The organism is Cellvibrio sp. pealriver (assembly GCF_001183545.1).
Classification (GTDB): Bacteria; Pseudomonadota; Gammaproteobacteria; order Pseudomonadales; family Cellvibrionaceae; genus Cellvibrio.
Genome location: NZ_KQ236688.1, coordinates 1,785,264 through 1,842,934 on the forward strand (window position 1 = coordinate 1,785,264; position 57,671 = coordinate 1,842,934).

The window sequence follows — 57,671 nt, forward strand, 5'->3', positions numbered from 1 at the left end:
TACTCAAGTATTACAGCTTTTCCAACGATCAATTTTCCAGCGATGCTATTGCCCTGTTGGCTTATCGTCTTTTGTCAGCTCGCGCATGGATTCCAAGCCCGGAGCCTTGCCGATCTTGCGCATTACTTTACCGCTGTAATGGATATAGTTTTGCATCGCTGTCAGGACGCCACGCAGGATATTCAGCTCCATCTGATCCATACGGATGCGGTTGTACAAGCGGCGTAAACGCGTCATGGTCTGCTTGGGGTTGTCACGATCAAGAAAATCCAACTCCACCAATGTCTGCTCAAGGTGGTCGTAATACATCTCCATGGCATTGGGTTCAGCCGGAGGCATATCCCACTGGAATTGCGGCAAGGTATTACCTTCAGACGCAAGCAGATAGGCCATACGGATTTCATAGCAAATCACCTGCACCGCTGTCGCCAGATTAAGTGAGCTGTAATCAGGGTTGGCTGGGATATGCACGTGATAATTGCATTTATAAAGCTCTTCATTGGTCAGGCCGCGGTCTTCACGTCCAAACACCACCGCCACCTCATGATTGGCCGCTTCAGACCATACACTTTCACCGCATTTGCGCGGGTCAAGCAATGGCCATGGGATGCGGCGCTCGCGAGCGCTGGTGCCGACAACCAAACCACAACCGGCGATGGCCTCATCCAGCGTTTCCACCACTACCGCATTGTCGAGCACGTCTGTTGCACCAGCCGAACGCCATACCGCTTTGTCGGACGGAAAATCCTGCGGTGACACCAGATACAATCGCGATAACCCCATATTTTTCATCGCCCGCGCAGTACCGCCGATGTTGCCGGGATGACTGGTATTCACCAAAACGATACGGATATTGGCAAAAGGCTGGGCAGATGAAGACTCTGAAGATGGTTCTGACATAGACGATTCAGACATATAAGTAGGCCGCTGTTAGCACCGCCCGAAACAATCATTCAAATGGCGGTTCATTAAAAAGGCGCGCAGTATACAGACACACAGGATTTGCCTCCAGTTATGGCTAGCCGCCGAAAGCGCTTGCCGCTATACTGCGCGCCCTTGGTGTGAGGCGCTTATGCCGCCTGCGACCCCGTTCTTTTACAACCCCTGATTCTCGACTGAGTGCCGCAAGGTCAACTCATCGCATTCTGGTTATTCAGTAAACCCTTAATTCCGGTGCTTTATGGAACCCATGATTAACATCGCTTTGCGCGCTGGCCGCAAAGCTGCAGAATTAATTGAACGCGCATTTGAACGCGTTGACCTGCTCACCATCGAGACCAAAAGTCGCAATGACTTCGTCACCGAAGTGGACAAAGCGGCCGAAAAAGAAATCATTTATCACCTCCGCAAAGCCTATCCTGACCACAGTTTCCGTGGCGAAGAAGGCGGCTCCCAACCTGGCAAAAACTCTGATTACGAATGGATCATCGATCCACTCGACGGAACGACCAATTTCATCCATGGTGTTCCGCACTTCTCTATTTCGATTGCGTGCAAATACAAAGGCCAGATTGAACACGCCGTTGTGATTGACCCGATCAAACGCGAAGAATTTACCGCGAGCCGAGGCCGTGGTGCAGCGCTCAACGGCCGTCGTTTGCGCGTATCAAATCGTCGCGGCCTTGAAGGAGCACTGATCGGCACTGGTATTCCTTTCAGCGGTTATGCACTGGAACACATCACGCCCTACCTGGCATGCGTGCAGGAAATTGCAGGGCAGACCTCTGGCATCCGTCGCTGTGGTTCAGCAGCACTGGATCTGGCTTATGTAGCAGCGGGTCGCTTTGATGCATTTTGGGAAATGAATTTGAACGAGTGGGATATCGCAGGCGGGATTTTGCTGGTCAAAGAAGCCGGCGGATTAGTGAGTGATTTTAACGGTGGTGCAGATTATCTTGAAACAGGCCATATCGTATGTGGCTCGCCCAAGGTGTTTAAACCGATCCTGCAAATCGTGCAAAAAAATCTTGGCCATCTGAAATAATCAGCGCACAAGGTCAGCAAAAACGGCGAGCAATGCTCGCCGTTTTTATTTTAACTCTACCGATAAAACTAAACTGTCTTTTCTCGTGAAGTCTTTTGTAGTGAAATGGAATCCCAGCTGGCGAGGATAATTTCTTCCAACATGGCCTCATCGATACTGATGATTCCCTGCATGGTTTTGCGCGCAATTTCAAAGTAAGGCTCAAAGCCAAGTGAAAACAAAATTTCATCGGGCAAGTCCTTGAGAATTTTTTGTTCTCGCCCGCGTGAAAAAAAGGTGAATAGCGGCTCTAATACAAGCCGCGCCTCCTCATGCCGACTGCGCAGTACATCTGGAGGCAAGTGATCGAATTGCCCCTTACTTAACACAATGGCTGGCTTTTGCAAAAAGAGCGACCAAAAGTTTAAGCACATACGCCGGAATTGCTGAAACAAATCAACCTCCACGGTGCTCTCGGCAAATACCTGACGCGCAACGCGATCAATAATTTGGCCATGAAGCTGCTTGATCAAATCTTCGCGGTCTTCAAAGTACAAATAGACTGTTCCCGTTGCCACACCGGATTCTTTGGCGACATCGCGAATAGAAAATCCATGAAAACCGCGATGTGCCAGTAAATGCAAAGTCGCATCAAGAATGAGCTCGCATTTATTCATCATTTTTCTGACTCACCTGGAAGCGGAGCCGATGGAAACCAACGTTTTGCCAGACGGAACACGACAACAAAAAAGACTGGCACAAAGAAAATAGCCAACACCGTTGCCGAGAACATTCCACCAAAGACACCCGTACCAATTGCATTCTGGCTTCCCGAACCTGCACCGGTGCTTAGCACCAAAGGCGTTACGCCCAACATAAATGCAAGCGATGTCATGATGATCGGACGCAAACGCATACGCACTGCTTCCATGGTGGCCTCAATCAAATCAGCACCTTGTTCGTAAAGCGATTTTGCAAACTCCACGATCAGGATCGCATTTTTTGCTGCAAGACCAATGGTTGTTAATAAGCCCACCTGAAAATACACATCGTTGGACAAGCCTCTTGCCATCGCAAACAGTACCGCACCAATAACCCCGAGTGGCACCACCAACATGACCGCAAACGGCACCGACCAACTTTCATATAACGCCGCTAAACATAAAAATACGATCAAAATTGAAAGTGCATACAGCATAGGTGCCTGATTGCCGGACTCACGCTCCTGAAATGACATACCGGTCCATTGAAAGCCAATGCCTGCTGGTAACTTCGCAACAATTTCTTCTGCTGCAAGCATCGCATCGCCTGAGCTCACACCAGGTGCGCCCTGCCCGATAATATTAATTGAAGGCACACCGTTGTAGCGTTCAAGCCGCGGCGAACCATAAATCCAACGGCCTGATGTGAATGCCGAAAATGGCACCATCTCATCACTGCTGTTACGCACATACCAATTTTTTACGTCTTCTGGCAACATGCGATATTCCGCTTCACCCTGTACAAACACTTTTTTAACGCGGCCTTTATCGATAAAGTCGTTCACATAACTTGCTGCCCACGCCGTGGAAAAAACACTATTGATGTCATTGATCGACACCCCCAACGCCGCTGCCTTTTCCTGATCCACATCCAATTTAAATTGCGGATTATCTTCCTGACCATTAGGACGTACGCCTACCAGACGTTGATCTTGCGCAGCCAATCCTAAAAATTGATTGCGCGCATTCATTAAGGCTTCATGCCCAACACCGCCTAGATCTTGCAGTTGCATATTAAAACCGGTTGATGTGCCGAGCTGGGTGATCGCCGGTGGTACAAATGGAAATACCATCGCGTCTTTAATTTTTGCAAATGCGCCCATCGCACGCCCGGCAATTGCCTGCACATGTTGCGATTCATCAGTGCGATCGCTCCAATCATGCAGACCTACAAACGCAATGCCGTTGTTTTGCCCTCGCCCGCTAAAACTAAAACCAATTACCGAGAAAATAGAGCGCACATTTGCCTGCTCATTTTCCAAATAATGTTTTTCGATTTGGTCCATGACAACAATAGAGCGCTCTTTAGTAGCACCGACAGGTAAGGTCATTTGCGTGAAAAATACACCCTGGTCTTCATCGGGCAAAAATGATCCGGGCAAACGCGTGAACAACAAGCCCAGCACAATCACAATGGCGATATAAATCCCCATGTAGCGCCCTGTTTTACCCAACATGGATTTCACACCAGATTGGTATTTGTCGGTCGCCCGGTTGAAGGTACGGTTGAACCAACCAAAGAATCCACTTTTGTGATAGTGATCAGCATCCACTGGTTTTAACATACTCGCACACAGTGCAGGCGTGAGCGTTAGTGCAACAATCACTGATAACACCATTGCCGATACGATTGTGATCGAGAATTGGCGATAAATTATTCCCGTTGATCCACCAAAAAACGCCATAGGTACAAACACAGCGGAAAGCACCAATGCAATACCGATCAAAGCACCAGTAATTTGCTGCATGGATTTTCGCGTCGCTTCGCGCGGTGAAAGCCCTTCTTCTGCCATCACCCGCTCAACGTTTTCCACAACGACAATCGCATCGTCCACCAACAAACCAATCGCAAGCACCATCGCAAACATCGTTAAGGTGTTAATTGAGAATCCGAATGTTTGCAATACGGCAAAGGTACCCAGCAATACCACTGGTACCGCAATAGTTGGAATCAGTGTCGCGCGGAAATTTTGCAAGAACAGATACATCACCAAAAACACCAACACAATGGCTTCGATGAGTGTATGCACTACAGCTTCAATGGAGAGTTTTACAAAAGGTGTTGTGTCATAGGGATAAACGACTTCTAACCCTTGCGGAAAAAATGTTTGCAATTCACCAATGCGTTTACGCACAGCATCGGCTGTATCCAATGCATTCGCACCCGATGCAAGCGTTACCGCAAGACCAGTAGCCGGGCGATTGTTGTATTCCGTTTCAAATTGATAGTTCTCGCCACCGAGCTCAACACGCGCAACATCACCTAAACGAATTTGCGAGCCATCCTGATTGACACGCAGCAGAATGTTTTTGAATTGCTCCGGCGTATTTAAACGGGTTTGTACCACAATGCTGGCATTAATTTGCTGGCCAGGTAATGCCGGTGTTCCACCCAATTCACCTGCCGCAATTTGTGCGTTCTGTGCACGGATTGCAGAAACAATATCAATTGTCGTGAGTTTGTAATTGGCAAGTTTGTTAGCATCCAACCAAATGCGCATCGCATATTGCGATCCAAATAATTGGATTTGCCCGACACCATTCACACGACTCAATTGGTCTTGCACATTAGCAGCAACGTAGTCGGCAATATCGTATTTATCCATACGCCCGTCAGATGATACAAATGCAGCGACCATCAAAAATCCGGCAGTGGATTTAGTCACACGAATACCTTGTTGCTGCACTTCTTGCGGCAGCAACGGCATTGCTGTCTGCAATTTATTTTGTACCTGAACTTGCGCAATATCCGGATCAGTACCCGCTTTAAATGTCAGCGTTACATCACCGCGGCCACTGGACTCACTGTTGGATGACATGTATTCCACATTGTCGATTCCTGTAAGCCCCTGCTCGATAATTTGGATTACCGTATCTTGCACCGTTTGCGCAGACGCGCCGGGATAGTTTGCACTGATACTGACAGAGGGCGGTGCAACCTGTGGGTACTGCTCGATAGGCAACTTGGCGATCGACAACAAGCCCGCAAGCATGATGATGATGGAAATAACCCAGGCAAATACCGGGCGATCAATAAAAAATTTGGCCATAGTGCTATTACTCCGCCGCTGCGCTGCTAACGGCAGCCGCTTTTGCTGGTGCACCCGGTTTTACTTTTTGCAGACCTTCTACGATCACCTGATCGCCTACAGCCAGACCATCCAGCACTATCCATTGATCACCAACAGCACGCCCTGTCGTTAATTGGCGCGATTCAACAATCCCCTCTTTATTGAGCACCAAGGCAGTGGCATTGCCCGAACGATCACGCGCAATGCCGCGCTGTGGTGCCAGTAATGCATTGTTATAAATGCCCTCATCCACCTGAGTGCGCACAAACATGCCCGGCAATAACAGGCGCTCAGGATTGGGAAATTTTGCACGCAGGGTTACTGTGCCTGTAGATTCATTGACACCGACTTCTGCAAACTGTAATTGGCCTTCATGTTCATATACCGAACCGTCATCCAATATCAGGCGCACTTTGGCTACTTCACTGCTGTTGATATCGCCCTTGAGCGCAGAGCGGCGCAATTTCAGCAATTCTTCAGCGGATTGGGAGACATCGACATAAATAGGATCAAGCTGGAGGATACTGGCCAATACGTCCGCTTGACCTGCATTCACCAACGCCCCTTCAGTCACGGATGATTTACCTATAACACCACTGATAGGAGCCAACACCTGGGTGTATTTCAGATTAATACGTGCCGATTCAACCGCTGCTGTCGCTGCGGCAACATTCGCTTTGGATTGACCTAAATTGGCCAAGGCATCGTCGTAATCCTGCTGACTGATCGCTTTGATCGCCACCAGATTTTTATAGCGCGATTCTTTGGCTGCGGCAGCCACCAAATTAGCTTGGGCACGAGCCAGTTCAGCTTTGGCACTGTTGTGTGCAGCCTCATAGGTTGCCGGATCAATTTGGTATAAAGGTTCGCCTGCTTTGATGCTGGCACCTTCTTCAAATAAGCGTTTTTGGATGATCCCACTCACTTGAGGCCGGACTTCTGCCTTGCGAAAAGCGGATGTGCGCCCCGGCAGCTCAGCTTCAAGGGGAATATCGCTGACGGCCAGAGTCACTACGCCGACTTCGACAACGGTAGATGCCGCCGCAGACGTTGAATTCCGGTTATCGCACGCGGACAAGGCCAAGCCTGCAACCCCAATCGCACATATTGCTCCCAACCCCACTAATGAACGCATGCTCTATTCCTCACAACAAAATGGTTAACACAGGCCAGCGCCTTCTGCTCAAAATGAACAAATGTTCATTTTGAGATAATAAGCCCCCCAAACGGTAAAACCATCTACATTTGCACTAGTTAACGATTGTGAACAAACCCTTAAATATTCGGGCAATTCCCTCTTTGCTTGGAAAATCAAAAGAGGGAATAGAGAGAAGAACGCACATCAGAGGACATTAATCACGCAGTAATTTATTAAATGCATCAATGAGATGATGAATATCAACTGGCTTGGTGAGGTAGTCATAGAAGCCCGAGTTTCGACCGCGCTCAACATCGTATGGCATAGCATTAGCCGACAACCCCAGAACCGGAATACGACTGGTGGTTGGGTCACTTTTCAGTACCCCGAGCACCTCATAACCATCCATTCCTGGCAAATTGATATCAAGGATAATCAAGTCAGGCTGCTGGCTACGGGCTTTATAAATGCCCAAGAAAGCCTCTTCAGCAATCTCCAGATCCAGTTGCGGATAACGGGCAAATACTTGCTGCAATAAGCGGATATTGGTGGGATTGTCTTCCACATATAAGACTTTACAACGACGTTTTACCTGAAGCACTGCGGGGCTGTAGTCCTTACTGGATGGGCTGCGCATGACGGTTTCAGCATTCCATTCCGATGCCATGGGAAAATCAATCCAGAAGGTAGTGCCTATCCCTTCAACACTGGTGAAGTCGAGTTTTCCTTGCATCATTTCCACCAGTTGCTTGGTAATCACCAAGCCAACGCCGGAACCTTCAATCGTGGTGTTTTCAGCACTCAGACGATTAAATGGCTGGAAAACCTCATGCTGGCGTTGCAACGGAATACCGCGCCCGGTATCACGCACACTGATACGCAATTGCTGCCCGGGCTGGGATTCCAACTTCACCTCTACTTCACCACCAACATGATTGTATTTCACCGCGTTGCTGAGCAAATTCAGCAGTGCCTGCTTGAAGCGCACGTGATCGGCAATCACATAGGTATTGGCAAATTCGGCGAGCGATGACGCAAGGCGAATCCCTTTGGCGTCCGCTTGCGGTTGAACCAACGTAAAACATTCCACAATCAAGCGCGATACCAAAACCGGCTCCAACGAAACTGTCATACTGCCTGATTCGATTTTTGCCAGATCTAATACATCATTAATCAGCTGCAAAAGATGCTCGCCCGCTTTGCGGATTTCACGCACGTTATCGATTTGCTGCGACTTTAAATTACCGTCATATTCAAACAGCTGGGTGTAACCGAGAATGGCATTGAGCGGTGTACGCAGTTCATGGCTCATGCTCGATAAAAACTCTGACTTGGCACGGTTCGCCTGTTCGGCTTGTTCTTTTGCCTGAATAACCCGCTCTTCCGCGCGTTTAACTTCAGTGATATCCATATTGCTACCCGACATCATGATCGGCTGCCCTTTCTCATTGAATACTGCACGTCCACGGCCGCGAATCCAGCGAATTTCCCCATGTGTACTGATGAGCCGGTACTCCACATCAAAAGGAGCTCGTCCTGCCATGTGTTCAACCAATGCATTGTCAAACTTGGCCAGATCCTGAGGGTAAATATGTTTGCGCCAAATTTTGAGGCGATCCTCACCCTCCGTCAGCACGTCATCGAGGTCATCGTAACCCAGCAGTTCCCAGCAGCGGTGTGAAAAATGGAAACCACCGCGATCGGCATACCACTCCCAAATGCCATCACTTGATGCCTGAATAATACGCACCTGACGCGCTTCACTTTCGCGGAGTGCTGCCTCCACCTTTTTAATCTCGGTGATATCAAAATTGACCCCGGACATAATCGTGGCACGCCCTTGCTCATCGCGTAGGGAATCAGCACGTACTTGCGTCCAGATATAACTGCCATTTTTGGTCTGGATGCGATAAGACACATCCAACGGTTTACCCGTCCGCAAGTGTTGGCGCGCCGCTTCGATCGCAAACTCACGGTCATCCGGGTGCATGAACGTCAGCACTTTGGCCGCATCACTGATATTTTCTGCATCCTCAGGGCCATATCCCAAGCGCTCCCAGAAACCACCCGACCACTCAATGTGCTGGGTTTGCAGGTTCCACTCCCAAAAACCATATCCGCTACCATTAAAAATACGCTGGAAGCGGCCAACAGTTTCACGCAACAGCTCAATGTCATCACTCTGTTGCAGCGAAGGGTCAAAGCTAATGTGCTCGATCATAAAATCCCATTAATGATGGAAAAATAGAGGCAAGAGGATAAAAAGATGGACTGACAATAGCCGAGATCAGCTCATTGCACAACGTCAGATAAATCCGGAAACCACAAACAACAACAGCGCCTCAAGGCGCTGTTGTTAGTCAAAAAATACATTCATCAGGGTGTTTCTTGCACTTCACTTTCATCGCGCACTTTCGGCATCAAGTCCTCTTTGGTGATTCCAAGAGCCGCAGTGATGTTGGCACAGATATAAACCGATGAATAAGTACCAGCAACAATACCGATGATCAATGCCAACGCAAAACCTTGCAGTGTTTCTCCTGCAATAAAATACAAGCAAAACAATACAATAAATACCGATGCCGATGTCATTATGGTACGGCCAAGCGTTTGGGTGATTGAAATATTGATCACTTCGTGTGGATGCATTTTGCGTAGAATGCGGAAGTTCTCGCGGATACGGTCGTAAATAACGATGGTATCGTTAATGGAGTAACCTATAAGCGCAAGTATGGCCGCGAGCACGGTCAAATCAAAATCCCAATGGAAAAACGCAAAAAAGCCCAGGGTGACAATTACGTCATGAATCAAACCAATAATTGCACCAACTGAAAATTTCCATTGGAATTGAACAGCAACATACAAAAATACCAACGCGAAAGCGACCAACATTCCCAAGCCGCCTTGATCACGCAACTCATCACCGATTTGAGGACCAACAAATTCACTACTGCGCAATTCAATCTTGCTGCTGGTAGCTTGTTCAATATCAGCAATGATACGGCGCAGATACACTGAATCAATTGAGTTTTCTACAGTGACCAGTGTTTTTCCATCACGTTGTTGGTACTCCACACGGCCGTAATCAGCAGCTGCAAAAAGATTTTGTTGTTGCACACTTTCACTGCTGACATTCACCAGTACCAACGTATCTGCAAACCCTTCCATCTCACGTGCTGGCCGCTCTACAGCTTCTAACGCCGCGCCTGAACCCAAGGCAGAAATTGCCGCGCTCAGTTTTTGCTGGGCTTTTTCTTTCATTTGATCCTGAGTACGCACCATTACTTCCTGCTCGGAGCCAAACAGCACAGCAACGGGGCTTTTTAATTCTTCTTGTTCAAGCACTTCACGGATTTTATTTAAATCTGCAGGCTTATCGAACAACAATTCCAGCTGGGTACCGCCAGTAAAATCCAAACCTAACTTCAATCCGTTAATGGCCAGTGATGCTATGGAAATGACAATAAACACAATCGACAAAGCAGAGGTGAAGTGCCTCACCCCCATGAAATTAATAATGCGTGATTCCTTAGTCATAGCAATGATCTCTTAAATCGAAATTTTCTGTAAGTTTTTGCGACGGCCATAGACCAGGTTTGCCAGTGCACGGCTGCAGCTGACGGATGCGTACATGGTGGTAATGATCCCGACAATAAGTGTTACAGCAAACCCTTTGATAGGTCCGGTACCAATTGCAAACAGAATAATCCCTACAATCAAGGTGGTCAGGTTGGCATCCAGAATAGTGACAAACGCGCGCTCGTAACCTGAGTAAATAGCCTGCTGGGGTGATGCGCCATTTTTGAGCTCTTCGCGAATACGGGAGTGAATTAACACGTTAGCATCAACCGCCATACCAATCGTCAATACAATACCTGCAATACCGGGGAGCGTCAGGGTCGCACCAAACATCGAGAGCATGGTAATCATCAGCAGTAAATTCACAGCCAATGCAATGTTGGCGAAAACACCAAACATACGGTACGCAACCAACATAAAGAGAACAACCAAACCGAAGCCCCATAGGGTTGCATCAACACCGTTGGCAATGTTTTCAGCACCCAATGACGGGCCAATAGTACGTTCTTCCACGAAATGCATAGGGGCCGCCAAAGCACCCGCACGCAATAGCAACGCCAATTCCGATGCTTCCGCTGGACTATCCAAACCCGTAATACGGAATTGCACGCCCAATGCACTCTGGATGGTCGCAAGGCTAATTACTTTGCGCTCAACGTACTGCGTCATCTTTTCAACGTTTTCACCTGCAGCATTTTTCACAATCTGCGTACGGGTTTTGTATTCGATAAACAAGATGCCCATTTGGCGCCCCACATTATTGCGGGTTACGCGGTGCATGTGAGTACCACCCAGACTATCAAGGGTAATATTGACCTGTGGCTGGTTAGTTTCCGGATCAAAACTACTGGTTGCATTAGCAACTCGATCACCGGTCACAATTAATTGTTTTTCTAACTCAGCATTGCCGCGCTGCATTTGCGTCAGCTCGTCTTTGTAAGGGAAAGACTCTTTGTTGGATACCAAGGTATCCGGGGATGCGCCCAAACGGAATTCGAGATTGGCGGTTTTACCAATCACGCGCTTGGCTTCTGCAGGATCCTGAATGCCTGCCAGCTGCACGATGATACGATTTCGCCCTTGGCGCTGTACCATTGGTTCGGATACACCTAATTCATTAACACGGTTACGCAAGGTAATCAGGTTCTGGCTAACGGCGTAGTCTTCAATTTCACGCACGCCTGCTTCACTGAAATCGGCGTTAAAAGCGAACTCACCTTCAGTCTGTTTATCCGACGTAGTAAATAGCAATGTTGGAAAATCACTCCGCAACAAACTGATCGCCGCATCACGTGCCTCTGCATTACGAAAGCGCGCAACTATCTGGTTATCCTTTTGTGCAATTACTGAGGTATAACGCACCTTTGCTTTACGCATTTTCTCTTTCATATCATCAGCATTGATTTCCTGACGCTTTGCAACGGCAGATGCTGTATCAACTTCCAACAAAAAATGCACACCGCCCGCAAGATCAAGACCCAACTTTAAAGGCTCAGCTCCCATGGCTTGCAACCAGCCGGGGGTTGTTGAAGCGGTATTCAGTGCTACCACATAACCATCACCCAACGCCTGTTGTACAATTTTGCGCGCAGCCATTTGCTGCTCTACATCCTTGATTCGCACCATTGCAGTTTTTGCAGTCACTTCACCGCCAAAAGCTTCTATATTGGCTTCTTTCAGCGCAGCTTCCATTTTGGTCAGCACGGGTGCATCAATCACTTTCGCACTGGAATCACCGGAAACCTGAATAGCCGCATCAGGTGCGTATAAATTGGGGATCGAATACACAACGCCAACTACTGTAAAAAACAGCAGTAACAGGTATTTCCACAGGGGATAACGGTTTAGCATAAAAATTTCCCAACTGGTCTGCGGCAGACTTCAGAGCACTGATGATTCCAGGCTACGCCGATTGCTCCGCCTTATTTTTTACGAGCACACAGCCAATTTTTGGCTGCGGTATGGTCAAGGGCGCCGGATTATACCCTTTAATTGGCATACAACAACGCTAACGCACCTACATAGGCGGCGCTGGCGGAACCTCTAATCCCTGACGGCCATAAAAATCGCACAAAAAAGCATCAAAACTATTATCGCTTAACGCCTTGCGCATATCCGCCATAATCCGTTGGTAGTAGCGCAGGTTATGGATGGTATTTAGCTGGGCACCCAGCATTTCATTGCATTTATCCAAATGATGCAGATAAGAGCGCGAAAAGTTTTTGCAGGTGTAACAGTCACACAAAGGATCCAAAGGAGAAGTGTCTTCGCGGTATTTGGCGTTGCGCAGCTTGATAACTCCCTCACTGGTGAATAAATGTCCGTTGCGAGCGTTGCGAGTCGGCATAACGCAGTCAAACATATCCACACCGCGGCGCACCGCTTCTACGATATCGCCAGGTTTCCCAACCCCCATTAAATAACGCGGTTTGTGTTTGGGCATTTGCGGTGCGAGGCTCTCAAGTATGCGCAACATGTCCTCTTTCGGCTCACCAACAGAAAGACCGCCAATTGCATAGCCATCAAAACCGATTTCGACCAACCCAGTTAATGATTCCGTACGCAGATTTTCATACATACCGCCCTGAACTATCCCGAACAACGCAGAAGGATTATCACCATGCGCAATTTTGGAACGCTTTGCCCAGCGCAACGACAGCTCCATAGAGTCTCGCGCCTCATGAATTGTCGCCGGATAAGGAGTGCATTCGTCAAAGATCATCACGATGTCAGAGCCCAAATCGCGCTGAACCTGCATAGAAGTCTCAGGATCGAGAAACACTTTACTGCCATTGATTGGCGATTTGAATGTAACGCCTTCCTCGGTAATTTTCCGCAGCTTGCCCAAACTGAACACCTGAAAACCACCGGAGTCTGTCAGGATGGGGCCTTTCCATTGCATAAAGTCGTGGAGATCGCCGTGCGCCTTTACCACTTCGGTGCCCGGGCGCAGCATCAAGTGAAAAGTATTCCCAAGGATAATCTGCGCACCTATATCTTCTACATCGCGCGGGGTAAGTCCTTTCACGGTTCCATAAGTACCCACCGGCATAAATGCAGGCGTTTCAACCGTACCACGCGGAAACTTAAGGCGACCACGACGCGCCCTGCCCGTCTGGCTATCTAATTCAAATTCCATAAAGCATTGATGAGTCACGTTTTTCTCTCTGGACTTTTCAGATAAAAATTAACCGGTCACGCCAACACGCTGATGTGCTGCTGTTGGATTACGGGTGATAAACATGGCATCGCCATAACTGAAAAAACGATACTGCCGGGCAACTGCCTCTTCATAGGCAGCCATCGTAAATTGATAACCAGCGAAGGCCGACACCAACATAATGAGCGTCGATTCAGGCAAGTGGAAATTGGTCACCAAGGCATCAACTACCTGAAACTGATAACCGGGATAAATAAAGATGCTGGTCTCGCCTTGATATGGGTGGATTGCACCTTTTTGCGCGGCATCAGCATAACCTTGCGCAGCCGATTCCAAACTACGAACGCTGGTAGTACCTACGGCGATTACACGCTTGCCTGCAGCCTTGGTCGAACGTACCAACTCACAAACGTCTTCCGATACATCCATAATCTCGGAGTGCATTTGATGCTCGGTAATATTATCGACTCGCATATTCTGGAAAGTGCCAGCCCCTACATGCAGGGTCACAAATGCGATGTTCACACCTTTTTCCCGGAGCTGCTCAAGCATTAACTCATCAAAATGCAAGCCCGCAGTAGGTGCTGCGACAGCACCCTGTTTCTCACCATAGACAGTCTGGTAACGCTCGCGGTCAGCAGCCACATCATCCCTGTCTATATAAGGAGGCAAAGGCATATGGCCAATACGATCCAGCACAACCAACACTGGGTCATCACCTAAAAATTCCCACTCAAATAAAGCGTCGTGCCGCGCAACAAGCTGGATGCGGGTACCGTCCTGTAAGATGACCTGCGCCCCCACCTTTGGAGCCTTACTGGCTCGGGTATGGGAAAGCACTCTGTGGTTATCCAGTACGCGCTCTACCAGTACCTCAACCTGCCCGCCCGACTCCTTCTGCCCAAACAATCGCGCCGGAATCACGCGGGTATCGTTGAACACCATTAAATCGCCCGGTTCAACAAGGCTAAGCAAATCAGGAAAGTGACCGTGAGTAAGTTGGCCGGATATACCATCCAACTGTAACAAACGACTACCGCGCCGCTCTGCAGCAGGTGCACGGGCAATAAGAGAATCAGGTAATTCGTAGAAAAAATCCTGGCGACGCATAACAATCGGGCAACCTGATAGGGATTGACTTGAAAAAGGTCGGCAGGTTACTCCAATTTGCGAGCATTGCAAAATAAGGGAGTGGAAAAGCCTTATTTCAATGCACATTAGAGGTGAACATCAGAAACTGACCGAGCTTAAATGAACCGCTTTTTGATCAAGTTGTTTAGTAAATGTGGGCAGGAAGAAGTTTTCGTAATAAATGTTTGACAGCAAGCTTCAAATCATTAAAATGCGCACCACTCGCCAGTGTGGCGGAATTGGTAGACGCACCGGATTCAAAATCCGGCGCCCTTAAAAGCGTGTCGGTTCGAGTCCGACCACTGGCACCAAATCCGAAAGGGCTTACAGCAATGTAAGCCCTTTTTTATTGCCTGTGATTTACATGCGTATTTACACATCAATCACACAGAAAAAGAGAAATTCAAAAACACATCCTTGTGAGGGGTTTGGGAAAAAACCAAAGCAAGCAGGAAGTCAGTACTCCAACTGCACGGTATCATGATGATGGCGAATCAGTGATCTTCTGGAAGCATGTGACAACATAGCTGTTTGCGCATAGTGCTCGGCGACAGCGATCGCAGCACAATTAATGATATCGAGATTACCTGCATACTTAGGCAAGTAATCACCTAAACCTTCTACGCTTAAATCGATTCGAACTCCACCATTCACCAATACCGGCTCGGACTCTAACTTATACCCGGGCACATATGCCTGAATTTTTTTTAACATATTTGCCAACGGTAACTGCAGTGAGTCTATATCCATGGAATCACAGTAGGCGGTTATGGTGGTTAACATCCTCGTATCAGGATTGATTTCATCAACCAACAATTCAACTTCAAATTCCTGAATACCCGTATATTTTTTCAGCCCCGCCTTGGTATTGCGATAGTATTCATCCAAATTAGCCAAGGTACCAGGACCAACAGAATGCGGTGAGACAATCGACTTCACTGCGATTCTAGTTAAACCGGGAATAGTTTTCGCGAGCACTTGCGCAACAGGTATGGATGCCTGCCCGCCGCAGGAAATCATACTGATATTCTTATTCTCCAGCACCTCATCCAAACCTAGCGCTGGAACACAACACTCTCCGATTTGCGATGGAGTCATATCAATAGCCAGTAGCCCTAACCCATCAAATATTTGTGCATGCTCTATATGGCATGCAGCAGATGTTGCATCAAAAACAATATCACAGCGATTTTCTGCTTCAAAAAAAGCATTAATACCTTTGTCAGATACACGCACACCCAAGTCAGTCGCATAGCGCATTCCCGCAGATTGCAAATTGCGCCCAACAAAAATGACACAATCAAGCCAAGGAGAACGGCGTACTTTTACTAATAAATCAACACCTATTTTACCTGTGCCAATAATACCAACACGTAACCGCCCATTAGCCTGCACATTTTTTCCTTGATCTCTGTGTAAAAGCTCCCCACTCAATAACGCTTTAATGAACTGCATAATTTAATCCTTGAAAATTATCTCATTAATTGTTTTTAACCAAATTGTCGATATTACTCCGCAAAGATTTCACATTCGTTTCTGCTTTTAAATATTAAACAAGCAGTTTCGAGAACCGGATCTCAATAATTTAATAATCCATATTTTAAAGAGCAGTACAAAAAATCGCGCAAAACAAAGAAGCAACTTATTTCATTTTTAACCATAAGATTTAATCAAAGAAATGAAGAATTTTTGTTTTAAACATGAAGACTTATGTGCCACATTTTTTTAAACACTATTAAAAACCCTATTAAATGCAGGTTCAGATAGTCATAATCGCGCGCCACAGTAATAGTAGAGCGCACGTTGATTTTCGAAGACTGCGATTATGCTGATTTTTAAACACTGCAATAAAGGTACTTTGATCTGAGGTTTTGTCGAAGTGAAAAATAACTTTTGATCGTTAAAAACCAAAGGAGCATTACGTGGTTAAACAACCTAAATATTATTTTGAGGCGATGTTAGGAATAAGCGAGCCTTGGTCAATACAGGATGTAACCATTGATGAAAAAAATAAGCTAATACAGATCAACCTTACCTTCCATACCGAAAAGCCACGCTTTTCCTTTTTTTCAAAAGCACCAGAAAACGATACCCATAAAATCATTGATACAGGTTTAGCTAAACGCTGGGTGCATGCCAGTACCGGATACTACACTTGCCATATCGTTTCCAGTTTCTATGATCCAACCATAAGCAGCCCGGGCATCAGCCGCAATGCATTAATGCAACCCAATTTCTTGGGAGAGCCAAATCGCAACTACACTCATCAACTTCGTCAACAAGTAGCACTGGCAAATATTCGTGGTATGGCAGCTGATGCAATATCGAATATGCTGAAAGTTGATGTAGGGGTTGTTGAAGAAATTCTGGGTGATATTGAAAGGACACCGGAAACATATCGCATGGCTACATGCCTACCTTGCCCATCCGATCCCATATGGGAAAATATTATTTCGGATAAATTCCACTTAAAAACGCAACTTTTCCCCTTGAAGCTCATGCTATCCAAACTGAAGCTCAGCATGATTGACCCAAAAGTGGATATTAAATTAAGTGATGCAGTAAATGAGCTACGTAAATTTATTATTTCACACATCAACACACTTGATGCAGAGATAAGCCAGATCTGCGCACTCTCTACCAAAAAACAAGCAATCGAAGAGCGCCATAACACTACGACAAAACTGGTTTTACCTGCACTCAAAAATAACATATGGCTTAAATTAATTACCGGAAAAATTGACCTTAACTCAACCAATATGCCACTCAACTTGTTTTTAGTCAGACTGCGCCATGCTTTTCAAAACACAGATGATCACAACTCAAAAATATTTTCACTCAACTCATTGCGTGAGTTTTTCCGTAAAAATGCACGCTCATTAAAAAAAGAATTAATATTAATAAATCAATTAATGAATGCGCCAGAGGAGCAAAAATTTTCATTGCCAGATGAACGCAGCGATATCTGGAAGCGCATTTTAAAAGATGACAATTTCATCCCAAGTTCACATATTGCTTATAAATTATTGTTATCCAATTTGCGCTCGCAATTGCTGATGAATCCTGATCCGGTTGTAGAACTTAACGCAGCAAGGCGCGTAAGGGACTTTATCAAGCATAACCAACGATTCATGCAACAAGAATTGCGGATGGTATTAAGCAGTAACCAATAACATTTAACCGACCTATACACATATAAATTTCAGGAGAGCTTGCATGGCACAAGACGCCGATATCAGCATCCACAGCGCGTTGGTAAACCGCGCCCAACTTATCGAAAAAATTATCAAGGGCGAATACTTGGTTATCGCAGCGGACGAATCTGTCTTGGCCGATTTGCCATCAGGCAATTGGATTGCAGGCACCATTCCCTACTTCATGACAGCAGAGGGAGGGAAAGCAGATAGGGAAATGATCTTTGTGAATACTATTGAGGGTGTTCAACCCGGCAATGCACCACGTATTACCCTGTATGACAGCAACTCTATTGCACGTATCGCACAAGAAGCACCGGAGCATGGTTTTACTATGGTGATACTGCCCGCGATGTCCGATGTTCACTTGTCCTACGCACAAAATGCGCCTGATTACCCAAACATGTATTTCTCACCCATCATTGGGTGGATTTCAGGTGTACATCTTGATGATCTTGGGAGCCGCAGTGCCAAAGTAGGTTTTGGCCCTGCACGAGGCATGTTGTTTGATCAGCAAGCGGTCGCTATTCACATCCCCTTGCCTACCAATCAGCTCGCCAACATTAATATTGTGAATTTATTTACCCAAGGCGATGGCCCGGAGATTAAATTTAAAACGACAGGTTTCAACGTCACCGAATGCACTATTAACGGTGAACCAGCCAATCTTGCGGAGTATATTAAATACGCCAAGATTGATACTCGCTTGCCATTGGTTGCCAATTATTCTGGTGTAATGGTGAACGTCAGTATTCAACAGGTTGATGACGCCAATAATAAAGTCGATCTATATGCGCCAGTATTTGCGGATATTAGCTATCGCTTTGCCAAACCCGTTGAAAACTATCTCGAAAGCTTCAACAAAGAACTTTCCGCATCAGCCAGTGAAGGGATTTCATTTTCGTGCAATTGTATTTTGAATTATTTGTATTCAGAACTGGAAGGCAAAAAAACACGGGATCTTACCGGCCCGATTACATTTGGTGAAGTTGCTTATCAATTGCTTAACCAGACGCTGGTTTATTTGAGTATCAGTGGTAGCTCGCGCTGAGCAAGTTAATGAACAGTGTGCCCCATGATAAAAAACGGCGGAATTAACCGCCGTTTTTTATTTTTCACTATTAATATTTATGACGATCTTTAATCATTCGCTATCAGCCAGCGCCATAAGCTTTTATATATTGTTGTAATGATTTTTCATTTCGCTTGATAAATTCAATATCACTGCGCGGTACGGCAAGAATGGCAGGATCAGCTTTTTCCTTCAGTTGCTTTGCTTGCTCTTCTGTTAACTTACCCAAATCGCCAAACAAGAAATAAGCCGCGATAGCATTACCGAGCTTACTGCTCAAGCGCATATATTCCCCCACTGATTTCCAACCATGTTTGTGGATAATCTGGTTGGCTGCATCCTCAAGGTTATTGGCTTTTAATATCACTGTAATTTTTTGATCTTGTGCTGACGCGGGCAATGCCTCGAATGCTTTTATCTCTTCCTCGGTGGTATTCATACTATCGACAACTTGCACAATAGGCGCAATATCACGATTAGTTTGCATCCAGCGCTGTACAGACTGTGCATTCAAGTTAGTGTTGTTCGGCAATAATTGTGCGTTGACTGGTACGCTTACCCACACAACACTGCATATAAGCGCAATAACAATACGCATCACGTTCAAGCCCTTCATTGACTTATGACAATCGCAATGTAATCGCGGTTGTTAGCGACCACACCCAATAAAAGAAAAACACCAGAAAAGGCGTGAGTAAACCCAGTGAAAAGCCTGCCATACCTTTCCCTTCGTAAAATGGATAAAACACAAACAGCTGGATTAATGTGGGAATCAATGCAATTACAAAACTACGTGCAAAGATGTTGCTGGAAAATACCGATAACAAAAACAACAGCCCCCACAAGCCGCCCCAAATAATCCGCGGGTACATCCAATGGGGTGATATTGAACCCGCCAACTGAACGTTCAGCGATTGTGTAATACCGTAGCGACTGAACAACCACATCACCACACACATGACCAACCCGCCCAGACAACCGGCTCCAAATACCGTTAATGCATTTTTCATAGATCGTTGCTCGCACCATGAGAGTTTTATAATGACGGAGATTACTGCCATTCTCTGACAGCGACTCCGGGATAATAAGCGCCAGTGTATCACCCGGACTTAACACTTGGTTACACTGAAAATGCCTTGGGGGCTGCTACAATAGCGGCTCAGTTTTTATACAGCGAAGACTAACATGTTCCGTTTTTTTGAAAGCCTGATTAAACCTTTTCCACCCGAAGAACCCACTAGCCCACCCAAAACGCTTTATGCGTTCTGCCGCCATTACAGCCGCGGTGCAGAGGCATATTTAATCGGCATGGCGATATTTACCGGAATCATTGCCATTCTGGAAGTATCCCTGTTCGGGTTTCTAGGCCAGTTGGTTGACTCGCTCAATAAACACACGCCTGAAAGTTTTTGGACAGAATCGCGCGGTGAGCTTATCTGGATGGCGTGCATACTGCTCATCGGATTGCCCGTATCAGTATTAATGCATTCGTTACTGATGCACCAAACGCTGCTAGGAAATTTTCCTATGCGCATTCGCTGGCAAGCACACCGTTTTTTACTGGGGCAAAGTTACCAGTTTTATCAAAATGAATTTGCCGGCCGCATTGCAACCAAGGTTATGCAGACTGCACTCGCGGTACGTGAAACTATTATGAAACTGCTGGATGTACTCTTGTATGTGATGGTGTACTTCGGCGGTATTGTGGCATTAGCGGTATCACTTGACTGGCGCCTCGCCCTGCCGTTGATCGCATGGTTTTTTGCGTACAGCGGCTTACTGTATTATTTTCTGCCACGCCTATCAAAAATATCGACCAAACAAGCCCACGCACGCTCGGATATGACAGGCCGTTTAGTTGATACCTACACCAATATTTCGACAGTAAAATTATTTTCACACTCCAACCGTGAGGCAGAATATGCCCGAACTGGCATGGAATATTTTTTAACAACAGTACACCCGCAAATGCGTCTTGCCACAATGTTAGGTTCCGCGGTGTGGATGATTAATGTTGTGCTGATATTTGCCATAGCCGCAACTTCATTGTGGCTGTGGTCCAGTGCTGCTATTACCACAGGCGCTATCGCCGCCGCAGTGGGTTTAGTGTTGCGCCTCAACGGTATGGCGCAATGGATTATGTGGGAAGTATCTGCTCTGTTTGAAAATATGGGCACCGCGCGTGATGGTTTAAATACGCTTTCTATTCCGCGCGATGTACAAGACAAACCCGATGCCAAATCCATTACGATTACAAACAGTGAGATTGATTTTAAATCCGTCAACTTTAATTACGGAAAAAATTCGGGGCTGTTGCAAGATTTTAATTTGAACATTAAAGCCGGTGAAAAAATTGGTTTGGTTGGGCGTTCAGGAGCCGGTAAATCAACCCTGGTGAATTTGCTATTGCGTTTTTATGATGTTGATTCTGGCTCGATTCTGATCGATGGGCAAAATATTACCAACGTAAAACAGGAAAGCCTGCGCGCACAGATTGGTATGGTCACACAGGATACATCGCTATTGCACCGTTCCATTCGCGATAACCTATTATACGGCAAACCTGATGCCACAGAAGACGAAATGATCCGTGCAGCGCAACAGGCAGAAGCACATGATTTTATTATGAGCCTGGCGGATAACGAGGGCCGCACAGGCTACGACGCGCACGTTGGTGAGCGCGGCGTGAAATTATCCGGCGGCCAACGCCAGCGTATTGCAATTGCGCGCGTACTGATTAAAAACGCCCCGATTTTAATTATGGACGAGGCAACATCAGCATTGGATTCAGAAGTGGAAGCCGCAATCCAAACCAACTTGAATAAGTTGATGCAAGGCAAAACTGTTATCGCCATTGCACACCGCTTATCCACTATCGCGGCTCTGGATCGTTTGATCGTGTTGGATAAAGGTCAGATCATTGAACAGGGAACGCACAATGAATTGATCGCATTGGGCGGGGTGTATGCTCACTTATGGGCACATCAGTCCGGAGGATTTTTGGGAGAGTTTTGATCATAAAAAAACGGCGAGCAAAAAAGCTCGCCGTTTTTTTATTTATCGCCACAACAATAACAACAACAATCACAACAACGAAGCTGCGTTATTTTTTAGCGAAGTACATATTCCAAATCAGTAACACCACGCCGATAAAAAAGCCGATATGACCAAGCATGGCGCCTATCGCAAATATCCAACTTGTGACGATCAGGTTACTATTTTCATCACCAAAGGAACTGGCAAGCATGTACGGCAATGCGCTTGCAAGAACGATCATTAAGCTCAGTGCAATAATTTTGATCCCGCGCGGGGAATTGCTGCGCATAACCGCGCGGATTGGATTCCACATGTTGCTTACCACATCAAGTCATCGGGGATGACATAATCTTTGTAAGGATCATCTTCATCCGTTTGCTGCGTTGATTTGATATTGGCAACGACTACGGCATTTTCATCGCGCTGGGCAATTTTGTCGGCCACAATACGCGGCACCAGTTCATAACCTTCGCCCAACTTCACAACCGCTAACACACCACGGATGATTTGCTCCTGTACCGTTTTGGATACGCGGATTTTTTTGATCAGCTTGCCGTGGGTAAAGTTGTATTCAACATCGCTCTCGCCTGCGCCTTTAGGTTGGCGATGGTTTTCAATCAGCTGCTTGATCTGCGCCGCAATCGCTTTTTGTTGCAGTTCCAAATCGCGCTGGCGATTCAACTCACGGTCGCGCTCGGCTTTTTCCAAACGAGCTTGTTCGGCCGATTGTTTTATTTCATCCACTTTTTCTTCGTTGGAGCGACGCGCAACATTCGTTTCTTTGCGTTTGTCTTTATTGGCCTGTTTGGCTTTTTTTGCGTCGATTAAACCGGCTTTTAATAATTGGTCTTGTAGTGATGCCATAAGATGTCTCGGTCAAATAGTGGTGCGTATTCATTGATATAGATTGGCCGGATAATGCGCTCTCACCCACGCAGCACGTTTGGCAATGGCCTCACGTTTTTCTGTTGTCTGCGCATCCAGATGCTTCACTTGCAGTGCAAGGCGCGGGTGGTTAACAAAGCGATCACGATGCTTAGCCAAAAATTCCCAGTAGAGCGTGGTGAATGGGCAGGCCCGATCCGATTCAGCGTCGTCCGGCTTATAACAGCACTGGTCGCAATAATTACTCATTTTGGCAATATAGCGCCCGGTCGCAATATAAGGCTTGGATGCCATTATGCCAGCATCCGCATACTGGCTCATCCCCAATACATTCGGCAATTCCACCCATTCCACAGCGTCCACGTACATCGCCAAATACCAGGCATGAATCTGGTCTGGCCGGGTTTGCCACAAGAGTGCGAACAAGCCTGTGACCATTAACCGCTGGATGTGATGCCCATAGCCATGCTGCAAGACCTGACCAATACTCTGCGCAAGGCATTTCATATCCACATCGCCCGTCCAATAAAAATCAGGCAAATTGTGTTGGGCATCCAGCGCATTCATCTCCAGCCAATCGGGCATAAAGCTCCAATAAAGGCCGCGCACGTACTCGCGCCAGCCTAATATCTGGCGAATAAATCCTTCCACTGAATTCAGTGGCGCATCACCGCGTTGATAGGCTTGCTCCGCTGCAAGAATGACCTCCATCGGTGACAGCAGTTTAAGATTCAGCGCCGCCGATAAGCGCGAGTGGTACAACCAGGGCTCGTGAGTCCACATCGCATCCTGATATTCACCAAAATGCGCTAGCTGGGCACGGATAAAAAACGCCAGCAGCTCCAGTGCTTGCGCGCGCGTGACTGGCCAACCAAAGGTAATAAGCTCGCCGGGATTATCTGGAAAAAATTGTTCGATACTCTGTTTTGCGGCTTGGGTGATGTCATCCATAGCAAACATCAACTCAGGTTCACGCAACCCAGGACCCGCGCGACCAAAAGTCCCGCGGTTGTCGTGATCGTAATTCCAATCACCGCCTTCCGGTGCACCCCCTTGCATCAAAATACCGGTGCGTTTGCGTAGCTGGCGATACCAATACTCCATACGCAATTGCTTCTTGCCTTTCTGCCATGCGCTGAATTCTCCGGGTTTGGCGATGAAGTGATTGTCCGGTAAAACTTCCAAAGGTAGATTGAATTGTGCGCTACAGGTTTTCAGCTCTTGCAACACGCGATAATCCCCCGGCAGCACAACACGCAAACGCTCGGGCGAATAGTGCCTAAAGCACTCGCCCAAGGCTGCGCTAAAGTTCGGCAGTTGCTGTTCCAATGGATAATAAAGTAGCGGCAAGTTGTCAGCGTGCAGGTCTTGCGCGAAATGGCGCATAGCGGCAATAAACAATAAGGAGCGCTGTTTATTCGAGGGAACATGGGTACTTTCTTGCAGCACCTCTGCCATCCACAGCAGATCTTGCTGCGGATCAAACCCCTCGAATAACAGACTATCGCGGTTAAGTTGATCGCCTAATACCACACATAAGTTGCGGATCTTTTTTGTCATTCAGGTTGCTTCCTTTTGCGGGCTTCGCCACCGCAGGCTTTGGAGCAATACTTTACGTCATCCCAGACTTTCTCCCATTTTTTTCGCCATACAAATGGGCGCTGGCAATGCTGGCAGGTCTTCTGCGGAAGATGTTGTTTTTTCATATCGGCTCAATTCAGTTGTTACCCAATGCCGATTTACTGGCATAAGTAACTGATACGAAAAATCCGGCGGCTGGTATCATTTGCGCCATCGAAATAAACACCTGCCAATTTTATGCATCCAACCTCTTCTACCGTCAGCGCCCCAAAATCCTGGGATATTTTTTGCCGCGTGATCGACAACTATGGCGATATTGGCGTCTGCTGGCGCTTGGCCAGACAACTCGCCAGCGAGCACAGCCAACAGGTACGGCTTTGGGTGGATGACCTGAATGCGCTGGTGCGTATCTGGCCAGATGCGCAATTGGCAGATCAGCAAGAACTCGCGGGGGTTGATGTGAGGCATTGGATCGATGCTTTCCCAACCGATATTGGCATCGCACAGGTCGTGATAGAAGCATTTGCATGCGATATACCCGATGCCTATTTGCAGCAGATGGCCGAGCAAAAGAAAAACGGGCAAGCGCCGCTCTGGATCAACCTGGAATATTTGAGCGCAGAACCCTGGGTGGAAGATTGCCATGGCATGGTTTCAGTACACCCTCGCACCGGCCTTCGCAAAACCTTTTTCTTCCCGGGGTTTACGCCGCGTACGGGCGGATTAGTCCGTGAGCAAGATATCGCTGAACGGCAACATGCGTTTGATCCCAACGCTTTCCTGAACTCGCTCGGTATTACTGCTGACCAAGGCGCACTGCTGATATCTCTTTTTGCCTACGAAAACACGGCGGTAACATCCTTGCTGGATGCTTGGGCTGAATCCCGTCAGCCAATACACTGCCTTGTCCCCCAAGGCAAAGTCCTGGCAAGCATCAATCAATATCTGCCCAAGCCACTTGCATCAGGGCAAGGCTACACACGGGGAAACCTGCGCTTGGACGTCATCCCCTTTCTTACCCAAACCCAATACGATGAACTCTTGTGGGCATGTGATATCAACTTTGTCAGAGGCGAAGACTCTTTTGTGCGTGCGCAATGGGCGGGAAAACCCTTTGTGTGGCATATATACCCGCAAGAGGAAAATGCACACATGGCCAAGCTGGATGCTTTTCTTGATCGCTTTTTATCGCAGCAAGATCAACAGCTAACGACTAACGTCAGCGATCTTTGGCACAACTGGAACCAGCAACACGATGTTGCAGGGGCATGGTCGAAATTGATGGAACAACTGCCACAATGGCAAGCGTTGAGTCATGATTGGAGAAAACACTTGCGCTCCCAAGCCGATCTGGCAAGCCAATTAATCGCCTTGAACAGTACCGGAGGCGGCCAAAAAAGCACTACAGAAAAGCAATAAACAACTGTATAGTAGCGCGCCGATTTCAAACTCGGGACGCCTGAGGGCTTTAAACGCCCGCGCGCCATGCGCAGTACGGCCTCCCTCTTATTCGTTAACCTTTGCAAATACTGGGATTTACCATGAAAAATGCTCAAGAATGCCGCGCTGGCAACGTTCTGATGATCGAAGGCTCACCATGGGTTGTTCAAAAAGCGGAATACAACAAATCTGGCCGTAACGCCGCTGTTGTAAAAATGAAGCTGAAAAACCTGCTGAACGGCATGAACACCGAAACCGTATATCGCGCTGACGACAAATTCGAAGACATCCAATTGGATCGTAAAGAAGTAACCTACTCTTACTACGCTGATCCAATGTACGTATTTATGGACCCAGAGTTCAACCAATACGAAGTAACTGCAGAAGAGTTGGGCGATCTGTTGCCGTGGATGGAAGACGGCATGGAAGACGTATGTGATGCAGTGTTCTACGAAGGTAAAGTGATCTCTGTAACTCCACCCAACGCAATCACTCGCGAAGTGGCTTACACCGAACCAGCAGTACGTGGTGACACCTCTGGTAAAGTGATGAAAACCGCTAAGCTCAAAAACGGTACTGAATTGCAAGTTGCTGCTTTCGTTGAGATCGGCCAAAAGATCATCATCGACGCACGCACTGGCGAGTACAAATCTCGCGCTTAATCGAAGACTTGTATCGCAACTTAAAAATGGCGCCCTCGTGGCGCCATTTTTATTGGGAGCTCCGCTCTGCTGCCAAAAAATAAACCTCGCTATAACCCCACTGCTTTCCTAACCGGCATAATTTGCCGCTCATCCTTTTCCCACACCACTCAGCACCCAATACACACCAACCACGCGCATTGATGGAAGATACACACGTTGTATCAAGGAATTAAAAAGGAAATAGATATGCGCTTTATTGCTGCACTGCTATCGACAATCGCTCTTTGCGCTTCGCTCGCTAAAGCCGAGACAGAGACGTCACCGCAAACTCTCGAAGAACTTAAAGTCGCCATTGAAAAAATTCGAACTGAGAGCAACACACCCGCCGTTGGCATTGCACTGGTTGGCAAAGACGGCCCGCTGTGGATTGCAGGATTCGGTCAAGCCAATATTGAACAACACACACCCGCCGATGAAAACACCCTTTTTCGTATAGGTTCAGTTTCAAAAATGATTGTCGCTCTAGCCGCTCTACAGTTGATTGAAAAAGGGAAACTTTCACTAGATGACAAACTCAGTACACTTGCCCCTGAGATTGAATTTTATAATCCGTGGGAAACAGAAAACCCCATTAAAATCGTACATTTACTTGAACACACAACTGGCTGGGACAATACCCACCCGAAAGAATTAACACTCAACGTAGACGCCAATACGCCTCTGCTAGATATACTCAATTTTCATCCGCACTCGCGTCAGTCACGCTGGCAACCCGGCACGCGTATGGCCTACAACAATATCGGCCCAGTTGTAATTGCTTATTTGATTGAAAAAATAAGCGGTCAATCATTTTCCCATTATGTTAGGGAATCAATATTTATTCCGCTTGGCATGCAGAAAACTCATTATTTTCCAAACGAAATAATAAACTTCACGCAAACGACCCCCCTATATCCAAGGCTCAGCAAAAGAGTACATCTATGATTCTACATGGCCTTCAGGGGCGCTAATGTCATCACCACATGACATGGCAATGTTGTTGCAATATTTTATTGGATCCAAACGCGACTCACTTAGCATTAACCAAACATTGATAAGCCGCATGGAAAAACCAGGCTCCACCTTAGGAGCTCAACAAGGCATGAAAACGGGATACGGGTTAGGAAGTTACACAAGCAGTCACGTTAATTCACCCGTCATTTTTCATGGCCATAGAGGAACGATCCCCGGCTCACTGGCTGAGTTTTTTTATTCAGCTGAAATCAATGCCGGCTATGCCTTTATGATGAACGATATGAATCCAGCCTACACAAAAATATCTGCACTGATACGCAACTATTTATTAGAGCAACACTCCGCAAGCAAAACAAAAAAACTAGAAAAAACGCGCCGTAACGACGAAAAAAATATTCACATAAAAAGTAGTCTTGCGGGCATCTATGCACCAATCAGTCCATCATCTTCTTATGCAAGTTTTGGAGAACAGCTTTTTGGAATGATCGAAATTCGCAACGACGAAAAACAATGGCTGCAACGCCCTTTATTTGGAGGATCAACTATTTTTTATACGCCGATATCCGATCAGTTATTCATTAACAAGGAAACTGGATTGGATGGAATGATAGTAATTAACGACCCTATAAAAGGTGAAATATTGGAGATTAATGGGCATACAGGTAATAGCGCCTATCAGAAAGTATCGCCATTACGTGCGTACGGGCAATGGATAGTTATTTTTCTAATTATTACCAGCTTCATCATTTTTTTTATTAGCTTCCCCATTAGTGGCTTGCGAAAATTACTGTGCAATAGTGTCAATAGTGCGCTTTCCGCAATTACTCTATCCATACTGAGCCCTCTGACACTGATAGCATACTATTACCTTTCCAATATGATCCCCTATAATATGCAAATGTTCGGGAAACCAAGCTTGTTATCTATCAGCTTATTATTGGTGTCCCTTATTTGGCCGATTATGATTGGCTATACTATTTACCGATACTTTCTTACACCCCTATATCAAATCAATATATTCTTACGAGTCAATAGCGCAATACTGTTTTCCAGCCAGGGGGCTCTCTGCATAATCATGCTCAATTATGGTTTAATCGCTATACCTACATGGCTCTAGAGAAAAGCACTATCAAATACGTTATGAACGAAAAAAATAAATTTTCTTTCTTCCCTCAACGGATAGATTTTTGGCTATTTCACAGCATGGGATCTTTGGCTGTAGTTGCTGTCAACAGCTATTTTTCATCGAACAACGACAGCAACACTCGCGCTGAAATTGCCGCTCAACTAGCATGGATACCGCTGTTCACACTGAGCGTATTATACTATCGCACCAAATACCAAAAACTGCAGGAACAAACGTCATGGAAGATGAACCTGCATGCTCTCGTATTCAGCATCATATTTGCAACGCTAACCAGTTTTTCAATGTTGTTTTTTGCTTATCAGTTTACTTCCACACAAGAAATTGAGTCAGCCTTGGATGACAACCCTGAAACTTCACTTGCCCAATTTTCTTTAATCCTGCTACTAAACAACAGCCTGTTTAACACCCTGCTGATTTTTATGTGGATACAAACATACAATAGCATAGCCAGCCATCGCAGAATAACTGAAAACAGATTGCATAACTTACGATTAAAAAACTCACTCAAAGAAGCGCAACTGACCAGCTTAACCAATCAACTCAATCCACACTTTTTATTTAACACACTCAACAACATTAAATTCACGGTGCGTAAAGATCCCTTGAAATCCGAAAAAATGATCACGGACTTATCGGATGTTTTGCGATATTCACTGGAATCTAGCAAACGTGAAAAGGTGCAGGTTTTTGAGGAGCTGGAAATTGTTAATCGTTACATTGACATCATAAAAGTGCACATGGAAACTCGTTTGCACTTTGAAAGCGCGATACCGGAAGATCTATACTCAAATCTAATTCCGCCGATGGTTCTGCAGATGCTGATTGAAAACTCGATTAAACATGGCATTGAAAACTTACGTCATGGAGGCAAAGTTCAGCTGACTGCAGAAAGTGGTTCAAAATATATTATTTTCAAAATCACTAATGATGTCCCATACACAGAAACAACAACACAAAGCACAGGCATAGGTTTACGCAATATTGAGCAGCGGCTCAAACTGCTCTACGGCAATGCTGCAACCATCAACACCCTCGAACAACACCAGCAATTTATAGTCACACTGACACTGCCGCGGGAAACACACCAATGAAAGCTATTGTGGTTGAAGACTCACGTATTGCCCGCGAGGGTTTGATTGAAATGCTAGGCGAGTTCACTGAAATAGAGGTAGTCGGTGCAGCAGAACACCCTACTCCCGCACTCGAATTGATTCGAGAAAAGCGACCAGATGTTATTTTTTTAGACATCCATATGCCCGGAGAAACCGGTTTTGAACTGCTGGAAAAACTGGACTATATGCCACGCATTATTTTTACTACTGCGTATTCTGAATACGCAATCAGATCTTTCGACTATCACACAATCGATTACCTGCTAAAACCTATTAGTCAAGAGCGACTGGCATTGGCAATCACCAAATTGAAAACCATCGAAGATGAGCCTTCAATTGAGTGCAAGCCAGTGCTAGGAATGAATAACAAAATATTCGTGAAGGACGATGACAAATGCCATTTGGTAACACTGGAATCTATACGTTATTTTGAAAGCTGCAGAAATCATGTGCGGATATTCTTTAATAACGAATCGGCTTTTGTCAAAAAGTCTCTAAGCCAAATTGAAGAGCGCCTACCAAAACAATTTTTCTTCCGTGCCAATCGCCAATATATTGTTAACCTGCACGCGATTAGCACCATTGAAGAAGATATCCGCGATGGTTATGTAATCACCATGAATAACGGGACAACAATTGACATTTCGCGTCGGCAAGCAACTGATCTCAAAGAGATGCTGAGTTTTTAACTGTGTGCATATTTGTTACTTTCGTAATGCCCAATAGATTCTTGGCACCAGAAGCAATAATAAAATCACCCCAAACAACACAGCCTCAAAGTAACTTGACCTCACTTGCATAAACACATGCAACCACGCGAGTATTGCAATCACGTAAATGCTTTTGTGCAGGCGAATCCAATTTTTCCCCAACCGTCGCATCATCACTTGTGTGGATGTCACGCCAAGCGCAACCAGCAAAATTACCGCAGGAATTGTCACCAGAATATAGGGGCGTTCAACCAATTCTTTGCCGAAGCGGGATAAATCCAATCCTAAAATAAAGACAAAAAATGCCGCCACATGTAAAAGCGCATAAAAAAGCGTGAATAAGCCCAACATGCGGCGATGCACTTGCAACCAGCGAAAATGAAACTTTTGGACGTGTACTAATCGACGCAAGGGCGTTACCGCCAAGGTGATAAATAAAAAATAAATCGCCCACTCACCGGTAAATAACACAATTGTTTTAGCCGGATCAGCACCCAAGTCACCGGTCAGTGTTTTATAAATAATAAACACCAACGGGATGAGTGAAAGAATAAAAACCAGAATTCGTCGCCAGAATACAGGCATCGCCACCGCCCTTAATAAAATTTACGCAGATCCATATCTTTATAAAGATGTGCAACCTGCTCTGCATAACCATTAAACAATTGCGTGGGAATAATATTGGGTTTTAACAAACCACTCGGCAAACGACGCTCTTCTGCCTGACTCCAGCGCGGATGGCTCACTTGCGGATTTACATTGGCATAAAACCCGTATTCATCAGCTGCAATCATGCTCCAAGTTGTTTTCGGTTGCTTCTCTGTAAATTCAATTTTTACAATGGATTTAATATATTTAAAACCATACTTCCACGGCACTACCAAACGCAAAGGCGCACCGTTTTGATTCGGTAAAACTTTGCCATATAAACCCACTGCTAGTGTGGTTAGTGGATGCACTGCCTCATCCATTCGCAAACCTTCGCGGTAAGGCCAATCAATAGTACTGAAACGGCTTTTTTGCTCAGGCATTTCCGATGGGCGTTCAAGCGTCGTGAATGCAACATATTTTGCTTTACTGGTTGGCTCGACTCGCTTAATTAAATCTGCCAACGAAAACCCGACCCAAGGCACCACCATCGACCAGGCCTCGACGCAGCGCAAGCGATAAATACGCTCTTCCAACGCAACACCTTTTAATAAATCTTCCAAGGTGTAAGTTGCAGGTTTGGCAACTTCTCCCGCAATTTCTACTGCCCAAGGGTGGGGTTTTAAAATATGTGAATGCGCGGCCGGATCGGTTTTGTCATAGCCGTACTCATAGAAATTGTTATAGCCCGCCACATGCTCATAGGGAGTGAGGGCTTCACTGACTTTTTCCTGATTGGCCTTGGCTCCGGCGATCTGTTGTTTTAACCAATCAGGCCCAGGCAAATCTTTATTGGCAACCTGAGTGGGCGCTGCTGATAACGGGAGCGCACTTGCTCCAACCCCTAACGCAGCAGCACTCATTGCGCCGCGCATAAACGCGCGTCGCGCCAAATAAACTGATTCCGGGGTAATTTCTGATGAGGGAATATCATTTGTTTTTTTGATTAGCATACGAACCTCGTAACATACGATGCGTGGCTTATAGACTCGTAGCAATTACATTTGTTACTGCAAATCAAAAATATAATTTCTACCTTGATGATCACAGACAAAACGAGTGTCACCAAGCTCGGCGCAGGCCTGCAACGACAAGCTTGCAGGAACAGAGGATGACTCGCTAACACCCATAGTCGTTTTATCTTTTTTCAAAAACCCATACATGATTTCAAAGCGCTGGGGAAAATCCAAACCCTTGGATTGTAAATCCTGATAAAGATACGCAAATTTTCCGTAGGTCATGGTGACACCACAAAGCCCTATATCGCACATTTTAGTAATGTACTGTGTATAAGCCCGCGCAAGATATTGTTGCAATTCACCGCCCTGGTAAGCAGGCAATGCCATTTTGTTATCGCCTGTTAACACCTCAGCCGCCAAACGATGGTTTGCTTTATTGCCGACCAGCTTGAATACACGATCGTCACAGCGAATTTGCTTGGCAGTTAACTCACACCTCTCAATAGGTGCTGATACCGAATGGATATTACGCACAGCACCTGAATTTAGCTCATTGATAACGGCATTGGGCTGAACCACCTGCGGTTTGCTGATTCTTTCTGGTGACCTGATTGACACGGTTGCAGGTTTGGTTGTTCGCACAGGCAGCGGCAATCTAATACCGTTTCTTTCTGCTGGCCGTTTTAACAATGATGCCTGCACAGTTTCATTGTTTTTTTTAAACTGATTGAACGAAGGTAAGCCTTTGGTTTGCGCTTTCGCTTGTAGCTGGCAATAGACTTGTTCGTAATAGGTTTCGGCGAGGGCAAAACAAAATTGGTCGGCGTAAGCGGGATAAATCGAGCAGAACACAACAGCGAAAACGTAACGCACTATTTTCATCGTGCCCACCCAAAAAATATTATTAGTATTCAGAAAAGTAATTCAACACATCCATTTCTTGGTGCAACACCCCAATAATTTCAACCATACCTGCGTTGCATCGATAAAATACAACATGCTCCGCTTGGGGAAACGAATATATGCCGTTACAAAGCTCCAATCGGCTCTTTCCTAACAATGGATTTTCTGCAAGCCATTCAAACCGTTGTTCAAGTTGCTTGAGGTACTTGTTACGCTGCAATTTACCCCACTTTTGCTCTGTGTAACGACCAATACTTTTTAAGTCATCCTTGGCGCGGGGAGTTACCCGATAATTCGTCATTAAGCGTCCTTATCCAATTCCTCAATCAGGGTATCCATAGAAAAATTCTCAACAAACTGCCCTTGGTCAGCTTGCCGCACACCTTGGGAAAGATGCACTTTTAATGCCTCAATCTTTTGTTTTCTCTCTTCCAGAGTTCGCAATGCATCGCGCACCACCTCACTGGCAGAACCATAACGACCACTGGAGATTTCATTTTTGATGAAAGTCTCCCAATGGTCACCCAAACTCAGACTTGTGGTAGCCATATTGCACCCCTATATTCATATTTAACAATAATGAATATAGGAGGTTTAGGCCAGGATGGCAATACAGCCTGATTAATGGGCAATCAACCAGCACTGATGGATTTTGGGGTTGCGTTTAAAATCTTCATCAATCGTTTGCGCACTAATGTCCTTGATGGTGTAAGCACTTAAGGCATCTGTATCCAATTTAAACGTGCGTAGGTTATTGGAAAATATCAACGTACCGCCTTCTGCCAGCGCGCGCATGGCATTGTTGATCATGCCCACGTGATCACGTTGCACATCCAATACATCTTCCATGCGCTTGGAGTTGGAGAAGCTCGGCGGATCGAGCAGGATCAAATCAAATTGCTGGTCATTATCTTCAAGCCATTTTAGACAATCCGCTTGTTCCAAACGGTTGCGCGATTCGCTTAAACCATTTAGCGCAAAATTTTTACGCGCCCAATTCAGGTAAGTGTTGGACATATCCACACTCACGGTATAACGCGCACCCGCCATAGCGGCATGAACGCTTGCGGTCGCGGTGTAACAAAACAAATTTAAAAAACGCTTATCTTTGGCGAGGCTGGCAATCATCAAGCGCACCGGACGGTGATCCAAAAACAAACCGGTGTCCAGATATTGCCACATATTAATATGCAGCTTCGTCGCACCTTCCTGCACACTGAACAGGTCACCCGTCGGGCGCTCGTTTAATTTTTCGTACTGGCTGGTACCGCGATTGCGGCGGCGCTGTTTGTAGCTGATATGGGAATCAGGAATATCCAACACAAACGGCACGGCTTGTTCGATTTCCACAAAACGTGCAGCAGCTTTATCTTCATCCACTGATTTTGGCGCGGCGTATTCTTGTACATGGGCATAGAGCTGTGGCGCACGATTGGGCTGGGTTTGGCCGCGGTAAATATCAATTGCGGCCGAATACTCTGGCATATCAGCATCGTATAAACGGTAACAACTGATGTCGTTTTTCTTCGCCCACTTTTCCAATTGCTTGAGATTTTTTTGCAGGCGGTTCACCAGCATTTGCGCACCGTTAGAAAGCGCCGCTGCCTGCTCTTTTTTGTTTTCGATTTTGACTTTGGCTTCTGCGTCTTTGCGAACGGTGTCGTCTTTGCTAAAACGCGCATCCTGCTCAACGCGGCTTTGTACAAAGGCTTCACTGCTGATGGTAAACATCAGTAATTCACTGGCTATAGTGCCGTTAAAAAATTTGTATTTTTTATCCGCACGCAATCCCATTTGCTTGCCCAACTCCGGATTACCGGTAAACACACCGGCGCGCCAGCCCTGAAATTCATTGCGCAAACGTTCACCCATGTGGGCATACAATAATTTCAGCGATTCAATTTCACCCAAGCGTTCGCCGTAGGGCGGGTTGCTGATGACCAAACCAAAATCCATCGCCTTGTGTGTGGGTTTTACAAAATCTTTTAATTCTTTGCGGCTGACACGTAACCAGTGATCCAGCTCGGCACTGACGATATTTTCTTCGGCAGCACGGATCACTTTTACATCAGCATCGTAACCGCGAATTTCCGGTAAGTTCTCTCTGGCGAGCCCAGCCTTTTTACGCGCAAAGGCTTCTTCGCGCAGTTCCAGCCAAATATCGTTGCGATGATTTAACCAGCGCTCAAAACCAAAACTACCGCGCAACAAACCGGGGGCGATATCAGCGGCAATCAGCGCAGCCTCAACCAAAATAGTGCCCGATCCACACATAGGGTCGAGCAGTGCGCCGCCTTGCGCGGCAATTTCCGGCCAGCCCGCGCGGATCAAAATCCCAGCGGCCAGGTTTTCTTTCATGGGTGCACTGCCCTGCTTCACACGGTAGCCACGGCGATGCAGGCTGTCGCCCGATAAATCGATACTGACGATGGCTTTGTTTTTCGCCAGACGCACATTCACGCGTAAATCCGGATCGCGCTTGGCGACCGAGGGGCGCTCGCCGCTGAAATCACGCAGGCAATCCACAATCGCATCTTTGACTTTGAGCGCACCGAATTGGGTGTTGCGGATGGCATCGCTGGTGCCAATAAAATCCACCAACAAACTACCACTTGGACTCAGGTGTTCTTCCCAGCGGATTTCGCGCACGCCATCGTAGAGCGCTTCCTGACTATCGGCCTCAAAGCTGGCAAGTGGCAGGAGGATTTTGTTGGCAAGGCGCGACCACAAACAAGCGCGGTAAGCCATGGCGATGTCGCCAGAGAAGTAAATTCCTGCCACTGTCTCGCGCAGGTCTTCTGCGCCAAGGGTTTGCAGTTCGGTGTAAAGCAAGCCTTCCAAGCCCTTGGGGCAAGTGGCGAAATATTGATGCATCATGTGTATTCCGGAGCAAAACGTCTTGGGTGATGAACTTTTCTGAATGCGACCTGACTAAACAAAGGTGGCATTCATACTATTGTCAAATAAACCTGCTAGGCCGATATGCCATATAGAACGGCCTATGTATAAAAATTTAATCGTTCACGACACCGGTTAAATCTGGTGTACTCCCTAAACCTTTTCAGAAACCCTGAACAACCAAAAGGAGAATGTAAAGCCAGTCAAACAACACCATGAAAGACCGCAAGACCGCTTCAGTCGATGGGGCATTTCCTATCGATAAACCACAATATAGAGGTGCAATAACTGATGAAACGTCAAAAACGTGACCAAACAGAACGCGCATTCGTTAAAGGGTATCAAGCAGGTATTGATGGGCGTTCCAAAAGCCTTTGTCCCCATGAGTCCGGTGAGGCACGTCAGCAATGGCTGAACGGCTGGCGCGAATCGCGCACTGATCAATGGGATGGCTACAGCCGTTTGGCTCAGGTTCAAAAAGTTAGCAACATTCATCCAACAGCCATGAGTGGCTAAATATCCTTAAATGGACAGCCTCATAGGCTAAGACCAACACATTTCCCTATAGAATCATTGTACTGATGAAATAAAGCCCGCTCTTGCGGGCTTCGCTATTTGTGGTGCCGGGATTCGCTATCAAAGCCCTTTCTGATAACTGGCGATACCCGCAGCCGCCTGGCCAATCAATGCCGGGCCTTCGTAAATAAAGCCGCTGTATACCTGCACCAGGCTGGCTCCGGCGCGAATTTTATCGGCCGCGCTGGCAGCATCAAAAATGCCCCCAACACCAATAATGGGCAATTTGCCGCCCAGACAGGTATTTAAGGTGCGAATAACCCAGGTGCTTTTATCGCGCACCGGCAAACCGCTCAAACCGCCGGCTTCATTGCCGTTTTCATACTCTTCTACACCAACGCGGGTAATGGTGGTGTTGGTGGCGATAACGCCGTCCATACCTTCTTGCAATAAGATACCCGCCACCTGGGCGATTTCACCTTCATCCATATCCGGTGCAATTTTCACGGCAATAGGCACATAACGGCCGGTTGCCCTGTGCAGTTCGCCCTGCTCTTTTTTGATAGGTGCTAACAATTGAGACAATGAATCACCAAATTGCAGATTGCGCAGGCCAGGAGTGTTAGGCGATGAAATATTCACCGTAATGTAATCCGCATGGTCGTACACCTTGCGCAAGCAAGTCAGATAATCGTCCACTGCATTTTCTACCGGGGTAGTGGCGTTCTTGCCGATATTAATTCCCAACACGCCTTTGTAACGGCGGTTTTTAACCTGGGCGACCAGATGATCTACGCCTTTATTGTTGAATCCCATGCGATTGATGATGCCCTGGGCTTCCGGGATGCGGAATAAACGCGGTTGCGGATTCCCCGGTTGCGGGCGCGGCGTAATTGTCCCTATCTCAACAAACCCGAACCCCAAAGCGCTCAATGCATTGAAATAATCACCGTTTTTATCCAGGCCCGCCGCTAATCCAACCGGATTATCAAAGGTCAGCCCCATCACTTGCACAGGATTGCTGGGAATACTGGCGGTAAACAAACCCAGCAAGCGCAGGCGCTCGGCTGCACCTAGCACATCAAGGCTTAATTCATGGGAAGTTTCAGCATCAAGACGGAATAAAAGATCGCGAATAATGTGGTACATGGCAGGCTCTTGGGCAGTCAGTCAAAACGACGTTAAAGAAGGCGGCAAGGATACTGGATTAACGCCGCCAAATCACCCCAAAGCTTCCTTTATCACGCCAGACGCTGGATAGATTGGAAGCGGTTGTCATCATCAAAATCAATTTGGAACTGACCACGAATTCCAGTGTGTAATACAAACGGACGTAAAATGCCCGCAGGAAAGCGAATACTGCGGCCATCGATACTGTGCGCAAACACAGTTTTGGCACTGCCTTCATACAGGCGCTGAAACTCTTCGGCAGAAATTGCCAGATTGACAACAATACTTTTCAAATATTCCTCCTCCGATGGCTCTGCGCTTACAGCTCAGGCCGATGATCACCCGGGTATTTAATTCAGGCTATTACAATGCTGACTCGCTTGAGCCAAATCCAATAAGTCGCGTAGCGCAACTGCAATCATCGCAAAGTCAGTACCATTGACGGCCTGCAATTCATTGACCATGGATTTCCAGCGCGCGATCAGCAGTTGATGTTGTTCGCTCCAACGCTCTATCACATCATCGAGTGGGAGCGACTCATCCATAAAACGGATGAGCGAAATGCTCAGGCTGCGCAATTGGGATTCCAGATCACCCAGATAGGTTTCGCGAGCCATCGCTTGCCAAAAATTATCAACCGGCAAATTGGAAATTTGGTTGGAAAACCAGGGCAAACTTAAATAATTGCCCAACGCAAAATATACCCGCGCCAATAAATGCAAATCAGTATTGGCAATACGTGCTGCCTCAACCACACTCAAACCGGAATATAAATCGGCCGGATGGGCAACACGCTTTATCAGGCTTTCCGGTAGCGACAGTGACCGCAATTTTTGCACCGACGCTTCCCACTCCTGTAATGCATCTCCCACTAATAATTCAGGCAAATGCTGATTGATATGTAACATTCCAGGGGCAAACAATTCCACTTCACTGGCGGGATTCAAATAACTGCGGCGGTTACGTAAAAACCAGCGTGCAGCACGGCGAATTTTACGCATCATATCGTTGGTTAATTGCAAATGCAGCTCTGCGGGAATACTCGTACCCGCATGATCCAACGCAGTTAAAAATTCGGGCATCGCATAAATATCCCGTGCGATGATATAGGCTTTTGCTACATCACCCGCACTGGCACCGGTTGATTCCATTAGCCGCTGCGCAAAACTGATCCCCATGGTATTGACCATGTCATTTGCGATTTGTGTGGCAACAATTTCACAGCGCAGCCGATGATTGCGCAGCGCAAGGGGAAATAATTGTGCGATTTTATGTGGGAATGCGGTTTCAATAAATTTTGCGAGATATTCATCATCCACAATATTCGCTTGCGTTAAATCTTCTTTCAGCACCGCTTTTGCGTAGGAAATCAGAATCGCAAGCTCAGGACGCGTTAAAGATTTACCATGGGTCTGGCGCTCCAGCAATACCTCATCGGTCGGCAAAAATTCCAATTTTCGGTCGAGCCGCCCCTGCCGTTGCAATTCATTCATAAAACGGCGGTATTCAGCGCTGCGCTTTAATGCTTCCGATTGTGCAATGGTAATTGCCTGTGTTTGGCGGCTATTGTTATGCAACACCAATTGCGCAACATTTTCAGTCATATCGATTAGCAACTGGTTGCGTTGTTTTTGTGTTAAATCGCCATTGGCAACAATTTCGTTTAATAATATTTTGATATTAACTTCATGGTCAGAGCAATCCACACCACCGGCGTTATCAATAAAATCTGTATTGCAAGCACCGCCCTGCAAACAATATTCAACGCGACCCCGTTGGGTCATTCCCAAATTACCGCCCTCACCAAATACTTTGCAGCGCAATTCATCGCCGTTTACACGCAGGCTATCGTTAGCTTTATCGCCTACATCCGCATGAGTTTCATGACTGGATTTGACATAGGTGCCAATTCCTCCATTCCAAATTAAATCCACCGGTGCTTTTAATAGCGCATTGATTAATTCTGATGGTGTAAGGCTTGCTGCATCCAACGCGAACCGTGTGCGCATTTGCGCTGAAATAGGAATCGATTTGGCGCTGCGGTTAAATACACCACCGCCTTCGCTGATAAGCGATGCATCGTAATCGGCCCAGGTGGTTTTGGGTGTGGTAAATAAACGCTGCCGCTCACTAAAGCTGCGAGCTGGATCAGGGTTGGGATCAATAAAAATGTGCTGGTGATTAAATGCTGCAACCAACATCACCGCTTGCGATAACAACATACCGTTGCCAAACACATCGCCCGCCATATCGCCAATACCGACGACGCTAATCGATTGTGATTGCACATCAATATTTTTTTCACGGAAATGGCGCTGCACCGAAATCCATGCACCGCGCGCAGTAATACCCATACCTTTGTGGTCGTATCCCTGACTACCGCCTGAGGCAAACGCATCGCCCAACCAATGCCCGTATTCTGCTGAAATTGCATTGGCGATATCAGAAAAACTGGCCGTGCCTTTGTCAGCGGCCACCACCAAATAAGGATCATCGTCGTCGTAGCGGATAACCTGGCGCGGCGCACGAATACTACCCTCAACAAGGTTATCGGTTAAATCCAGCAAACCACGGATAAACAATTGATAACACGCAATACCCTCCGCTTGCTGTTGTTCGCGTGTGACATTCACCGGCATTTTTTTACACACAAAACCGCCTTTTGCACCACTGGGAACAATCACAGCATTTTTCACTTGTTGGGCTTTTACCAAACCGAGTACTTCGGTGCGATAATCTTGCAAGCGGTCTGACCAACGCAAACCGCCGCGCGCTACTTTACTGGTACGCAAATGTACGCCTTCCATGCGCGGTGAATAGACAAAAATTTCAAACAATGGGCGCGGTGCCGGAATATCCGGCAATTTACGCGGTGAAAATTTTAATGAGAGGTAAGTTTTGGCTGCGCCCTGCTCATCCAACTGATAAAAATTGGTGCGCAAGGTGTTATCGATCAACGCGAGAAAACGGCGGATAATCCGATCATCATTCAAGTTTTGCACTGCATCCAAACGCGCGAGAATATCCTGATGTAGTTCATCAAGGCGCTGCGATGTTTGCTCGCCTACCCGATCAGGATCAAATTTCAAACTGAAAAGTTCAACCAGTTTGCACGCAAGCTCCGCCTGATTCACCAGTGCTACTGCCATGTAGTTGGCACTGAAGGGGAATAACGTCTGGTGCATATAACCTGCGTAGGCGCGCAGCATCACCACTTGCCGCCACTCCAGATTGGCAGTCGTAATCAAGGCATTAAAACTGTCGTTATCAGCAAGCCCCTGCCAGATGGCCGCAAATGCCTGCATGAATTTTTCTTTAATGGAAGACACATCAAGCGCAGATGAAAACTGATGGGCCAACTTAAAATCATGCAACCAAATTGTCCGGCCCGATAACGTACAAATATCGTATGCACTTTCACTGACCACACGAAAGCCCAGGTTTTCCAGCACCGGGATGACATCGGACAACGCCAATGTAGTTGCCCTATGAAACACTTTAAATTGGATAAAATTACCCTCGCCCGTCAATGAATGATAAACACTGAGTGCAATATTTTTTTCAGCAGCACCATCCGCCGCATCGGAAAACAACTGGGCAATTGAATGAATATCAGCAACGGCCGTGCGCGCATCGTATTTTTCCTGATACGCGGAAGAAAATGCATCGCGGTATTCGCGCAACAAATGCGCACTCGTTTCTTCACCATGGGCTTCCATGAGCGCACTGTGCAAATAGTCTTCCCATGAACGGGTAATATTCACAATACCCGCCTGTAAGGTCTCCACATCGATATGCGCAGGTACAGCACTATCAACTTTAAATACCAAATACACGCGAGCAAGAATAGATTCCGAAAAATAGGTAGTGAATTGTGATTCATGGGAGCCGATCGCATTGCCAATCAACTCCTGAATTGCCAAGCGCACTTTGGTAGAAAAATAATCGCGCGGCACATACACCAGGAAATTGATAAATTTTCCAAATGGATCGCGCCGCATAAATAACCGCACCATGGAACGCTCATTAATGCGTGCAACACCCATCAAGGTTTCATACAACTCTGCGCTGCTACTTAAAAACAATTCGTTGCGCGGAAAGGTTTCCAATAATTGGCGGAAATTTTTGCCATCGTGACTGGATTCATCCAGCCCTGTCCGCGCAAATACTTTAGCAACCTTGGTTGCGATCAATGGAATCTCAAACGGACTCATCAAGTACACAACCGACGTATAAAGGCCAAGAAAACGCACCTCACCTGTGACCTCGCCTTTGGTGTTAAAGCGTTTAACGATGATGTAATCAGAATACGCCGAACGATGGACGCGTGCGCGTGCCGACGATTTGGAAAACGCAATCACCTGCGGCACCAAATGAAAACGCGCCATCCCCTCATTAAATGCATCAACCGCTAAAGCGGCATTCGCAGTTGCTTCACGCAAGGCAAAAACGCCCAACCGTTGCGTAGGAATTTCACACAATGTTTTTTTGCCATCGATGTCTTTGAATTCGTATTCGGCATAGCCCAGAAAAGTAAATTTATCTTCCGTCAACCAGTGCATAAATGCTTTGGTTTGCTGGATGTCTGCCGCCGCCAGTGTGGCATCGGCAAAATTAAGGTTCTGCTCTACTGCCAATGCAGCAGCACGCATGGGTTGGTAATCCGCAACGACTTTTGTGACCTCGCACAGGATGCTGTACAAACTGCGGGTAATTTCATCCAATTCCTGCTGGTCGCTGTGGGCACTGATTTCCATCACGATCAATGCTTCTTTTGTTGCGGTGCCGGATGTTGTAGTAGCGGGCGTTGTAGTAGCGGGCGCTGCTGATTGTTCAGGTGTATGGCCGTTATCACCCAGCGCGAGCAGATGATGGTCGCGGTCGCGCACCAGATTCAGCACCGTACTTTTAATGGTGTAAATAGCGATGTTGCGCCGGTTTAGCTCTATGCGGATGGAATCCACCAGAAACGGCATATCCCGCTGCAACACCACCAGCGCGGTATGAGGGCACACCCAGCCGTCCACCGCGAGACTTGGATTGAATAATTGGATTTTGGGCTGAAGCCCATCGTACACCTGAATGAATTGCCACCATTGATAGAGGCTGCCGAACACATCGCTCAGCCGCCGTCCAACCAACTCCTCCAGTGGATAATGGTTAAAAAACCGGTTAGCAAACTGCGCTAGCGCCTGATGTTCAGCAGGTGCCAGCCGGGATGCGCTGTAATCGGTAAATTCGGCGATGAACCCGGCAAGTTTGTGCTGGCTGACCAAGGGACTATTCACTGGATACGCTCCTTCAATGCAAGACAGGGTGTTCTTTAAGACTAGTCGAAAAATTCCTGTAAACAGTTGAAATGACAAGGAACTGCCACCACCTTGCAAAGTCTATCGAGCACTTCTGTGGCGCTGTAACTTACCCCCGATGGGTATGCAGCGATGAATTCACCATTAATCACAAAGACAAAGGTATTCAATTCCAATGCAGGCTTACCAACAAATCCAATCCCTTAATACCTGGCTCAACGACCAAATCATCGGTCAGGAGCATCTGACCCAACGACTCCTGATCGCGTTGCTTGCCGATGGCCATTTGCTGGTAGAAGGTGCGCCCGGCCTTGCCAAAACCAAAGCCATCAAAACCCTGTCGCAAGCAATTGAAGGCAATTTTCACCGCATCCAGTTCACACCCGATTTATTGCCATCGGATGTCACCGGCACTGATATTTATCGTCCTGAACAAAATCGTTTTGAATTCCAGCCAGGGCCAATTTTCCACAATCTGGTATTGGCCGATGAAATCAACCGCGCGCCCGCCAAAGTGCAGTCTGCCTTGTTGGAAGCCATGGCCGAGCGGCAAGTGAGTGTGGGCAGTAAAACGTACCCCCTACCCGGTTTGTTTATGGTGATGGCGACACAAAACCCGATTGAGCAGGAAGGGACTTATCCATTGCCGGAAGCACAGCTCGACCGCTTTTTGTTGCACGTGGTGGTGGATTACCCAAGCATTGAAGCCGAGCGCCGCATTTTGCAATTAGCGCGCAATGAAGCAGCCGCTGTTACAGCCGCGCAGCCAGACATCATCAGTCAGGCCACCATCGAGGCTGCACGCAACGAAATTTTGTCCATTCATATGGCAGACAGCGTTGAGGACTACATCGTTCATTTGATTAATGCCACACGTCGCCCGGCGGAATATTCAGAAGAGTTAGCTGAGTTGATTGAATACGGCGCGAGCCCGCGCGCAACTATCGCACTTGACCGCTGCGCCCGCGCACATGCCTGGTTAAATGGCCGCGATTTTGTCAGCCCCGATGATGTGCAAGCCGTTGCGCACGATGTATTGCGCCACCGTTTGATTTTAAGTTTTGAAGCAGAGGCTACCGGCACCACCGCCAACAGTGCCATTGATAAATTGCTCGCCGCCGTGCCCCTAAGCTAAGCAGCCCATTCAGCTAACAGGAAGCGGCCATGAGCAACACATCGCAACACGATCTCAATCCGCGCGGTGCTTACACCGAGCTCGCGGCATTATTGCGCTGCCGATTTTCAGCGCAAGATTTAAAACTGTTTGCACACCAACCTGCGCGCAGTTTGTTATCCGGTAGTGAACGCACCCGTTTTCGCGGACGTGGAATGGATTTTGAAGAAGTACGTTTGTATCAACCCGGCGATGACATCCGCTCGATTGATTGGCGAGTCACTGCGCGCACGCAAGTTGCACACACCAAAATTTTTCGCGAGGAACGCGAGCGCCCGGTGTTTATATTGGTAGACCAACGCTCGCCGTTATTTTTTGGCAGCACACGCTGTTTTAAATCAGTACTTGCTGCACATATCGCCGCACTATTGGGCTGGGCAGCACTTGCCAATGGCGACCGTTTGGGCGCACTGGTGTTTGGCGATTACGACCAGCGCGATGTACGCCCGCGCCGCAGCAAACACGCGGTATTGGAATTGCTGCATCAATTACAGGATTACAATCACCGCTTAACATCGCCAATAACACCTTCACCGCAATCACTCGCCAACGGACAATTACAACGTGCCAATACGCTCAATGATATGTTGGCCGATGCACGACGCATCGCCAAGCCAGGATGCGCGCTGTTTATCATCAGCGACTTTCACGATCTTGATAGCAAAGCTGAACAACAGCTCTTTGAACTAGCGCGTCACACCGACGTTATGCTGATTCATCTTTATGACCAACTTGAACGCGAGCTTATCAGTAATGCTCCGCTCACCATCAGCGATGGGCGTGAACGTTTGCAATTGGCAACTCACGACAAAGCATTTCAACAAGCTTATAAAAACCAGTTCGACCAACGCCTGCATATGCTCACACAAATGTGTAAACGACTGCGTATTCCACTGCTGAGTTACGCCACGCAAGACGATATCCAGGATGGTTTACGCAAAGCGTTTGGGCGAAAAAAATAGCGCTGGTCGCAACAGTTAATTCTATTCACGAATATTAAGTAGATTATGCAACCGTCAATGCCACAACAATCGACGCAACCGACAGCATCCCCACTGGATCAATTAGCCGATATCCATTTACCCGATGGCGTAAGCTGGTGGCCACTGGCACCTGGCTGGTGGATTTTGATCGTTCTTCTATTACTGGTTGCCGCCCTCTTTTTTATGTGGCGCAAACGTAAAGCGCAGAATGTGTATCGCGCGGTTGCACAACATCAACTCGCAGGTATTTATGCGGATTACCAACAAACGCACAATACCGCTGCGTATTTACAAGCGCTGAGCTTGCTGCTGCGCCGTACTGCACTGACATCCTATCCACACAGTTTTAATGCCAGTATCAAAGGAGCCGATTGGCTGCATTGGTTGGATTCGGTATGCCCTGAAACCAACAACGCTTTTTCTGGCGAAATTGGCCAGGCATTATTAATTGGCCCTTATCAAAAAAATCCGCAGATCGCGGTCGATGACTTGCAACAATTGAGCGCAAAGTGGATTGCATTACACCGCAATCATCGACAAAAACTTCCACTGAAAAAAATGACTACGCAGGAGGCCACTCATGTTTGAAATGCAATGGCCGTGGTTATTATTACTTGCCCCACTTCCGCTACTGATGGGTTTTATCGCACCGAAGAAAAGAATTGAAGCAGCACTGCGTGTTCCTTTTTATCAAGACGCCAGCCAACTGGAGCAGCAAAATCGTTTTAGTTCAGGCAAGCGCCCTGCACTATTAATAGTGTTATGGGCTGTGTGGTTAAGTTGCTTATTAGCGGCTACCAATCCGCAGTGGGTCGGTGAGCCCACCAGCATGCCGTCCAGCGGACGCGATTTGTTAATGGCCGTGGATATTTCCGGCAGTATGGAACAAACCGACATGGTGCTGAGTGGCCGCCGTATTAATCGCCTGATGGCGGTAAAACACGTGATTGGCGATTTTGTTCAGCGTCGCACCAGTGATCGCTTGGGTTTGATTTTATTCGGCGCGCAAGCTTATTTGCAGGCACCCTTAACCTATGATCGCCAAACCGTTAATCAATTATTACAAGAGGCACAAATCGGTTTTGCCGGACGGGAAACCGCCATTGGCGATGCGATTGGTCTCGCGGTCAAACGCCTGCGCGACAGACCGGATGCCAGCCGCGTTCTAGTGGTGTTAACTGACGGAGCCAATACTGCCGGTGTCCTTTCACCAGACAGGGCAACAGAGCTTGCCCAAAAAGCAGGCATTACGATTTACACCATCGCCTTTGGTGCAGAAGAAATGGAAGTGCCGGGTTTATTTGGCTCACGCACCATTAACCCCTCTCGCGATTTAGATGAAAACACCATGATGGCGATTGCAGAGAAAACCGGTGGAAAATATTTCCGTGCGCGTAATCTGGAAGAACTGGATAGCATTCACCGTGAACTCGATCGCCTTGAGCCGATTGAAATACAAACGGAAACTTTTCGTCCGGTGCAGACATTATTTTATTGGCCACTCGCATTCGCGTTTTTACTGAGCCTGCTATTGGCAGCCAGCCATGTGTGGCAAGGCCGCGCAATTTCATCAGCCACTCTCAAAGCGGAGGTGAAATAAAATGTCATTCGATTTATTACTTTCTCACTTCCATTTTTTGCGCCCCTGGTGGTTAGCCGCATTAGTGCCCGTCATGATTATTGCGCTGCTGTTGTGGTATCAAAAACATAACGCTCGCCAATGGCAGCAAATGGTTGCACCCGAATTATTGCAATATTTACTCGATGGACAGACAACTCGCATCAAGCCTTGGCAACTGATTGCATTATTAATTGCCTGGGTCATCAGCTGTATCGCCCTCGCAGGCCCCTGTTGGGAGAAACGTCCGGTTGCTGTTGAACAAAACCAACAAGCGCTGGTGATTATGTTAGACCTTTCACCCTCTATGATGAGCGAAGATGTAAAACCCTCACGCCTTGTGCGCGCTCGTTTAAAACTGGTTGACCTATTGCGTTTGCGCAAAGATGGCCAAACCGCTCTCGTCGTTTATGCTGGCGATGCCCATGTCGTAACGCCACTTACCGATGACACAGAAACCATTAACAATATTATTCCTGCGCTAGACCCGAATGTGATGCCCGCTCGCGGTAGCAATACTGAAGCGGCAGTGAGCCGTGCTATTAAACTGTTAAAAGATTCCAATATCACCCAAGGTGATTTGTTGTTGATTACCGATGGTATAGATTCAGATGCGCAGTACAACCTGCAAGAAATGATGGATCGAGAAAGCCAATATCGGCTTTCTATTCTCGGTATTGGCGGCACTTCACCTACGCCTATCCCAAGTGAAAATGGTGGTTTTGTGCGCGACAATAAACGCAATATTGTCACCACTGCATTAAACGCCAGTGATCTACAATCGCTTGCGCAGAAAACCCGCGGCCGTTACCGCACCATGAGTAACACCAGCAGCGATATTGATTACCTGATGGATTTACCTGCACCACAAAAAGAAGAAACCCAACGAGTCGATCGCGAATTTGACAGTTGGTATGACCGCGGCCATTGGCTGGTCATTTTATTACTGCCAATTATTTTGTACTGCTTCCGCAAAGGCGTATTGCTGTGTTTATTCATCATTCCCATGGCCGCACTGGCACCCAGTAAAAGCTATGCATTCGGTTGGGATGATTTATGGAAAAATAAAAATCAGCAAGCTTATGAAAAACTCCAGCAACAACAAGCCGCCGAAGCAGCACAGCAATTTGATCATCCCGATTGGAAAGCCAGCGCTCAATATCGCGCAGGTAATTACGGCGATGCTGCAAAAGGCTTCGCCCAATCCAACACCGCTGAAGGCCATTACAACCGTGGCAATGCTTTAGCCAAAGCTAATCAGCTGCAAGATGCCATCAAAGCGTATGACGAGGCGTTGAAGTTAAATCCTGCGCTGGAAGATGCAAAAAAGAATCGCCAGTTAGTGGAAGATGCCCTTAAGCAGCAAGAGCAACAACAGCAAAATCAGGATTCCGACAACCAGCAAAATGACGATCAGCAAAACAAGGATCAGGAGAATCAGGATCAAAAGGACAATGACCAACAAAACCAAAATGAACAAAACCAGGATAAACAAAATCAAGATCAGCAGAGCGACGACCAAAATAAAAATCAGGACAACCAAAACCAACAATCATCGGACAATCAAAATCAGTCCGATGCAGAACCCAAAGATAGTTCTGATGAACAAAAGGATAGCTCTGACGATAAAAAAGACGATAACCAGCAAAATTCGTCTGCAATGAATCAGTCAGAGGAACAAAAATCCGAGCAAGAGAAAGAAGCTGCTGACGCAGCACAGCGTGAACAAGATGAACAGCGAAAAGAAGAACAAGCCGCTGAAGAGCAACGTCAAGCAGGCGAGCCCAAAGATGATGGCCTAACTGATGAAGAGCGTCAGGCGATGGAGCAATGGCTGCGGCGCGTGCCAGATGATCCGGGTGGCTTACTACGCAACAAATTTAATTACGAACATGACAGACGCAACTACGAAATTCTCAATGGTGATTGGGAACCTCCCGCGAATGGGGCAGAAAATCGCTGGTAGGTAACCTGCCCGGTATGGGATCAATTATCGAGACGCATTTATTTGCAACGGACATACACAATGAAAAACGCATTTTTTACTTTGCAGAAATTGCTCAGCCATTGCATAGGCTTTTTATTAATGGTGACGGGGCTGAATGTTTATGCTGGCAACCTTACTGCCAGCGTAGACCGCGACACACTCGCGCTTACCGAAACCTTTACCTTGACGCTGCGCTATGACGAACAAATCAACGCAACGCCTGATTATGAATTGCTGCAAAAGGATTTTGATATTTTAAATACCCGTAGCGGTACGCAAATGAGCATCATCAACGGCAATATGGAAGCATCTACCGAATGGAAAATTGCACTTGCACCCAAGCGTATCGGCAAACTGTTGATTCCTTCATTTTCAATCGATGGCGCAGTCAGCGATGCGATCGAGATAACCATCGAAGGGAAAAGTAAATCACCACAAAATACCGATGACAATGTCAGCGTTGAAATAGAAACCAGCAAAGATACCAGCTATGTGCAGGAACAAATCATTGTAACGCTGCGCTTGTTTACCACTATCAGCCTCAGCGGTATGGAACTGTCACCACTGCAAGTGAAAGATGCTTTAGCGGTGCAACTGGATGAAAAGCAATACCAAACCAAAATTAATGGCCGACCCGGTGCAGTCATTGAAACCCGCTATGCGTTATTCCCGCAACAAAGTGGCGAGTTGATTATTCCCAGCATGTTATACCAAGTTGCTATTGATGCAGGCCATCGCGATTTATGGGACAGATTTTATGGCAACAGCCAAAATAATATTTTGCGTTTACGTACCGAAGAACAACGCTTGACCATTTTGCCAGCACCCGCTGCCGCAAATGGTAACAACTGGATGCCAGCCACCAATGTCAGTCTGAGTGAACATTGGAGCACAAGCATAGACGCATTAAAAATTGGTGAGCCAGTTACCCGCAGCATTACAATCAAAGCAGATGGTTTGACCGCAGGCCAAATTAATCCATTGCAAATCCCGCCGGTTAATGGGCTCACATTTTATAACGATCAAGCGCAAAACGATGACCAAAAAAATAATCAGGGCATAACAGGATCACGCATTGAAACTATCGCCATAGTGCCCACCAAAGCCGGCGATTTCACTTTACCTGAGGTGAAGGTTAACTGGTGGGATACCAACAGTAATAGCCTGCGCACAGCAACATTGCCTGCCGTGACATTGCGTGTCGGCTTGGGTGATATGTCCGCACAACAACTCGCCGAACAAAACCAACAGGCGACAAACGAAAATGAAGAAACTGCTCCCGCAACTGTGGATCTTGACACTGACCTAACAGGCCTTAAAGAACAATCAACGCGTATTGTTCAGCAAACACCGATATGGCTCTACATCACCAATTTGGTTAGCTTATTGGCTGCTGCCTATTTTGCATTGGAATTTTTTATCGCCAGACGCAAACTCGCCGGTATTCATGCCGCAAAAGAGCATGAAAAAAGCCAACGTACCCAAGCAGAAAATACCGCATGGAATCAGGTTAAACGACAACTGGCGGAGAACAATTGGAAAGAGCTACGTAAAGCCCTGATTGATTGGGCACAGGTTTATTGGAAAAACCCTTCGCTAACAAATTTACAAATTATTGCAGCGCAAATAAACAGCCCGGAATTCAGCGAAGAACTGCGCAAGCTGGATGAAGCTATTTTTGGTGGCAACAATGCCACACCGAACAGCGAGATATTACTGCAAACGCTAGCCAACCTGCGCCGCAATAAAACGTATCAACATTCAAACAACAGCCCTCTGCAGCCGTTGTATAAAAGTTAATTGCGATAATATTGTAACCTCTCAATTTGGCGATCAAATTGCTCAAACACATGTTCGATGCAACGGGTCGCCAGTTGAAAATAATCGCCCGCCTGAATACTGGGGCGTTCAATAATCAATTGCGTTTCTATACAACGCAATAGTTGCTGGATTTCCACACGCGATGCATCTGGCCATGATGCATCAACACTGGATGCGATTTTATTGCGCAAATGGTTGAGCTGGATGCGCAACACGCTGGAGCACTCACCTTTTGCCGCAACGCCAGTACCCAAAGCACGCGCCTGTCCAATATATTCAGCAATCGATAATAAATAACGCCAATCGGTATCGCTTGCATCACCCGTTATTTTTGAAAGATGGTGTGCATCGGCCACATCATCAATTAAATACAATAAATTAGCGATCAGGATATTGTGTTGTTTAAAGTTTTTATCCGCATCACCCTGCGTATAAATGGATGACAAACGGCTCCAATGATCCACCAAACTGGACCATTTGACATTATCTTTCATCCAACCACCGGTTGCTTCAAGCTCGGCAATAACGTTTTTGATTTGAACCGCCAGAGCTGCAATATTCTGCTGCGCTGCCTGGTTTCCATTGATAAAACCCGTTGTCAAACCGCGGTGCTGCTGAATGTAAGTCAATAAACTGCGCAGCAATTTTATGTAAGCAATACCTTTTAAAAATAATATGCTTGCCTGGCGTTTTTTATAGCTGAGCGAAATAATTAAAAACAGCAAAAAACCTATAGGAAATACCAAAAATACAACCAGTAATGAAACAGGAGTTTCCATAATACTACTCCGAATGATGAGTCAATCTATGCAAGTGGTCTGCAATTTCAGCGGCTTGGCCAGCGCGATAACTATTCTGGTTCGCAAGGTCAGCAACTGTTTCTATATGTTTTGATATTTCTCGTGCGGCGATACTCTGTTGCTCTGCGGCAACTGCAATTTCATCAATCAAACCAAATACATCATCCGTTGTTGTCAATATTGACGTTAACGATTCATCTGCACTGGATACCCCAATCAAAGACCTATTGGTTTTTTCTACCACTTTTGCCACGCTAGCCAGTACCTGCTGCATACTTTCCTGCACATGTGCAATGTTGGAACTGATTTCACTGGCAGAGCCTTGACTGCGAACAGCCAAGGCTCTCACTTCGTCTGCAACAACAGCAAAGCCCCGTCCATAATCACCTGCGCGTGCTGCTTCAATCGCCGCGTTCAACGCCAGCAAATTCGTTTGCCCTGCAATATCGCCAATCACCTGTGACATTGCCGTTACCTTATTCATCAAACTGTGTAATTCGCTGATACGCAATTCGGTTTCCCGAGCGAGCCGCGCTACATCAGTGACTTCACGTGTCGCTTCACCCAGCGCTACGCCTCCTTGCTTACTGTAATCACATGCTTTGGTAGCAGCGTCACGCGCACCGGCAATACGGCTACTGATATCGTCGATACTATGACTAATTTCGGTAATGGCAGCTGCACTGGATGTGGTCGCGTTGGATTGATAGGCCGCACTTTTGGAAACCTCTTTTGCATTAGCAGCTAATTCTGCAGACGAGTGTCCCATTTCTTTTACTGCATCTTTATATTCTGCATTGCGCCGCTGCCGGTTTTTAAAGACATCAATAAACGTGTTATGAAGGCTGTTCAAAGGCCCACTGACTAACTGGTTCCAATCCACAACAACATCTTTATCAACGGCAGCAAGATAGTGTTTTATTCCCTCCAGATCCCGGTTAACGCCCCCCACTATCCCCAGTATTAATACAACCACTAACAAAACCGGTATCAACAACCAAACACTGGCAATTGCGAACACAATCGCCACAGCGACCAATAACAAATTGATAAAAATTGCAGTCAATAATACCCAGGGTTTAACTGAGGCAACGGCCTGCCCCAAAAAACGCACCATTTCAAAACCTCCAACAGCACCTAACAAAAGACCAGGACAAGAAACCCGCACAACATCGGTGCGGAAAAATATTTATTGCTAGTGCAAGGCAACAATTCAGTGCGCAACAGCGTGATATTGTTCATTTGTTGTTATCGCTATCACTGTCTCTTCAACATTCATGCCATAGGCAAGCAAAAAAAAGCGGGCATCACTTGCGCGATGCCCGCTTTATGTCCGACAAACAGTGATCGTTACACTAAACTTTTACTGACCACTTCATACACATCTTTGGAAAGATCCGACACTGCCATAATTCGCTCCAGCTGCGCCTTCATTAAGGATTGTCGTTGTACGTTATATTTTTTCCATTTGGTCAAAGGCGTTAACAAGCGCGATGCAATTTGCGGATTTTGGCTATTGAGCGCGATGATTTGATCCGCAAGAAACTCATAGCCAACGCCTGCATTTGCATGAAAGTTAATAGGATTACCATTGCAGAAACTGGAGATCAGGGCGCGAATTTTATTAGGATTTTTTCCATCGTATGCCGGGTGTTGTTGCAATTTTTTTACTGTAGCCAAGGTGCCCGGCAACACACAACTCGCCTGCACAGTTAACCATTGGTTCACTACCAGTGATTCATGCTGCCAGCGCTGATAAAAGTCATCCAATGCCTTAACAGCCAATTGCTGCGCGAGCGGTGAACTGCTATTGACCAACTGCGTCAAGGCTGCCATCACATCCGTCATATTGTTACTGGTGCGATATTGCTGCTCACAGGCTTGCACTAACGCATCGTCGTTAAGCAGCATTAAATATCCGAGCGCAACATTTTTCAGGCTGCGCGCAGCAATGGCATCTGCGGTCGCACTGTAGGGTTGTTGATGATCATAATCCTGATACACACGCATCAACTCGTCGCGCAATGCATGTGCAAGTGCAATACGCACAGCTGTACGGCTGTAGTGAATAGCTTCAACATCCACCAGATCAGCCAATTCACTCAAATACGCTTCTGATGGCAAACTGAGCATGTAAGCCACCATTGCTTTATCCAGACTGTCGTCTTGCAAGATGCTGCGATAGGCCGCTATTAAATCTGGCTCTAGTGCCCAATTTTTCAAATCGCCGCCTTGCTGGTACACCTTCATGGCCTGATGAATAGCATGTAGCCCCAATTGCTGGCTGGCTTCCCAACGATTAAAACCATCGCTATCGCGGCTCATCAATACAATCAAATCGGCAATGCTGTAGTCATAATGCATTTTTACCGGTGCCGAAAAACCGCGCAGCAAACTCGGCACCGGTTTTTCTTGTACACGTTCAAACACAAACGTTTGTTCGGCACTGGTTAACTCAAGAACCTTGTGCGTGTTATCACCCGTTTCAAAATCAGGTTCGGCATTTTTTAAATAGAGCGGCAAATCCCCTGCACTGCCCAATAAGCCCATCGCAATCGGAATATGGAACGGCAGTTTTTCCTGACATTCAGGCGTAGGCGGGCAAGATTGTTTGATCGTGAGCGAATATTCTTGCGCATCTTCATCGTAATGATCGGTAATGTGCAAACGCGGCGTACCCGCTTGTGAATACCAACGCTTGAATAACGTGAGATCGCGCCCCGATGCGTCTGCCAGCGCTGCAACAAAATCTTCTGTGGTAACCGCTTGACCATCATGGCGATCAAAATACAAATCGGTTCCTTTGCGGAAATGTTCTTTGCCCAACAAGGTTGCCAGCATGCGAATAATTTCTGCACCTTTCTCATATACCGTCATGGTGTAGAAATTGGATATTTCGATATAGGATTCCGGACGGATCGGATGCGCCATTGGCCCTGCATCTTCTGCAAATTGAAGTGTGCGAAGCAAAGTGACATCTTCTACGCGCTTTACCGTGCGCGAGCCCATATCTGCTGAAAATTCTGAATCGCGATAAACCGTAAAACCTTCTTTTAAACTCAACTGGAACCAATCGCGACAAGTCACGCGGTTGCCGCTCCAGTTATGGAAATATTCGTGGGCAACAACACCTTCTACGCGCTGAAAACCAACATCGGTAGTGGTTTCAGGCTTTGCCAATACACAGGATGTATTAAATATATTGAGGCCTTTGTTTTCCATTGCGCCCATATTGAAATCATCAACTGCAACAATCATAAAAATATTTAAATCGTATTCACGACCATAGACTTCCTCATCCCAACGCATGGAGTTTTTCAGTGAGGTCATTGCATGATCACATTTATCCAGATCCTTGGGTTCAACGAATATTTTCAAAGTCACGTCGCGGCCGGAGCAGGTGGTGAAGCTATCTTCTATATGGGCGAGATCACCTGCCACCAAGGCAAATAGATAAGCGGGCTTTTTAAACGGGTCATGCCAGGTAGCATAATGACGATTGTTTTCAGCATCACCCTGGTCAATCAAATTCCCATTTGATAACAACACTGGAAATTTTTTATCGGCCACCACTGTCGTGGTGAACTCACTCATCACATCAGGGCGATCAAGGTAATAGGTTATTTTGCGGAAGCCCTCTGCTTCACACTGGGTGCAGTACATTGTGCGTGAGCGATAAAGCCCTTCAAGCGAGGTATTCGATTCCGGTTTTATTTTTGTGATGGTCAGCAGTTTGAATTCTGCAGGGGTATTAAAAATCGTCAGATTTTCTTCACCGAATTCATAATCATCTGCACCGAGAATTTTTCCATCAAGCGCAATAGAAACAAGCTCCAAATCTGCACCATGTAAGGTGAGTTGCGATGCGGGGGCAGCAGCCGGGTTGCGGTATAAGTGCAACATAGCACTGACAAGCGTTTCACCCTCATAAATTTCAAAACGTAAATCAGTCGTTTTGATCAAATAAGGCGGCACTTGGTAGTCTTTGAGATAAATCGTTTTGGGTGCTTGTTCTTTGGCGGGAAAACCTTGCTCTGCTGCAGTCATAACGAATTCCTGATTCACTCAAATAGAAAAATTATTCAACCCATTTAATGGGCTTGTCGGTGTGCGCATGATCATGTTCGTGATCATCATCGCCACAATAAGTATGCGGCTCCGGTGGAATGTAACCCGTGTGCTGGTCTGGTGGTAAATTCTTATGCTCGTAGGCAATCACCGCTTGCATACACAACTGACGCTGCTCCGCTGATAAACGGTTACCGTCTGGCCATTTGCCCAGCTCTACTGCGCGCTTTAAATTTTGATAAATTTCCGGCGTAAGGCTGGAAAGTAATTGTTGCAAATCCATACATTTTCCAATTTAAAAACAATTAACGTAAGTACAGGTGTTTTGTGAATAACGCGTAAACAGCGCCAGCAATTAATCCACCCAAATGCGCGGCATTGGCCACAGAGCCTGCGATAAAATAATCGACTACGCCGGTCATACATAACACTAACCAAAACAGCATAAAACCGATCAACGCCGAAGGAACAGCAACCAATGGATGAGGTGCAATGCGTTGACGCACAGCAATAAATCCAACCAAGGCGTAAACAACACCAGACATTCCACCGAAGTTGGCGTGCCCACTCCATATAAATTCTGATGCATTCGCTGCAATAGCAGTGATAATAAAAAATAACAGGAAGTGCCAACGTCCTGTTAAAAATTCCAAACGCCGCCCTAACTCCCACATCCACAAACAGTTAAATAACACATGAAAAATGCCTGAATGTAAAAAAGCCGGTGTTACCAAACGCCAAACTTCCCCACTGGCCAATGTATTCGCTAATGGAATAAAGCGATTATCGACAACACCCAGAAACGTAAAATACGCCATCCATTGGGTGCCGACTACAAGCGCACCAAGCCCACTCAATAAAATCAGGCAAGTCACGACAGGTACCTGCAGCGCTTGCTGAACCAGATTGGGAAAACCTTGTGTCTGATGCCCAGAGGGTGCGTTTGTAAAACTTGATGTGTGAGTCAACTGTAACTCGATATCGCCTTGTTCATAACGGGTGAGAAATTCTTGCAAGGCGGGGATAACATCAGGATCCAAAACCATCAGGCATTGCCGGCCGTCCTCCTCGGTAATGCGATGCTGCAAGCCCCGCTCACGCAAATAGTGGCTAAGCGCACTTAAATCCTGTTCGATGGGAAAATGTTTTACGGTAATCCAGTTCAATGCTCTGTATCCGATGGAAGGGAAAAGACTGAAAATGTCAGGGGTCTACATACACCCACACAAATTTATTGGCCTGTAATTGTGCCTCACCATCCATGCGGTATGCCACCAATCGCCCGAATTTAACCGCACTATAGTCCAGACAGGCCAGGTTGGGAGCAAGCGGGCGTGGCTGCCCTTTCAGCCAATAATGACCCACAAACAATGGTGGCTGGGCATGATCGTAATACACCATTTGGGAGCGGTGCTCTTCAGAGATTTCTGCCATCGCAATATGTTCCGGAATCGGATCTGGCTGGAACAATAATTGGCCATAGGTGCGCGCCTCATGCCCCCAGAATTTTGTGCGGAATGCGCGACGGGTATAACCGTCCGATGATGTCATTGTCATCCCATCTGGCAAAGGCAAATCCACCCCGCCGGTCAGGCGTTGCTTGGTCAGTGCAGCAAGAGAGCCCGGCTCAGCCGATTCCAGAACAAATGTCCAATCAATATGGCCATCGCCATAACGTGCACAATGAAGGTCAATCAGTGTTTGATCCCAACAAGCATGCACAGCGCGAAATAGCTGCCGGGTGAGTGGATGCTCGATCTCCAGAAACAGAGGCAACTCCACAAACCAGCGAATGAAGGACTGCCATTCCTGGGAGTAATTAGCGAATTGCTCAAGGGTTTCAGCGATCTGCCTCGCGTTAGCGGCAGTGTGGGGGCGCAAGTAGCCACCACTGCCTGTACTGGTGCAATAGGTGATGGCATTGAACTCATGGTTACCCAGAATCATCAGGGCACTGCCCTGCTCCACCATGTCACGCACCAAATGCAAGGCCTCACGGATACGCGGCCCTCTGTCCACAATATCCCCAAGAAATATGACTTGTCGTTGCCGGTGGCGATATACACCGCCGATTTTTTGATACCCCAGGGTTTGCAGCAACCGCTCCAGAGTGTGGGCGCACCCATGGACATCACCAATTAAATCGTAACCTCTGGCTTCACCCGGCTGGGACCGGCTG

48 protein-coding genes and 1 tRNA gene (1 of these 49 only partly in view) are annotated in these 57,671 nt (G+C 46.8%); 18 read left to right on the top strand and 31 right to left on the bottom strand.

Annotated features, from left to right (window positions below; translation table 11 throughout):
* Positions 1-45: 45 nt before the first annotated feature.
* Complete coding sequence (gene trmJ, locus VC28_RS07670) at positions 46-900, bottom strand: tRNA (cytosine(32)/uridine(32)-2'-O)-methyltransferase TrmJ (protein WP_049630124.1); 855 nt, start codon at positions 898-900, stop codon at positions 46-48.
* Positions 901-1,180: 280 nt separating this feature from the next.
* Between trmJ and VC28_RS07675 the strand changes: the two genes are divergently transcribed.
* On the top strand, positions 1,181-1,984 hold the full coding sequence (locus VC28_RS07675; protein WP_049630125.1) for an inositol monophosphatase family protein: 804 nt from the start codon (positions 1,181-1,183) through the stop codon (positions 1,982-1,984).
* 68 nt (positions 1,985-2,052) lie between these two features.
* Here VC28_RS07675 and VC28_RS07680 read toward each other — a convergent pair whose 3' ends face one another.
* The 8 genes from VC28_RS07680 to queA all read right to left on the bottom strand — a co-directional run bounded on the left by VC28_RS07680 (position 2,053) and on the right by queA (position 14,782).
* Positions 2,053-2,643 carry a TetR/AcrR family transcriptional regulator gene (locus VC28_RS07680; protein ID WP_049630126.1) on the bottom strand — a complete coding sequence of 197 codons (591 nt, stop codon included), beginning with the start codon at positions 2,641-2,643 and terminating at the stop codon, positions 2,053-2,055.
* Positions 2,640-5,774: an efflux RND transporter permease subunit gene (locus tag VC28_RS07685; protein WP_049630127.1), complete on the bottom strand. Its 3,135-nt coding sequence runs from the start codon at positions 5,772-5,774 to the stop codon at positions 2,640-2,642. The genes VC28_RS07680 and VC28_RS07685 overlap by 4 nt, the downstream gene beginning before the upstream one ends.
* Before the next feature lie 7 nt (positions 5,775-5,781).
* Positions 5,782-6,930 (bottom strand): efflux RND transporter periplasmic adaptor subunit, encoded by a 1,149-nt coding sequence (locus VC28_RS07690; RefSeq protein ID WP_049630128.1) that lies wholly within the window; start codon positions 6,928-6,930, stop codon positions 5,782-5,784.
* 217 nt (positions 6,931-7,147) lie between these two features.
* Positions 7,148-9,154 (bottom strand): PAS domain-containing hybrid sensor histidine kinase/response regulator, encoded by a 2,007-nt coding sequence (locus VC28_RS07695; protein ID WP_049630129.1) that lies wholly within the window; start codon positions 9,152-9,154, stop codon positions 7,148-7,150.
* 155 nt (positions 9,155-9,309) lie between these two features.
* Entirely contained in the window at positions 9,310-10,470 is a 1,161-nt protein-coding gene (secF, locus tag VC28_RS07700) for a protein translocase subunit SecF (protein WP_049630130.1), read from the bottom strand.
* A 12-nt stretch (positions 10,471-10,482) separates the two neighbouring features.
* Positions 10,483-12,363, bottom strand: coding sequence for a protein translocase subunit SecD (secD, locus tag VC28_RS07705; RefSeq protein WP_049630131.1), 1,881 nt, complete (start codon positions 12,361-12,363; stop codon positions 10,483-10,485).
* A 166-nt stretch (positions 12,364-12,529) separates the two neighbouring features.
* Entirely contained in the window at positions 12,530-13,669 is a 1,140-nt protein-coding gene (gene tgt / locus VC28_RS07710) for a tRNA guanosine(34) transglycosylase Tgt (protein WP_369799027.1), read from the bottom strand.
* 30 nt (positions 13,670-13,699) lie between these two features.
* Positions 13,700-14,782 (bottom strand): tRNA preQ1(34) S-adenosylmethionine ribosyltransferase-isomerase QueA, encoded by a 1,083-nt coding sequence (gene queA, locus VC28_RS07715; protein ID WP_049630133.1) that lies wholly within the window; start codon positions 14,780-14,782, stop codon positions 13,700-13,702.
* A gap of 245 nt (positions 14,783-15,027) precedes the next feature.
* Between queA and VC28_RS07720 the strand changes: the two genes are divergently transcribed.
* Positions 15,028-15,114: transfer RNA gene (locus VC28_RS07720), tRNA-Leu, on the top strand.
* A 145-nt stretch (positions 15,115-15,259) separates the two neighbouring features.
* Here the strand turns inward: VC28_RS07720 and VC28_RS07725 are convergent.
* Entirely contained in the window at positions 15,260-16,258 is a 999-nt protein-coding gene (locus tag VC28_RS07725) for an acetaldehyde dehydrogenase (acetylating) (RefSeq protein WP_053094170.1), read from the bottom strand.
* 467 nt (positions 16,259-16,725) lie between these two features.
* Here VC28_RS07725 and VC28_RS07730 point away from each other — a divergent pair, with 467 nt between their 5' ends.
* Positions 16,726-17,976 (top strand): hypothetical protein, encoded by a 1,251-nt coding sequence (locus tag VC28_RS07730; protein ID WP_049630134.1) that lies wholly within the window; start codon positions 16,726-16,728, stop codon positions 17,974-17,976.
* Between the two features lie 43 nt (positions 17,977-18,019).
* Complete coding sequence (locus tag VC28_RS07735; protein WP_049630135.1) at positions 18,020-19,048, top strand: DUF6976 family protein; 1,029 nt, start codon at positions 18,020-18,022, stop codon at positions 19,046-19,048.
* Between the two features lie 103 nt (positions 19,049-19,151).
* Here the strand turns inward: VC28_RS07735 and VC28_RS07740 are convergent, their stop codons facing one another.
* Together VC28_RS07740 and VC28_RS07745 are read right to left on the bottom strand one after the other, a co-directional pair.
* The gene (locus tag VC28_RS07740) at positions 19,152-19,667 is read right to left on the bottom strand and encodes a hypothetical protein (protein WP_049630136.1); all 516 of its coding nucleotides are present in this window, start codon (positions 19,665-19,667) and stop codon (positions 19,152-19,154) included.
* Positions 19,668-19,689: 22 nt separating this feature from the next.
* Positions 19,690-20,079 carry a hypothetical protein gene (locus VC28_RS07745; protein ID WP_049630137.1) on the bottom strand — a complete coding sequence of 130 codons (390 nt, stop codon included), beginning with the start codon at positions 20,077-20,079 and terminating at the stop codon, positions 19,690-19,692.
* 175 nt (positions 20,080-20,254) lie between these two features.
* On the opposite strand from VC28_RS07745, the gene VC28_RS07750 reads away from it, so the two are divergent.
* Positions 20,255-22,084, top strand: a complete 1,830-nt coding sequence (locus tag VC28_RS07750) for an ABC transporter ATP-binding protein (protein WP_049630138.1) — start codon at positions 20,255-20,257, stop codon at positions 22,082-22,084.
* Between the two features lie 88 nt (positions 22,085-22,172).
* On the opposite strand, the gene VC28_RS07755 is transcribed toward VC28_RS07750, so the two are convergent.
* Genes VC28_RS07755 through VC28_RS20090 form a run of 4 tightly spaced genes read right to left on the bottom strand, consistent with a single transcriptional unit; the run spans position 22,173 to position 24,696 of the window.
* Complete coding sequence (locus VC28_RS07755; RefSeq protein WP_049630139.1) at positions 22,173-22,418, bottom strand: hypothetical protein; 246 nt, start codon at positions 22,416-22,418, stop codon at positions 22,173-22,175.
* Positions 22,419-22,423: 5 nt separating this feature from the next.
* Entirely contained in the window at positions 22,424-22,969 is a 546-nt protein-coding gene (locus VC28_RS07760) for a DUF2058 domain-containing protein (protein WP_049630140.1), read from the bottom strand.
* A 30-nt stretch (positions 22,970-22,999) separates the two neighbouring features.
* Positions 23,000-24,550 carry a cryptochrome/photolyase family protein gene (locus tag VC28_RS07765; RefSeq protein WP_049630141.1) on the bottom strand — a complete coding sequence of 517 codons (1,551 nt, stop codon included), beginning with the start codon at positions 24,548-24,550 and terminating at the stop codon, positions 23,000-23,002.
* Positions 24,547-24,696: a DUF2256 domain-containing protein gene (locus tag VC28_RS20090; RefSeq protein ID WP_082191445.1), complete on the bottom strand. Its 150-nt coding sequence runs from the start codon at positions 24,694-24,696 to the stop codon at positions 24,547-24,549. The genes VC28_RS07765 and VC28_RS20090 overlap by 4 nt, the downstream gene beginning before the upstream one ends.
* A 112-nt stretch (positions 24,697-24,808) precedes the next feature.
* Here VC28_RS20090 and earP point away from each other — a divergent pair, with 112 nt between their 5' ends.
* The 6 genes from earP to VC28_RS07800 all read left to right on the top strand — a co-directional run bounded on the left by earP (position 24,809) and on the right by VC28_RS07800 (position 30,617).
* Positions 24,809-25,990, top strand: coding sequence for an elongation factor P maturation arginine rhamnosyltransferase EarP (gene earP, locus VC28_RS07775; protein WP_049630143.1), 1,182 nt, complete (start codon positions 24,809-24,811; stop codon positions 25,988-25,990).
* Positions 25,991-26,112: 122 nt separating this feature from the next.
* Positions 26,113-26,673, top strand: a complete 561-nt coding sequence (gene efp, locus VC28_RS07780; RefSeq protein WP_049630144.1) for an elongation factor P — start codon at positions 26,113-26,115, stop codon at positions 26,671-26,673.
* Between the two features lie 228 nt (positions 26,674-26,901).
* Positions 26,902-27,639: a serine hydrolase domain-containing protein gene (locus VC28_RS07785; protein ID WP_049630145.1), complete on the top strand. Its 738-nt coding sequence runs from the start codon at positions 26,902-26,904 to the stop codon at positions 27,637-27,639.
* A gap of 25 nt (positions 27,640-27,664) precedes the next feature.
* Positions 27,665-28,786 (top strand): serine hydrolase domain-containing protein, encoded by a 1,122-nt coding sequence (locus VC28_RS07790; protein ID WP_049630146.1) that lies wholly within the window; start codon positions 27,665-27,667, stop codon positions 28,784-28,786.
* A gap of 23 nt (positions 28,787-28,809) precedes the next feature.
* Positions 28,810-29,907 carry a sensor histidine kinase gene (locus tag VC28_RS07795; RefSeq protein WP_197085496.1) on the top strand — a complete coding sequence of 366 codons (1,098 nt, stop codon included), beginning with the start codon at positions 28,810-28,812 and terminating at the stop codon, positions 29,905-29,907.
* Positions 29,904-30,617, top strand: coding sequence for a LytR/AlgR family response regulator transcription factor (locus VC28_RS07800; protein WP_049630148.1), 714 nt, complete (start codon positions 29,904-29,906; stop codon positions 30,615-30,617). The genes VC28_RS07795 and VC28_RS07800 overlap by 4 nt, the downstream gene beginning before the upstream one ends.
* A gap of 15 nt (positions 30,618-30,632) precedes the next feature.
* Here the strand turns inward: VC28_RS07800 and VC28_RS07805 are convergent, their stop codons facing one another.
* From VC28_RS07805 to rlmKL, 6 genes are all read right to left on the bottom strand, one after another.
* Positions 30,633-31,223: a protein-methionine-sulfoxide reductase heme-binding subunit MsrQ gene (locus tag VC28_RS07805; protein WP_049630149.1), complete on the bottom strand. Its 591-nt coding sequence runs from the start codon at positions 31,221-31,223 to the stop codon at positions 30,633-30,635.
* A gap of 11 nt (positions 31,224-31,234) precedes the next feature.
* Positions 31,235-32,239, bottom strand: a complete 1,005-nt coding sequence (msrP, locus tag VC28_RS07810; protein ID WP_049630150.1) for a protein-methionine-sulfoxide reductase catalytic subunit MsrP — start codon at positions 32,237-32,239, stop codon at positions 31,235-31,237.
* Between the two features lie 54 nt (positions 32,240-32,293).
* Positions 32,294-33,127 (bottom strand): hypothetical protein, encoded by an 834-nt coding sequence (locus VC28_RS07815; RefSeq protein ID WP_049630151.1) that lies wholly within the window; start codon positions 33,125-33,127, stop codon positions 32,294-32,296.
* Between the two features lie 22 nt (positions 33,128-33,149).
* Positions 33,150-33,449, bottom strand: coding sequence for a type II toxin-antitoxin system RelE/ParE family toxin (locus VC28_RS07820; RefSeq protein ID WP_049630152.1), 300 nt, complete (start codon positions 33,447-33,449; stop codon positions 33,150-33,152).
* Entirely contained in the window at positions 33,449-33,697 is a 249-nt protein-coding gene (locus tag VC28_RS07825; protein ID WP_049630153.1) for a type II toxin-antitoxin system ParD family antitoxin, read from the bottom strand. The genes VC28_RS07820 and VC28_RS07825 overlap by 1 nt, the downstream gene beginning before the upstream one ends.
* 72 nt (positions 33,698-33,769) lie before the next feature.
* Positions 33,770-36,025 (bottom strand): bifunctional 23S rRNA (guanine(2069)-N(7))-methyltransferase RlmK/23S rRNA (guanine(2445)-N(2))-methyltransferase RlmL, encoded by a 2,256-nt coding sequence (gene rlmKL / locus VC28_RS07830; RefSeq protein ID WP_049630154.1) that lies wholly within the window; start codon positions 36,023-36,025, stop codon positions 33,770-33,772.
* Positions 36,026-36,337: 312 nt separating this feature from the next.
* Between rlmKL and rmf the strand changes: the two genes are divergently transcribed.
* Entirely contained in the window at positions 36,338-36,562 is a 225-nt protein-coding gene (gene rmf / locus VC28_RS07835) for a ribosome modulation factor (RefSeq protein WP_049630155.1), read from the top strand.
* Between the two features lie 120 nt (positions 36,563-36,682).
* Here the strand turns inward: rmf and VC28_RS07840 are convergent, their stop codons facing one another.
* The 3 genes from VC28_RS07840 to VC28_RS07850 all read right to left on the bottom strand — a co-directional run bounded on the left by VC28_RS07840 (position 36,683) and on the right by VC28_RS07850 (position 43,020).
* Positions 36,683-37,711 (bottom strand): quinone-dependent dihydroorotate dehydrogenase, encoded by a 1,029-nt coding sequence (locus VC28_RS07840; protein ID WP_049630156.1) that lies wholly within the window; start codon positions 37,709-37,711, stop codon positions 36,683-36,685.
* A 92-nt stretch (positions 37,712-37,803) separates the two neighbouring features.
* Complete coding sequence (locus tag VC28_RS07845) at positions 37,804-38,025, bottom strand: DUF2835 domain-containing protein (protein ID WP_049630157.1); 222 nt, start codon at positions 38,023-38,025, stop codon at positions 37,804-37,806.
* A gap of 57 nt (positions 38,026-38,082) precedes the next feature.
* Positions 38,083-43,020, bottom strand: a complete 4,938-nt coding sequence (locus VC28_RS07850; protein WP_049630158.1) for an NAD-glutamate dehydrogenase — start codon at positions 43,018-43,020, stop codon at positions 38,083-38,085.
* 196 nt (positions 43,021-43,216) lie between these two features.
* Between VC28_RS07850 and VC28_RS07855 the strand changes: the two genes are divergently transcribed.
* From VC28_RS07855 to VC28_RS07880, 6 genes are read left to right on the top strand one after another with little or no spacing between them, the layout of a single operon-like run.
* The gene (locus tag VC28_RS07855; protein WP_049630159.1) at positions 43,217-44,176 is read left to right on the top strand and encodes an AAA family ATPase; all 960 of its coding nucleotides are present in this window, start codon (positions 43,217-43,219) and stop codon (positions 44,174-44,176) included.
* 29 nt (positions 44,177-44,205) lie between these two features.
* A complete protein-coding gene (locus VC28_RS07860) occupies positions 44,206-45,177 on the top strand; it encodes a DUF58 domain-containing protein (protein ID WP_049630160.1) in 972 nt (323 codons plus the stop codon).
* 57 nt (positions 45,178-45,234) lie between these two features.
* A complete protein-coding gene (locus VC28_RS07865; RefSeq protein ID WP_049630161.1) occupies positions 45,235-45,786 on the top strand; it encodes a DUF4381 domain-containing protein in 552 nt (183 codons plus the stop codon).
* On the top strand, positions 45,779-46,798 hold the full coding sequence (locus tag VC28_RS07870) for a vWA domain-containing protein (RefSeq protein ID WP_049630162.1): 1,020 nt from the start codon (positions 45,779-45,781) through the stop codon (positions 46,796-46,798). The genes VC28_RS07865 and VC28_RS07870 overlap by 8 nt, the downstream gene beginning before the upstream one ends.
* Before the next feature lies 1 nt (position 46,799).
* Positions 46,800-48,782: a VWA domain-containing protein gene (locus VC28_RS07875; protein WP_049630163.1), complete on the top strand. Its 1,983-nt coding sequence runs from the start codon at positions 46,800-46,802 to the stop codon at positions 48,780-48,782.
* A gap of 60 nt (positions 48,783-48,842) precedes the next feature.
* On the top strand, positions 48,843-50,603 hold the full coding sequence (locus VC28_RS07880; protein WP_049630164.1) for a BatD family protein: 1,761 nt from the start codon (positions 48,843-48,845) through the stop codon (positions 50,601-50,603).
* On the opposite strand, the gene VC28_RS07885 is transcribed toward VC28_RS07880, so the two are convergent.
* The 6 genes from VC28_RS07885 to VC28_RS07910 all read right to left on the bottom strand — a co-directional run.
* Positions 50,600-51,403 carry a nitrate- and nitrite sensing domain-containing protein gene (locus VC28_RS07885; protein ID WP_049630165.1) on the bottom strand — a complete coding sequence of 268 codons (804 nt, stop codon included), beginning with the start codon at positions 51,401-51,403 and terminating at the stop codon, positions 50,600-50,602. The genes VC28_RS07880 and VC28_RS07885 overlap by 4 nt on opposite strands.
* A gap of 4 nt (positions 51,404-51,407) precedes the next feature.
* Positions 51,408-52,541 (bottom strand): methyl-accepting chemotaxis protein, encoded by a 1,134-nt coding sequence (locus VC28_RS07890; protein WP_049630166.1) that lies wholly within the window; start codon positions 52,539-52,541, stop codon positions 51,408-51,410.
* Between the two features lie 233 nt (positions 52,542-52,774).
* Positions 52,775-55,471, bottom strand: coding sequence for an aminopeptidase N (pepN, locus tag VC28_RS07895; RefSeq protein ID WP_049630167.1), 2,697 nt, complete (start codon positions 55,469-55,471; stop codon positions 52,775-52,777).
* Between the two features lie 31 nt (positions 55,472-55,502).
* Positions 55,503-55,775: a YeaC family protein gene (locus VC28_RS07900; protein WP_049630168.1), complete on the bottom strand. Its 273-nt coding sequence runs from the start codon at positions 55,773-55,775 to the stop codon at positions 55,503-55,505.
* 22 nt (positions 55,776-55,797) lie between these two features.
* Positions 55,798-56,658 carry a rhomboid family intramembrane serine protease gene (locus VC28_RS07905; RefSeq protein WP_049630169.1) on the bottom strand — a complete coding sequence of 287 codons (861 nt, stop codon included), beginning with the start codon at positions 56,656-56,658 and terminating at the stop codon, positions 55,798-55,800.
* A 37-nt stretch (positions 56,659-56,695) separates the two neighbouring features.
* Positions 56,696-57,671 carry the 3' portion of a metallophosphoesterase gene (locus tag VC28_RS07910; protein WP_049630170.1) on the bottom strand. 29 nt of this gene lie beyond the right edge of the window, so only the last 976 of its 1,005 coding nucleotides appear in the window; the start codon falls outside the window, past its right edge — the gene reads right to left on this strand; the stop codon is at positions 56,696-56,698.

Coding starts and splice junctions, on each gene's coding strand:
- VC28_RS20090 (WP_082191445.1), bottom strand. CDS start 24,696: ATGAAAAAACAACATCTTCCGCAGAAGACCTGCCAGCATTGCCAGCGC.
- VC28_RS07735 (WP_049630135.1), top strand. CDS start 18,020: ATGGCACAAGACGCCGATATCAGCATCCACAGCGCGTTGGTAAACCGC.
- VC28_RS07820 (WP_049630152.1), bottom strand. CDS start 33,449: ATGACGAATTATCGGGTAACTCCCCGCGCCAAGGATGACTTAAAAAGT.
- VC28_RS07765 (WP_049630141.1), bottom strand. CDS start 24,550: ATGACAAAAAAGATCCGCAACTTATGTGTGGTATTAGGCGATCAACTT.
- VC28_RS07795 (WP_197085496.1), top strand. CDS start 28,810: ATGAACGAAAAAAATAAATTTTCTTTCTTCCCTCAACGGATAGATTTT.
- VC28_RS07860 (WP_049630160.1), top strand. CDS start 44,206: ATGAGCAACACATCGCAACACGATCTCAATCCGCGCGGTGCTTACACC.
- VC28_RS07885 (WP_049630165.1), bottom strand. CDS start 51,403: ATGGAAACTCCTGTTTCATTACTGGTTGTATTTTTGGTATTTCCTATA.
- VC28_RS07875 (WP_049630163.1), top strand. CDS start 46,800: ATGTCATTCGATTTATTACTTTCTCACTTCCATTTTTTGCGCCCCTGG.
- VC28_RS07760 (WP_049630140.1), bottom strand. CDS start 22,969: ATGGCATCACTACAAGACCAATTATTAAAAGCCGGTTTAATCGACGCA.
- VC28_RS07870 (WP_049630162.1), top strand. CDS start 45,779: ATGTTTGAAATGCAATGGCCGTGGTTATTATTACTTGCCCCACTTCCG.
- VC28_RS07785 (WP_049630145.1), top strand. CDS start 26,902: ATGCGCTTTATTGCTGCACTGCTATCGACAATCGCTCTTTGCGCTTCG.
- VC28_RS07880 (WP_049630164.1), top strand. CDS start 48,843: ATGAAAAACGCATTTTTTACTTTGCAGAAATTGCTCAGCCATTGCATA.
- VC28_RS07825 (WP_049630153.1), bottom strand. CDS start 33,697: ATGGCTACCACAAGTCTGAGTTTGGGTGACCATTGGGAGACTTTCATC.
- VC28_RS07690 (WP_049630128.1), bottom strand. CDS start 6,930: ATGCGTTCATTAGTGGGGTTGGGAGCAATATGTGCGATTGGGGTTGCA.
- VC28_RS07790 (WP_049630146.1), top strand. CDS start 27,665: ATGTCATCACCACATGACATGGCAATGTTGTTGCAATATTTTATTGGA.
- pepN (WP_049630167.1), bottom strand. CDS start 55,471: ATGACTGCAGCAGAGCAAGGTTTTCCCGCCAAAGAACAAGCACCCAAA.
- VC28_RS07805 (WP_049630149.1), bottom strand. CDS start 31,223: ATGCCTGTATTCTGGCGACGAATTCTGGTTTTTATTCTTTCACTCATC.
- rmf (WP_049630155.1), top strand. CDS start 36,338: ATGAAACGTCAAAAACGTGACCAAACAGAACGCGCATTCGTTAAAGGG.
- VC28_RS07840 (WP_049630156.1), bottom strand. CDS start 37,711: ATGTACCACATTATTCGCGATCTTTTATTCCGTCTTGATGCTGAAACT.
- VC28_RS07900 (WP_049630168.1), bottom strand. CDS start 55,775: ATGGATTTGCAACAATTACTTTCCAGCCTTACGCCGGAAATTTATCAA.
- earP (WP_049630143.1), top strand. CDS start 24,809: ATGCATCCAACCTCTTCTACCGTCAGCGCCCCAAAATCCTGGGATATT.
- msrP (WP_049630150.1), bottom strand. CDS start 32,239: ATGCTAATCAAAAAAACAAATGATATTCCCTCATCAGAAATTACCCCG.
- VC28_RS07865 (WP_049630161.1), top strand. CDS start 45,235: ATGCCACAACAATCGACGCAACCGACAGCATCCCCACTGGATCAATTA.
- queA (WP_049630133.1), bottom strand. CDS start 14,782: ATGCGTCGCCAGGATTTTTTCTACGAATTACCTGATTCTCTTATTGCC.
- VC28_RS07745 (WP_049630137.1), bottom strand. CDS start 20,079: ATGAAAAATGCATTAACGGTATTTGGAGCCGGTTGTCTGGGCGGGTTG.
- VC28_RS07680 (WP_049630126.1), bottom strand. CDS start 2,643: ATGATGAATAAATGCGAGCTCATTCTTGATGCGACTTTGCATTTACTG.
- VC28_RS07675 (WP_049630125.1), top strand. CDS start 1,181: ATGGAACCCATGATTAACATCGCTTTGCGCGCTGGCCGCAAAGCTGCA.
- VC28_RS07800 (WP_049630148.1), top strand. CDS start 29,904: ATGAAAGCTATTGTGGTTGAAGACTCACGTATTGCCCGCGAGGGTTTG.
- efp (WP_049630144.1), top strand. CDS start 26,113: ATGAAAAATGCTCAAGAATGCCGCGCTGGCAACGTTCTGATGATCGAA.
- trmJ (WP_049630124.1), bottom strand. CDS start 900: ATGTCAGAACCATCTTCAGAGTCTTCATCTGCCCAGCCTTTTGCCAAT.
- secD (WP_049630131.1), bottom strand. CDS start 12,363: ATGCTAAACCGTTATCCCCTGTGGAAATACCTGTTACTGCTGTTTTTT.
- VC28_RS07750 (WP_049630138.1), top strand. CDS start 20,255: ATGTTCCGTTTTTTTGAAAGCCTGATTAAACCTTTTCCACCCGAAGAA.
- VC28_RS07685 (WP_049630127.1), bottom strand. CDS start 5,774: ATGGCCAAATTTTTTATTGATCGCCCGGTATTTGCCTGGGTTATTTCC.
- rlmKL (WP_049630154.1), bottom strand. CDS start 36,025: ATGATGCATCAATATTTCGCCACTTGCCCCAAGGGCTTGGAAGGCTTG.
- VC28_RS07890 (WP_049630166.1), bottom strand. CDS start 52,541: ATGGTGCGTTTTTTGGGGCAGGCCGTTGCCTCAGTTAAACCCTGGGTA.
- VC28_RS07695 (WP_049630129.1), bottom strand. CDS start 9,154: ATGATCGAGCACATTAGCTTTGACCCTTCGCTGCAACAGAGTGATGAC.
- VC28_RS07725 (WP_053094170.1), bottom strand. CDS start 16,258: ATGCAGTTCATTAAAGCGTTATTGAGTGGGGAGCTTTTACACAGAGAT.
- VC28_RS07815 (WP_049630151.1), bottom strand. CDS start 33,127: ATGAAAATAGTGCGTTACGTTTTCGCTGTTGTGTTCTGCTCGATTTAT.
- VC28_RS07755 (WP_049630139.1), bottom strand. CDS start 22,418: ATGTGGAATCCAATCCGCGCGGTTATGCGCAGCAATTCCCCGCGCGGG.
- VC28_RS07740 (WP_049630136.1), bottom strand. CDS start 19,667: ATGCGTATTGTTATTGCGCTTATATGCAGTGTTGTGTGGGTAAGCGTA.
- secF (WP_049630130.1), bottom strand. CDS start 10,470: ATGACTAAGGAATCACGCATTATTAATTTCATGGGGGTGAGGCACTTC.
- VC28_RS07855 (WP_049630159.1), top strand. CDS start 43,217: ATGCAGGCTTACCAACAAATCCAATCCCTTAATACCTGGCTCAACGAC.